We start from the raw sequence: 55,020 nt of genomic DNA on the forward strand, positions 1-55,020 counted from the left end.
TCTTGTAGAGCGTCGATCAACACTGATATCCAGCCTTTCTATGCAATGACCCTGCGCATGGCTATCATGCGTGCCTCATTCTGAGGCGATATGTGCATGCTGACGTTGTTGAAACTTCTGAAAGATGGTCAGTTCCATTCTGGAGAAACGCTTGGCGCCGCCCTGGGCGTTAGTCGCAGTGCCGTGTGGAAGCAGCTTCAGCATCTTGAGGCAGAATTGAATCTTCCTATTCATAAGGTTCGGGGTCGCGGGTATAGATTGGCTGCGCCATTGGTATTTTTGAATGCGCAGGAGGTTTCCCGAGGGGCGACTCCCTTATCTTGGCCCGTTCATATTTTCGACTCCATTGACTCCACTAATGCTGAGGCTTTACGTCTTGTCGATGCGGGCGGTGCGGCACCTTTTGTTGTGCTAGCGGAGCAGCAGACGGCTGGTAGGGGGCGCAGGGGCCGCAAATGGGTCAGCCCATTTGCGCAAAACGTTTACTACAGCCTTGTATTGCGTATTGAGGGTGGTCTGCGGCAACTGGAAGGGTTGAGTCTGGTGGTAGGGCTGGCAGTCCTGCAGGCTCTGCGTGAGTCGGGTGTGCAGGGCGCGGCTTTGAAGTGGCCAAACGACGTCTTGGTTGGGCACAAGAAAATCTCAGGCATCTTGCTTGAGCTGGTGGGAGATCCAGCAGATATCTGTCACGTTGTGCTGGGGATAGGTATCAATGTGAATATGCAGAAGGCTGTAGAGGTTGATCAGCAATGGACCTCGATGCAGCTCGAGACGGGCTCTCCTATTGATCGCAATCACCTGGTGGCGCGTCTGGGTTTGCAGCTACAAGCCTACCTGGACCGACACAAGGCTGCGGGCTTTGCCGGTTTGCAAGGAGAATGGGAGCAGCATCACGCATGGCAGGGGAGGCCCGTGTCGCTCATCGCAGGCGTCAATCAGGTTGATGGGATTGTGCTGGGCGTGGATCGTCAGGGCGCGTTGCGTTTGGATGTCGGTGGCGTCGAGAAAATATACAGCGGTGGTGAGTTAAGCCTGAGGTTGCGCGATGATTCTTGAGCTCGACTGTGGAAATAGCTTTATCAAGTGGCGTGTTCTTGAGTTGAGTGAGGCAAGTGTTCGCGCCGAAGGTATCGCAGGTTCGGATATCGCGCTGATCGACAGTTTGGTGGCTTTGCCTGGTCTATTGCTCACGCGTTGTCGGTTGGTGAGTGTTCGCGCGCTTGAGGAGACCGATAAGCTGATAGCTGCGTTGGTTGAGGCGTTTGGCGTCGCTGTTTCCTGTGCCACCTCTGCGCGAGAAATGAGCGGAGTGCGCAATGGCTATGAAGACTTCCAGCGCCTTGGGATGGATCGATGGCTGGCGATGCTGGGCGCTTTCAAGTTGGCGTCAGGTGCATGCCTGGTACTCGATTTTGGTACGGCGGCGACCGCAGACTTTATTGGTCCGGACGGTGAGCACCTGGGGGGGTTTATTTGCCCGGGTATGCCGCTTATGCGTAATCAACTGCGAACCCATACACGCAAGATACGCTATGACGACGCCGCTGCTGAGCGGGCTCTGGAGCGTCTCTCTCCTGGTCGCACGACCGTCGAGGCCGTCGAGCGTGGTTGTACGCTCATGCTTAGAGGATTTGTGCTGACTCAGCTCGAGTTGGCGCGAGGCTATTGGGGGGAGGATTTCACGGTCTTCCTGACTGGCGGGGATGCTGACCAGGTCAGGGACGCTGCACCTCAGGCCCGGCTGGTCCCTGACCTGGTGTTTGTTGGTTTGGCGATGGCGTGTCCTTTGTCTTGAGGTGATTATGCGCTGGCTGTTTTTGCTTTTACTGGTCCTCAATGTTTTCTATTACGTCTGGCATCAGCAAGAGGCGCCATTGCGGGCCAAGGATGTCACGCCTTTGAGTCTCCATCGGGGAGCGCAGCAAGACATTCGCCTCCTGAGTGAGTCGGCAGACGCGGTGGCTCGGCGCGATCGGGCGAGGCCGGCGGAGGCGCAAAATACCTGCTTATACATCGGTGGGTTCTCTGATCGACGCCAAGCCTCCTCTCTCGAGCAGAGGCTCACGAGCCTGGATATCAAGGTCAAGGTCCAGTTGTTGAGTGCGCCCGACGTCTCGGGTTATTGGCTGCGTGTGGCCCCTGAGAGCCGTCGCTTGGCTGACGATCTGCCCTTTGAAAGCCTTGCTAATGAATTCAATGAGTTAAAACATAAAATAATGCTGTGTGAAGGCATTGCAACTCTCGAATAGTTTGCATAGAATGGCGCCCGCTTCGCAGTGAAGACCTTTAAGGGTTACAGTGCAAAGCTACCGTCAATGCAGCTAACCTCATAATTTAAATGAGAAAATGCTTGACAGAAGGTCGGCGCGGTGTAAAATGCCGGCTCGCTTAGGAGGGGTTCCCGAGCGGCCAAAGGGATCAGACTGTAAATCTGACGTCTACGACTTCGAAGGTTCGAATCCTTCCCCCTCCACCATTTTTAGCGTGAGCTGCAAGCTCCGCGGGTATAGTTTAGTGGTAGAACCTCAGCCTTCCAAGCTGATGATGCGGGTTCGATTCCCGCTACCCGCTCCAAGTTTGCAGGTTGTGCAAGGTTTTTCGCTCTTGTAGCTCAGTTGGTAGAGCACACCCTTGGTAAGGGTGAGGTCAGCGGTTCAAATCCGCTCAAGAGCTCCATATAACAAGGCAGATATGAAAATATCTGCCTTTGTTTTAACAGCTGCCTCGGCTTGAATGTTGTTCGATATTTCAGGTCTTGTGGGGTTGGTTGTTGTAAAGTCTTTTTCAGGCCTGCATAATGGTCGGCCTGATTTTGTTTTAGGTCAGTAGCTCAATTGGCAGAGCGACGGTCTCCAAAACCGTAGGTTGGGGGTTCGATTCCCTCCTGACCTGCCAGATTCACGTGGTGTGTCTGGCTTTCTTTTCACAGGATCTTCATAGATGACTCCTAAGGCTGAAGCTCAAAGCTCTCGTTTCGATCTGGTAAAGTGGCTCGCTGTAGTCGCCTTGGTGGTCGTAGGCGTTGTTGGCAATCAGTACTATTCTGCTTCGCCGATCCTGTACCGTGTACTCGCTTTGCTTGCCCTCGCTGCTGTAGCTGCCTTTGTAGGCCTGCAGACTGCCAAAGGCAAGTCCTTCGCGGTACTGGTTAAGGAAGCTCGCACCGAAATCCGTAAAGTCGTTTGGCCGACTCGCCAAGAAACCACTCAGACCACATTGATTGTCGTGGCTGTTGTTCTGGTTATGGCGTTGCTGTTGTGGGGGCTTGATTCCCTGCTCGGCTGGCTTGTTTCCTTGATTGTTGGCTAAGGGTGTCCCGTGGCTAAGCGTTGGTACGTTGTGCATGCTTACTCGGGTTACGAGAAGCATGTTATGCGCTCTTTGCTGGAGCGCGTAAAGCTGGCAGGCATGGAAGATGGCTTCGGCGAAATTCTGGTTCCCACTGAAGAAGTGGTTGAAATGCGGAATGGGCAGAAGCGCAAAAGCGAACGCAAGTTCTTCCCTGGCTACGTGCTGGTACAGATGGACATGAACGAAGGTACTTGGCACTTGGTCAAGGATACCCCTCGCGTCATGGGCTTCATTGGCGGTACTGCCGATAAGCCTGCTCCGATCACCGACAAAGAGGCGGAAGCAATTCTGCGTCGTGTTGCTGACGGTAGCGACAAGCCCAAGCCGAAGACATTGTTCGAGCCGGGTGAGGTTGTTCGCGTTACAGACGGTCCGTTCGCTGATTTCAACGGTACGGTCGAAGAAGTTAACTACGAAAAGAGCCGGATCCAAGTGGCGGTGCTCATTTTCGGTCGCTCTACCCCGGTAGAGTTGGAGTTCAGCCAGGTCGAAAAGGTCTAGCTGGACAAGCATCCCAACCCCGCAGCCCTAGGCTGTGGGGTTTTGTCGTCACTGGGATAAACGCGCAAGTAACCGGGGAGCCTTTCGAGGCGTTTGAACCCGTAATTGGAGTGCCTCATGGCCAAGAAGATTACCGCTTACATCAAGCTGCAAGTGAAGGCCGCTCAGGCCAACCCTAGCCCACCCGTCGGTCCAGCTCTGGGTCAGCACGGCGTGAACATCATGGAATTCTGCAAGGCTTTCAACGCCCGTACTCAGGGTCTTGAGCCAGGTCTGCCGACTCCAGTGATCATCACTGTATACAGCGACCGTAGCTTCACCTTCGAAACCAAGTCGACCCCGGCTTCGGTTTTGCTGAAGAAAGCTGCCGGTTTGACCAGCGGTTCCGCTCGTCCTAACACCGTTAAGGTTGGCACCGTAACCCGTGCTCAGCTGGAAGAAATCGCGAAAACTAAAAACGCGGATCTGACTGCAGCTGATATGGATGCAGCCGTGCGTACCATCGCCGGTTCTGCTCGTAGCATGGGCCTTAACGTGGAGGGTGTGTAATGGCTAAGCTGACCAAGCGCCAAAAGGCTATCGCCGGCAAAATTGAAGCGGGCAAGTCCTACAGCTTCGTAGACGCTGCTGCCCTGCTGACCGAGCTGTCGACTGTCAAGTTCAGCGAGTCCGTTGACGTTGCTGTAAACCTGGGTGTTGACCCGCGTAAATCCGACCAGGTCGTTCGTAGCGCTACTGTGCTGCCACACGGTACTGGCAAGACTGTACGTGTTGCTGTCTTCACCCAAGGCCCAGCCGCTGAAGCTGCTCTGGCCGCTGGTGCTGATCGCGTTGGCATGGACGACCTGGCTGCCGAAATGAAAGGCGGCGACCTGAACTATGACGTCGTTATTGCTTCCCCGGATGCAATGCGTGTTGTAGGTCAGTTGGGTCAGATCCTCGGTCCACGTGGCCTGATGCCTAACCCTAAAGTCGGCACCGTAACTCCAGACGTAGCTACCGCGGTTAAAAACGCCAAGGCTGGTCAGGTTCGTTATCGCACCGACAAAAACGGCATCATTCACACCTCCGTTGGCAAAGTCGGCTTCGATGCCGTCAAGCTGAAGGAAAACGTTGAAGCCCTGATCGCTGATCTGAAGCGTATCAAGCCTGCTTCCTCGAAAGGTATCTACGTCAAGCGCGTTACCCTGAGCACCACTATGGGCCCAGGTCTGGTCATCGACCAAGGCTCGCTGGACGTATAAGACATAAATTGGCGCAAGAAATTGCGCCAATTGAAAGATTGGGGTCCCTGCCTGGCGGGGGCTATCCAAGACCGTAGGCGACGCAAGTCTTAAACCAACAAGCCTACGCAGATGGTGCTCCCGGTTCCTTACCGAATCAGACACCAAAACGACATCAGGCCTAGGCCAGATGAAACGGTAACAAGCAGGAGTTAAACCCGTGGCAATTAATCTCGAAGACAAGAAGGCCATCGTCGCTGAAGTCAACGAGGCTGCCAAAGCTGCTCTGTCCGCTGTCGTGGCTGATGCCCGTGGTGTGACAGTAGGCGCTATGACCGGACTCCGTAAAGAGGCTCGTGAAGCTGGCGTATACGTACGTGTTGTACGTAACACCCTGCTCAAGCGCGCCGTTGCTGACACTGAATACAGTGTTCTCAACGACGTGTTCACTGGCCCGACTCTGATCGCGTTCTCTAAAGATCATCCAGGCGCTGCTGCCCGTTTGTTCAAAGAATTCGCCAAGAGTCAGGATAAGTTCGAGATCAAGGCAGCTGCGTTCGAGGGCAAGTTCCTCGCAGCTAACCAAATCGACGTACTGGCAACACTGCCGACCCGTAACGAAGCTATTTCGCAGCTGATGAGCGTGATTCAAGGCGCTACCAGCAAGCTGGCTCGTACTCTGGCTGCAGTTCGCGAGCAAAAAGAAGCTGCCGCAGCCTAAGGCTGAGCAAATTCTCTCGCGTATTTTTGTTTATTTCGATGGCCGCGTAGGCCGTCCCCCAATTCAGGAAATACAGCAATGTCTATCTCCCAAGACGATATCCTCAACGCCGTAGCTGAAATGTCGGTTCTGCAGGTTGTTGAGCTGATCAAAGCTTTCGAAGAAAAATTCGGCGTTTCCGCTGCCGCCGCTTCCGCTGGCCCAGCTGTTGCTGCTGTCGCTGCTGAAGAGCAAACCGAATTCAACGTCATGCTGCTGGAAGCTGGCGAGAAGAAAGTAAACGTGATCAAGGCAGTACGTGAACTGACCGGTCTGGGCCTGAAAGAAGCCAAGGCTGTAGTTGACGGCGCTCCTGCCCAGGTTCTGGAAGCTGTGTCGAAAGACGCCGCTGACAAAGCCAAAGCTACTCTGGAAGAAGCAGGCGCTAAAGTCGAGCTGAAGTAAGCATCGACCTTGCGTCTCCAGCCCAAGCGTTAAGCTGAAGGCTGATGGCTGGTGGCTCTTGCCACCGGCCTTTTTCCGTTCTTGGCTGTCGACTCGGTCGCCGCCATTAACGCGCTGTAGCCACCCGAAGCGGTGGTGCAAACCATGGGGTTTGCAAGATTTTCTGGCTGCTCCCGTCGGAGGGGCCAAACAAGCAGGTGACCAAGCTGGGGAACGCTGATGGCTTACTCATATACTGAGAAAAAACGTATCCGCAAGGACTTTAGCAAGTTGCCGGACGTCATGGATGTCCCGTACCTTCTGGCTATCCAGCTGGATTCGTATCGTGAATTCTTGCAGGCGGGAGCGACCAAAGATCAGTTCCGCGACGTGGGCCTGCATGCGGCCTTCAAATCCGTTTTCCCGATCATCAGCTACTCCGGCAATGCTGCGCTGGAGTACGTCGGTTATCGCCTGGGCGAACCGGCATTTGATGTCAAAGAATGCGTGTTGCGTGGCGTTACGTACGCCGTACCTTTGCGGGTAAAAGTCCGTCTGATCATTTTCGACAAAGAATCGTCGAACAAAGCGATCAAGGACATCAAAGAGCAAGAAGTCTACATGGGCGAAATCCCACTGATGACTGAAAACGGTACCTTCGTAATCAACGGTACCGAGCGTGTAATCGTTTCCCAGCTGCACCGTTCCCCGGGCGTGTTCTTCGACCACGACCGCGGCAAGACGCACAGCTCCGGCAAACTCCTGTACTCCGCGCGGATCATTCCGTACCGCGGTTCGTGGTTGGACTTCGAGTTCGACCCGAAAGACTGCGTGTTCGTGCGTATCGACCGTCGTCGCAAGCTGCCGGCCTCGGTATTGCTGCGTGCGCTCGGTTACACCACTGAGCAGGTGCTGGACGCTTTCTACACCACCAACGTATTCAGCCTGAAGGATGAAACCCTCAAGCTGGAGCTGATCGCTTCGCGTCTGCGTGGTGAAATTGCTGTCCTGGACATCCAGGACGAAAAAGGCAAGGTCATCGTTGAGGCTGGCCGTCGTATCACTGCGCGCCACATCAACCAGATCGAAAAAGCCGGTATCAAAGAGCTGGAAGTGCCACTGGACTACGTCCTGGGTCGCACTACCGCCAAGGTCATCGTTCACCCGGCTACAGGCGAAATCCTGGCTGAGTGCAACACCGAGCTGAACACCGAGATCCTGGCCAAGATCGCCAAGGCCCAGGTTGTTCGCATCGAGACCCTGTACACCAACGATATCGACTGCGGTCCGTTCATCTCCGACACACTGAAGATCGACTCCACCAGCAACCAATTGGAAGCACTGGTCGAGATCTATCGCATGATGCGTCCTGGTGAGCCACCAACCAAAGACGCTGCCGAAACCCTGTTCAACAACCTGTTCTTCAGCCCTGAGCGCTATGACCTGTCTGCGGTCGGCCGGATGAAGTTCAACCGTCGTATCGGTCGTACCGAGATCGAAGGTTCGGGCGTGCTGTGCAAGGAAGACATCGTCGCGGTATTGAAGACCCTGGTCGACATCCGTAACGGCAAAGGCATCGTCGATGACATCGATCACCTGGGTAACCGTCGTGTTCGCTGCGTAGGCGAAATGGCCGAGAACCAGTTCCGTGTTGGCCTGGTACGTGTTGAGCGTGCGGTCAAAGAGCGTCTGTCGATGGCTGAAAGCGAAGGCCTGATGCCGCAAGACCTGATCAACGCCAAGCCAGTGGCTGCGGCGGTGAAAGAGTTCTTCGGCTCTAGCCAGCTTTCGCAGTTCATGGACCAGAACAACCCGCTCTCCGAGATCACCCACAAGCGCCGTGTTTCTGCACTGGGCCCGGGCGGTCTGACCCGTGAGCGCGCTGGCTTTGAAGTCCGTGACGTACACCCGACGCACTACGGTCGTGTTTGCCCGATCGAAACGCCGGAAGGTCCGAACATCGGTCTGATCAACTCCCTGGCTGCCTATGCGCGCACCAACCAGTACGGCTTCCTCGAAAGCCCGTACCGTGTGGTGAAAGACGCCCTGGTCACCGACGAGATCGTATTCCTGTCCGCCATCGAAGAAGCTGATCACGTGATCGCTCAGGCTTCGGCCACGATGAACGACAAGAAAGTCCTGGTCGACGAGCTGGTAGCTGTTCGTCACTTGAACGAGTTCACCGTCAAGGCGCCGGAAGACGTCACCTTGATGGACGTTTCTCCGAAGCAGGTAGTTTCGGTTGCAGCGTCGTTGATCCCGTTCCTGGAACACGATGACGCCAACCGTGCGTTGATGGGTTCCAACATGCAGCGTCAAGCTGTACCGACCCTGCGTGCTGACAAGCCGCTGGTAGGTACCGGCATGGAGCGCAACGTAGCCCGTGACTCCGGCGTTTGCGTCGTGGCTCGTCGTGGCGGCGTGATCGACTCTGTTGATGCCAGCCGTATCGTGGTTCGTGTTGCCGATGACGAAGTAGAAACTGGCGAAGCCGGTGTCGACATCTACAACCTGACCAAATACACCCGCTCGAACCAGAACACCTGCATCAACCAGCGTCCGCTGGTGAGCAAGGGTGATCGCGTTCAGCGTAGCGACATCATGGCCGACGGCCCGTCCACCGACATGGGTGAACTGGCTCTGGGTCAGAACATGCGCATCGCGTTCATGGCATGGAACGGCTTCAACTTCGAAGACTCCATCTGCCTGTCCGAGCGTGTGGTTCAAGAAGACCGCTTCACCACGATCCACATTCAGGAATTGACCTGTGTGGCACGTGACACCAAGCTTGGGCCAGAGGAAATCACTGCAGACATCCCGAACGTGGGTGAAGCTGCACTGAACAAGCTGGACGAAGCCGGTATCGTTTACGTAGGTGCTGAAGTTGGCGCAGGCGACATCCTGGTGGGTAAGGTCACTCCGAAAGGCGAGACCCAACTGACGCCGGAAGAGAAGCTGCTGCGTGCCATCTTCGGTGAAAAAGCCAGCGACGTTAAAGACACCTCCCTGCGTGTACCTACCGGTACCAAGGGTACTGTCATCGACGTACAGGTCTTCACCCGTGACGGCGTTGAGCGTGATGCTCGTGCGTTGTCCATCGAGAAGACCCAGCTCGACGAGATCCGCAAGGATCTGAACGAAGAGTTCCGTATCGTTGAAGGCGCGACCTTCGAACGTCTGCGTTCCGCTCTGGTAGGCCACAAGGCTGAAGGCGGCGCAGGCCTGAAGAAAGGTCAGGACATCACCGACGAAATCCTCGACGGTCTTGAGCACGGCCAGTGGTTCAAACTGCGCATGGCTGAAGATGCTCTGAACGAGCAGCTCGAGAAGGCCCAGGCCTATATCGTTGATCGCCGCCGTCTGCTGGACGACAAGTTCGAAGACAAGAAGCGCAAACTGCAGCAGGGCGATGACCTGGCTCCAGGCGTGCTGAAAATCGTCAAGGTTTACCTGGCAATCCGTCGCCGCATCCAACCGGGCGATAAGATGGCCGGTCGTCACGGTAACAAGGGTGTGGTCTCTGTGATCATGCCGGTTGAAGACATGCCGCACGATGCCAATGGCACCCCGGTCGACGTCGTCCTCAACCCGTTGGGCGTACCTTCGCGTATGAACGTTGGTCAGATCCTTGAAACCCACCTGGGCCTCGCGGCCAAAGGTCTGGGCGAGAAGATCAACCGTATGATCGAAGAGCAGCGCAAGGTCGCAGACCTGCGTAAGTTCCTGCACGAGATCTACAACGAGATCGGCGGTCGCAACGAAGAGCTGGACACCTTCTCCGACCAGGAAATCCTGGATCTGGCGAAGAACCTGCGTGGCGGCGTTCCAATGGCTACCCCGGTGTTCGACGGTGCCAAGGAAAGCGAAATCAAGGCCATGCTGAAACTGGCAGACCTGCCAGAAAGCGGCCAGATGCAGCTGTTCGACGGCCGTACCGGCAACAAGTTCGAGCGCCCGGTTACTGTTGGCTACATGTACATGCTGAAGCTGAACCACTTGGTAGACGACAAGATGCACGCTCGTTCTACCGGTTCGTACAGCCTGGTTACCCAGCAGCCGCTGGGTGGTAAGGCTCAGTTCGGTGGTCAGCGTTTCGGGGAGATGGAGGTCTGGGCACTGGAAGCATACGGTGCTGCATACACTCTGCAAGAAATGCTCACAGTGAAGTCGGACGATGTGAACGGTCGTACCAAGATGTACAAAAACATCGTGGACGGCGATCACCGTATGGAGCCGGGCATGCCCGAGTCCTTCAACGTGTTGATCAAAGAAATTCGTTCCCTCGGCATCGATATCGATCTGGAAACCGAATAACACGTGACGCGAATCGAGAGCGGGGCTGTTTAGCCCGCTCTCTGCTCCGCCAGGAGGAAAGGCCTTGAAAGACCTACTGAATTTGCTGAAAAACCAGGGTCAAGTCGAAGAGTTCGACGCCATCCGTATTGGGTTGGCATCGCCTGAGATGATCCGTTCGTGGTCGTTCGGTGAAGTTAAAAAGCCGGAAACCATCAACTACCGTACGTTCAAACCTGAGCGTGACGGCCTGTTCTGCGCCAAGATCTTTGGCCCGGTAAAGGATTACGAGTGCCTGTGCGGTAAGTACAAGCGCTTGAAGCACCGTGGTGTGATCTGCGAGAAGTGTGGCGTTGAAGTCGCACTGGCCAAAGTTCGTCGTGAGCGCATGGCGCACATCGAACTGGCTTCCCCGGTTGCCCACATCTGGTTCCTGAAATCGCTGCCGTCCCGTATCGGCTTGCTGATGGACATGACCCTGCGTGATATCGAACGTGTTCTCTACTTCGAGAGCTATGTCGTTATCGACCCAGGCATGACCACCCTTGAAAAAGGTCAGCTGCTGAACGACGAGCAATACTTCGAAGCGCTGGAAGAGTTCGGCGACGATTTCGATGCCCGCATGGGTGCCGAAGCTGTCCGCGAACTGCTGCACGCTATCGACCTGGAGCACGAGATTGGTCGCCTGCGCGAAGAGATTCCGCAAACCAACTCCGAAACCAAGATCAAGAAACTGTCCAAGCGTCTGAAGTTGATGGAAGCCTTCCAGGGTTCCGGCAACTTGCCAGAGTGGATGGTGCTGACAGTTCTGCCGGTTCTGCCGCCAGACCTGCGTCCGCTGGTACCGTTGGACGGTGGCCGTTTCGCGACGTCCGACCTCAACGACCTGTACCGCCGCGTGATCAACCGTAACAACCGCTTGAAGCGCCTGCTTGATCTGTCCGCTCCGGACATCATCGTGCGCAACGAAAAGCGTATGTTGCAAGAAGCGGTCGATGCCCTGCTCGACAACGGTCGTCGTGGCCGCGCTATCACCGGTTCGAACAAGCGTCCTTTGAAATCCCTGGCTGACATGATCAAGGGTAAGCAAGGTCGTTTCCGTCAGAACTTGCTCGGTAAGCGTGTTGACTACTCCGGTCGTTCGGTAATTACCGTAGGCCCGACCCTGCGTCTGCACCAGTGCGGTCTGCCTAAGAAGATGGCACTCGAGCTGTTCAAGCCGTTCATCTTCGGCAAGCTGGAAATGCGCGGTCTCGCGACCACCATCAAAGCGGCCAAGAAAATGGTCGAGCGCGAACTGCCAGAGGTTTGGGACGTTCTCGCTGAAGTGATTCGCGAACACCCGGTTCTCCTCAACCGTGCACCGACCCTTCACCGTCTGGGTATCCAGGCGTTTGAACCTGTACTGATCGAAGGTAAGGCTATCCAGCTGCACCCTCTGGTCTGTGCTGCGTACAACGCCGACTTCGACGGCGACCAAATGGCCGTGCACGTACCGCTGACACTGGAAGCCCAGTTGGAAGCGCGTGCGTTGATGATGTCGACCAACAACATCCTGTCGCCAGCCAACGGTGAGCCAATCATCGTTCCGTCGCAGGACGTTGTATTGGGTCTGTACTACATGACTCGTGAAGCGATCAACGCCAAAGGCGAAGGTCGTGTGTTCGCTGACCTGCAGGAAGTTGACCGTGTGTTCCGTGCTGGCGAAGCCGCACTGCACGCCAAGGTCAAAGTGCGGATCAACGAAACCGTCAACGATCGTGACGGCGGCAGCGTGAGCAACACCCGTATCGTCGACACCACTGTCGGCCGTGCGTTGTTGTACCAGGTTGTGCCAAAAGGTCTGTCGTACGACGTCGTCAACCTGCCGATGAAGAAAAAGGCGATCTCCAAGCTGATCAACCAGTGCTACCGCGTGGTTGGTTTGAAAGAGACCGTTATCTTCGCTGACCAGTTGATGTACACAGGTTTCGCTTACTCGACTATCTCCGGCGTTTCCATCGGCGTTAACGACTTCGTTATCCCGGATGAAAAAGCTCGCATCATCAGTGCTGCTACTGACGAAGTGAAAGAGATCGAGAGCCAGTACGCCTCCGGCCTGGTAACCCAGGGCGAGAAGTACAACAAAGTGATCGACCTTTGGTCCAAGGCCAACGACGAAGTGTCCAAGGCGATGATGGCCAACCTCTCGAAAGAGAAAGTCATCGACCGTCATGGCGTCGAAGTCGATCAAGAGTCTTTCAACTCGATGTACATGATGGCCGACTCGGGCGCACGGGGTTCTGCTGCGCAGATCCGTCAGCTCGCCGGTATGCGTGGCCTGATGGCCAAGCCGGACGGTTCCATCATCGAAACGCCGATTACTGCGAACTTCCGTGAAGGTTTGAGCGTACTCCAGTACTTCATCTCCACTCACGGTGCTCGTAAGGGTCTTGCGGATACCGCGTTGAAAACCGCTAACTCCGGTTACCTGACTCGTCGTCTGGTAGACGTTGCACAAGATCTGGTTGTAACCGAGATCGATTGTGGCACCGAGCACGGCCTGCTGATGACTCCGCACATTGAAGGCGGGGACGTTGTAGAGCCACTGGGTGAGCGCGTATTGGGTCGTGTGATCGCCCGTGACGTGTTCAAGCCAGGTACCGAGGAAGTTATCGTTCCTGCCGGCACCCTGGTTGACGAGAAGTGGGTCGAGTTCATCGAACTCAACAGCATCGACGAAGTGATCGTTCGCTCGCCGATCAGCTGCGAAACCCGCTACGGCATTTGCGCCAAGTGCTATGGCCGTGACTTGGCTCGTGGTCACCAGGTGAACATCGGTGAAGCGGTCGGCGTTATCGCCGCCCAGTCCATCGGTGAGCCAGGTACCCAGCTGACCATGCGTACGTTCCACATCGGTGGTGCGGCAAGCCGGACCTCTGCAGCTGACAGCGTTCAGGTGAAGAATGGCGGTACCGTCCGCCTGCACAACCTCAAGCATGTTGAGCGAGTGGATGGCCACCTGGTTGCTGTGCCCCGTTCCGGTGAGCTGGCAATCGCTGATGACTACGGTCGTGAGCGCGAGCGTTACAAGCTGCCGTACGGTGCTGTGATTTCGGTTAAAGAAGGTGACAAGGTCGACGCTGGCGCAATCGTGGCCAAGTGGGATCCGCACACTCACCCAATCGTTACCGAAATGAAAGGTACCGTGACCTACGTGGGCATGGAAGAAGGCATCACGATCAAGCGTCAGACTGACGAATTGACCGGTATGACCAACATTGAAGTACTCGACGCCAAAGATCGTCCAGCTGCCGGTAAGGACATCCGTCCTGCCGTGAAGATGGTCGATGACAACGGCAAGGATCTGTTGCTGCCAGGCACTGACGTAATCGCTCAGTACTTCCTGCCAGCCAACGCCCTGGTCGGTGTAGCGGATGGTGCGAAGATCGCGATCGGTGATGTTATCGCGCGTATCCCGCAAGAAACTTCGAAGACCCGTGACATCACCGGTGGTCTGCCGCGTGTTGCCGACTTGTTCGAAGCTCGTCGTCCGAAAGAAGCGTCGATTCTGGCTGAAGTCAGCGGCACCATCGCGTTCGGTAAAGAGACCAAGGGCAAGCGCCGTCTGGTCATTACTCCGAACGACGGTAGCGATCCGTATGAGGAGCTGATTCCGAAGTGGCGTCACCTGAACGTGTTCGAAGGCGAACAGGTAAACCGCGGCGAAGTTATTTCCGACGGCCCGAGCGATCCACACGACATCCTGCGTCTGCTGGGTGTGAGTGCGTTGGCCAAGTACATCGTTAACGAGATCCAGGACGTTTACCGTCTGCAAGGCGTGAAGATCAACGACAAGCACATCGAGACCATTCTGCGTCAGATGCTGCGTAAAGTTGAAATCGCTGAATCCGGCGATTCCAGTTTCATCAAGGGCGACCAGATGGAACTGACTCACGTACTGGTAGAAAACGAGCGCCTGGCGAACGAAGAGAAATTTGTCTCCAAGTTCACTCGCGTGTTGCTGGGTATCACCAAGGCGTCGTTGTCCACTGAGTCGTTCATCTCGGCGGCCTCCTTCCAGGAGACCACTCGCGTACTGACCGAAGCAGCGGTAACCGGCAAGCGCGATTACCTGCGCGGCCTGAAAGAAAACGTGGTCGTGGGTCGTCTGATCCCGGCAGGTACCGGTTTGGCTTACCACAGCGAGCGTAAGCGTCGCCGTGATGCTGACAAGCCGCTGCGCGTAAGCGCCAGTGAAGTGGAAGCTGCACTGACCGAAGCGCTGAACTCAAGCGGTAACTGAGTTCTGCGATAGATGAGTCTGGGCCCTGGCACTCCCGTTCGTCGGATCGAGGCATTTTTGCCCCGGTTCGACGCGAGGGGAGGTCGGGGCCTTGCCTTGACTGGGGACAAGATCCTCTTTAGACTCTTGTACCCCTAAATTTGGCGGGAATTCGTTCCTGCCATTTTGCTTTTCTTGCAAGACAATAGCGTCGCAAGACAACAGTGGAGCTAGTAGATGGCAACTATCAACCAGCTGGTACGTCAGCCGCGTAAGCGTATCGTCGAGAAATCCGACGTACCTGCGCTGCAGAACTGCCCGCAACGTCGTGGCGTATGCACCCGTGTGTATACCACCACGCCGAAAAAACCTAACTCGGCACTGCGTAAAGTATGCCGTGTGCGTCTGACCAACGGTTTCGAGGTTTCCTCGTACATCGGCGGTGAAGGCCACAACCTGCAAGAGCACAGCGTGGTACTGATCCGCGGCGGTCGTGTAAAAGACTTGCCAGGTGTTCGTTATCACACCGTACGCGGTTCTTTGGATACTTCCGGCGTTAAAGGTCGTAACCAGGGTCGTTCGAAGTACGGTACCAAGAAGCCTAAGTAGTAGCGGCTTTTTGTAAACCTGAATCATCTTATTTTCTGAGTCGATAAGAGTAAGGTCGGAGGCGTCCCGAAAGGGCACCGATTCCGAGCGAACCTGAAGACCGTTTGAGGGCTTATCCATGCCAAGAAGACGCGTAGCAGCCAAGCGCGAAGTGCTTGACGATCCAAAATACGGAAGCCAAATCCTGGCCAAGTTCATGAACCACGTGATGGAAAGCGGCAAGAAAGCCGTTGCCGAGCGTATCGTTTATGGCGCGCTGGAAAAGGTTAAAGAACGCAAGAACAGCGACCCCCTGGAAATCTTCGAGAAAGCTCTCGACGCCATCGCTCCGCTGGTCGAAGTGAAGTCGCGCCGTGTAGGCGGTGCTACTTACCAGGTTCCGGTTGAAGTTCGCCCGTCCCGTCGTAACGCTCTGGCAATGCGCTGGTTGGTAGACTTCGCCCGTAAGCGCGGCGAGAAGTCTATGGCCCTGCGTTTGGCCGGCGAACTGTTGGACGCTGCTGAAGGTAAAGGTGCTGCTGTTAAGAAGCGTGAAGACGTGCACCGTATGGCTGAAGCCAACAAAGCTTTCTCGCACTACCGCTTCTAATTTTAGCTTCACTAATTTTGCGAGGGCTTTATGGCTCGTACTACTCCGATTAGCCGCTACCGTAACATCGGTATCGTCGCTCACGTGGATGCTGGTAAAACCACCACCACCGAGCGCGTACTGTTTTACACCGGCAAAAGTCACAAAATGGGCGAGGTGCATGACGGCGCCGCGACCACAGACTGGATGGTTCAGGAGCAGGAGCGTGGTATTACCATTACTTCTGCTGCTATTACCGCCTTCTGGAAGGGTTCCGAGAAGCAGTACAAAGACGAGCATCGCTTCAACGTAATCGATACCCCGGGCCACGTAGACTTCACCATTGAAGTTGAACGTTCCCTGCGCGTACTCGACGGCGCTGTCGTTGTGTTCTGCGGCACCTCGGGTGTTGAGCCTCAGTCGGAAACCGTATGGCGTCAAGCCAACAAGTACGGTGTTCCACGTCTTGTTTATGTAAACAAGATGGACCGTGCTGGCGCCAACTTCCTGCGCGTGATCGGTCAGATCAAGCAGCGTCTGGGTCACACTCCGGTGCCTATCCAGTTGGCTATCGGTTCCGAAGACAACTTCCAGGGTCAGATCGATCTGATCAACATGGAAGCTGTTTACTGGAACGATTCCGACAAAGGTATGGTTCCTGTTCGCAAGCCTATCCCTGAAGAGCTTCAGGAACTGGCTGACGAGTGGCGCAACAACATGGTGGAGGCTGCAGCCGAAGCCAGCGAAGAGCTGATGAACAAGTACCTCGAAGGTGAAGAACTCACCAACGTGGAAATCAAGGCTGCTCTGCGTCAGCGTACTATCGCTGGTGAGATCGTCTTGGCTGTTTGCGGTTCCTCGTTCAAGAACAAGGGTGTTCCCCTGGTTCTCGACGCCGTTATCGACTACCTGCCTGCTCCAACTGACATTCCTGCTATCAAGGGTTCCAACCCTGATAACGAGGAAGAAGAAATGGAGCGTCACGCCGATGACAACGAGCCTTTCTCGGCTCTGGCGTTCAAGATCGCTACCGACCCATTCGTGGGTACTTTGACCTTCGTCCGCGTTTACTCGGGCGTGTTGGCCTCCGGCGACGGTGTGATCAACTCGGTTAAAGGCAAGAAAGAGCGCGTAGGTCGTATGGTGCAAATGCACGCAAACGCCCGTGAAGAGATCAAGGAAGTACGCGCTGGTGACATCGCGGCCCTGATCGGCATGAAGGACGTCACCACTGGTGAAACTTTGTGCGACGCTGCCAAGCCAATCATCCTGGTTCGCATGGACTTCCCGGAGCCGGTTATTTCGGTTGCCGTAGAGCCTAAGACCAAGGATGACCAGGAAAAAATGGGTATCGCTCTGGGCAAGCTTGCTCAGGAAGATCCATCTTTCCGTGTCAAGACTGATGAAGAGACTGGTCAAACGATCATCTCCGGCATGGGCGAGCTGCACCTGGACATCCTGGTTGACCGGATGCGCCGTGAGTTCAACGTCGAAGCCAACATCGGTAAGCCTCAGGTTTCCTATCGTGAGCGCATCACGAAGAACTGTGAAATCGAAGGCAAGTTCGTTCGTCAGTCCGGCGGTCGTGGTCAGTTCGGTCACTGCTGGATCCGTTTTGCTCCTGCTGACGAAGGTCAGGAAGGTCTGCAATTCGTGAACGAAGTAGTAGGTGGTGTTGTTCCTAAGGAATACATCCCTGCTATCCAGAAGGGTATCGAAGAGCAGATGAAGAACGGTGTTGTTGCCGGCTATCCGCTGATCGGCCTGAAAGCAACCGTTTTTGACGGTTCTTACCACGACGTCGACTCCAACGAGATGGCGTTTAAGGTGGCTGCTTCCATGGCAACCAAGCAGCTGGCCCAGAAGGGCGGTGGTGAGTTGCTTGAGCCAATCATGGCGGTAGAAGTTGTTACACCTGAAGACTATATGGGTGATGTCATGGGCGACCTTAACCGTCGTCGCGGCATGATCTTGGGTATGGAAGACACGGTTTCCGGCAAAGTGATTCGCGCCGAGGTTCCGTTGGGCGAGATGTTCGGTTATGCGACCGACGTTCGTTCCATGTCCCAGGGTCGCGCAAGCTACTCTATGGAATTCAAAAAATACAACACAGCTCCGGCGCACATCGCTGAAACTGTATCCAAAAAACAAGGCTGATTCAGTCCTTTAGGCAAGGAGTTAATTGTCGTGGCTAAAGAAAAATTTGATCGTTCCCTACCGCACGTCAACGTTGGCACCATCGGTCACGTTGACCACGGTAAAACCACTCTGACTGCTGCTCTGACTCGCGTTTGCTCCGAAGTATTCGGTTCCGCAATCGTTGATTTCGATAAAATCGACAGCGCGCCAGAAGAGAAAGCTCGTGGTATCACCATCAACACCGCGCACGTTGAATACAACTCGCTGATCCGTCACTACGCTCACGTTGACTGCCCAGGTCACGCTGACTATGTGAAGAACATGATCACCGGTGCTGCCCAGATGGACGGCGCAATCCTGGTTTGCTCGGCCGCTGATGGTCCGATGCCACAAACCCGTGAGCACATCCTGCTGTCCCGTCAGGTAGGCGTTCCGTACATCGTGGTTTACCTGAACAAGGCTGACCTGGTAGACGACGCTGAGCTGCTGGAACTGGTTGAGATGGAAGTGCGCGATCTGCTGAGCACTTACGACTTCCCAGGCGACGACACTCCGATCATCATCGGTTCTGCTCGTATGGCTCTGGAAGGCAAAGACGACAACGAAATGGGCACCACGTCCGTTCGTAAACTGGTTGAGACTCTGGATAGCTACATCCCAGATCCAGTCCGTGTTATCGACAAGCCGTTCCTGATGCCAATCGAAGACGTATTCTCGATCTCCGGTCGCGGTACTGTTGTAACTGGTCGTATCGAGCGCGGTATCGTCAAGGTTCAAGATCCACTGGAAATCGTTGGTCTGCGTGACACTACCGTCACCACCTGCACCGGTGTTGAAATGTTCCGTAAACTGCTCGACGAAGGTCGTGCCGGCGAGAACTGCGGCGTTCTGTTGCGTGGTACCAAGCGTGACGACGTTGAGCGTGGCCAGGTTCTGGTCAAGCCAGGTTCGGTTAAGCCGCACACCAAGTTCGAAGCTGAAGTGTACGTACTGAGCAAAGAAGAAGGCGGTCGTCACACTCCGTTCTTCAAAGGCTACCGTCCACAGTTCTACTTCCGTACTACTGACGTGACTGGTAACTGCGAACTGCCGGAAGGCGTAGAAATGGTAATGCCAGGCGACAACATCAAAATGGTTGTCACCCTGATCAAAACCATCGCTATGGAAGACGGTCTGCGTTTCGCAATCCGTGAAGGCGGCCGTACCGTTGGTGCTGGCGTTGTAGCTAAAATCATCGAGTAATCTCTCTTTTGAGTGAGCTTTGATGTTTTGAGAAAGCCCCCGCTTAGCGGGGGCTTTTTTATTGGGTTGACACCTATCTAGGGCGTCTATAGAATTGCGCCTCCTTTTAACGGGCGTATTGCGCCCGGTGGGAATAGCAGCCGGAGTCTGAAATCCAATGCAAAATCAGCAAATCCGTATCAGGTTGAAGGCTTTTGACCATCGCCTGATCGACCAATCCACCCAGGAAATCGTGGAAACCGCGAAACGTACTGGTGCTCAAGTGCGTGGTCCAATTCCACTGCCTACCCGTAAAGAGCGGTTCACCGTTCTGGTCTCCCCGCACGTCAACAAAGACGCGCGTGACCAGTACGAGATCCGTACTCATAAGCGCGTACTGGACATCGTCCAGCCAACGGATAAAACCGTTGATGCACTTATGAAGCTCGATCTGGCGGCCGGTGTGGAAGTACAGATCAGCCTCGGCTAAGACTTGGGTCTTAGTCGTGTAACGCTCTGAAATGGGCGGCCATAGCGGGTGAAAGCCCCGTACACTCATGAGGTTTACAACATGACTATTGGTGTAGTCGGTCGTAAATGCGGTATGACCCGTATTTTCACCGAAGAAGGTGTCTCCATTCCGGTCACGGTCATTGAGATCGAACCGAATCGCGTCACCCAGTTCAAAACTGAAGAAACCGATGGCTATCGTGCAGTGCAAGTCACTGTCGGCGAGCGTCGTGCTTCGCGCGTGACTGCTGCTCAAGCAGGTCACTTCGCTAAAGCAAACGTTGCAGCTGGTCGTACTGTCATGGAGTTCCGTCTTGAAGACGGCGACTACCAGGCTGGCGATCTGATCAACGCTGAAATCTTCGCCGCTGGTCAACTGGTCGATGTGACCGGTCAGTCCAAAGGTAAAGGCTTCCAGGGTACGATCAAGCGTTGGAATTTCCGTGGTCAAGACAACACTCACGGTAACTCCGTTTCCCACCGCGTCCCGGGCTCTATTGGCCAGTGCCAGACTCCTGGTCGTGTATTCAAGGGCAAAAAAATGTCCGGTCATATGGGCGCTGAGCGCGTGACCGTGCAGTCCCTCGAAGTAGTGCGCGTCGACGCTGAACGCAATCTGTTGTTGGTCAAGGGTGCTGTTCCTGGCGCTACTGGCGGCAACCTGGTTGTACGTCCAGCGGCCAAGGCTCGCGGTTAAGGGGAAGCTGACATGCAATTAAATGTAAATGACGCTCAAGCGATCGAAGTTTCCGAACTGACATTTGGCGGCGAATTCAACGAGACGCTCGTTCACCAAGCAGTCGTGGCCTACATGGCCGGCGGCCGTCAAGGTAGCAAGCAGCAAAAGACCCGTTCCGACGTACGTGGTGGCGGTAAGCGCCCTTGGCGTCAGAAAGGCACTGGCCGTGCTCGTGCCGGTACTATCCGTAGCCCAATCTGGCGTGGCGGCGGTACCACTTTCGCAGCTCGTCCACAGGATCACTCTCAGAAGCTCAACAAGAAGATGTACCGCGCAGCACTGCGCTCCATCCTTGCTGAACTCGTGCGTACTGATCGTCTGGTCGTGGTTCAAGACTTCGCTGTTGAAAGTCCAAAAACCAAAGATCTGCTGGGCAAACTGAACAACATGAGCCTGACCGACGTTTTGATCGTGTCCGAAGCTGTTGATCAGAACCTGTACCTGGCTGCTCGTAACCTGCCACACGTTGATGTACGTGACGTGCAAGGTTCCGATCCAGTTAGTCTGATCGCATACGACAAGGTGTTGATCACCGTGTCGGCCGTGAAGAAATTCGAGGAGCTGCTGGGATGAACCAGGAACGCGTATTTAAAGTTCTGCTTGGCCCGCACGTTTCCGAAAAGGCTACGGTTCTGGCTGACAAGAAAGGCCAGTTCGTTTTCAAGGTTGCAACTGACGCAACCAAGCTGGAAATCAAGAAGGCCGTCGAAAGCCTGTTCAGCGTGAAAGTAGAGCGTGTTACTACCCTGAACGTTCTGGGTAAGAGCAAGCGCACTGCTCGCGGTCTGGGCAAGCGTAATGACTGGAAGAAGGCAGTTATCTCCCTTCAGCCAGGCCAAGATCTCGATTTCAGCAGCAGTGCTGAGTAAGGAAGGGGTGCATCATGGCAATCGTTAAATGCAAACCGACTTCCCCTGGCCGCCGTTTTGTGGTCAAGGTGGTCAACCAGGAGCTGCATAAAGGCGCTCCTCACGCACCGCTGCTCGAGAAGAAATCGAAGTCTGGTGGTCGTAACAACAATGGTCGTATTACCACTCGTCACATTGGTGGTGGCCATAAGCAGCATTATCGTCTGGTCGACTTCCGTCGCAACGACAAAGATGGCATCGCTGCCACTGTCGAGCGTATCGAATACGATCCAAACCGTACTGCTCACATCGCTCTGCTGCTGTACGCAGATGGCGAGCGTCGCTACATCATTGCCCCTAAAGGCGTGAGTGCTGGCGACCAGCTGATCGCAGGTGCTCTGGCACCGATCAAGCCGGGCAACGCTCTGCAACTGCGTAACATTCCAGTTGGTAGCACCGTACACGGCATCGAATTGAAGCCAGGTAAAGGCGCTCAGATCGCTCGTTCCGCTGGTGCTTCGGCTCAGCTGATCGCTCGTGAAGGTGTCTACGTGACCCTGCGTCTGCGTTCTGGTGAGATGCGTAAAGTACTGGCTGAATGCCGTGCGACCCTGGGCGAAGTCTCGAACTCCGAGCACAGCCTGCGTTCGTTGGGTAAAGCTGGTGCCAAACGCTGGCGTGGCGTTCGCCCAACCGTTCGTGGTGTTGCCATGAACCCGGTTGACCACCCACACGGTGGTGGTGAAGGTCGTACCTCTGGTGGTCGTCATCCGGTATCGCCATGGGGCTTCCCGACTAAGGGCGCGAAGACTCGTGGTAATAAGCGTACCGACAAAATGATCGTCCGTCGTCGCAAGTAAATAGAGGGATACGACAGTGCCACGTTCTCTGAAAAAAGGTCCTTTTATTGATCTTCACCTACTGAAGAAGATCGAAGTGGCGGCGGAAAAGAACGATCGCAAACCAGTTAAGACCTGGTCGCGTCGTTCGATGATCCTGCCACAAATGGTCGGTCTGACCATCGCAGTACACAACGGTCGTCAACACGTCCCAGTTCTCGTTAACGAAGACATGGTCGGCCACAAACTGGGCGAGTTTGCCGGTACCCGCACTTATCGTGGGCACGTGGCAGACAAGAAAGCCAAGCGTTAAGGGGTTAGGAAATGGAAGTAGCCGCTAAGTTGTCGGGCGCTCGAATCTCCGCCCAGAAAGCCCGCTTGGTCGCCGACCAGATCCGCGGGAAGAAGGTGGGCGAAGCGCTCAACCTGTTGGCTTTCAGCAGTAAGAAAGCCGCCGAGATCATGAAGAAAGTGCTGGAGTCGGCCGTAGCCAACGCCGAGCATAACGAAGGCGCAGACGTTGATGACCTGAAGGTCAGCACCGTTTTCGTCAACGAAGGGCGTTCGCTGAAGCGCATCATGCCACGTGCCAAAGGCCGTGCTGATCGCATCGTCAAGCGGTCTTGCCATATCACTGTCAAGGTTGCTGACAAGTAACGGAGTCGAAGAGATGGGTCAGAAAGTACATCCCATTGGCATTCGCCTGGGAATCGTCAAGGAGCACACCTCCGTCTGGTACGCAGACGGTCGGACTTATGCGGACTACTTGTTCGCTGATCTGAAGGTGCGTGAGTATCTCCAAGACAAACTAAAAAGCGCGTCCGTAAGCCGTATCGATATCCATCGTCCGGCCCAAACTGCACGTATCACCATCCACACCGCTCGTCCAGGTATCGTTATCGGGAAGAAAGGTGAAGATGTTGAGAAACTGCGTCAGGACCTGACCAAGCAAATGGGTGTGCCTGTGCACATCAATATCGAAGAGATCCGCAAGCCGGAGCTCGACGGTATGCTGGTTGCGCAGAGCGTAGCTCAGCAGCTGGAGCGTCGCGTAATGTTCCGTCGCGCTATGAAGCGCGCCGTACAGAACGCCATGCGCATTGGTGCCAAAGGCATCAAAATCCAAGTGAGCGGTCGTCTCGGCGGTGCTGAAATCGCACGTACTGAATGGTATCGCGAAGGTCGTGTGCCACTGCACACCCTGCGTGCCGACATCGACTATGCCAACTACGAAGCTCACACCACTTACGGTGTGATCGGTGTAAAGGTTTGGATCTTCAAAGGCGAAGTAATTGGTGGTCGCCAAGAAGAACTGAAACCACAAGCACCAGCGCCTCGTAAAAAAGCTGCTAAGTAAGGGGTACGCCAAATGTTGCAACCTAAGCGTACGAAGTTCCGCAAGCAGATGACAGGCCACAACCGTGGTCTGGCTCAGCGCGGTAGCAAAGTCAGCTTCGGCGAGTTCGCGCTGAAGTCTGTAGCTCGTGGTCGTCTCACCGCTCGTCAGATCGAGTCAGCGCGTCGTGCTCTGACCCGTCACGTAAAACGTGGCGGCAAGATCTGGATCCGTGTATTCCCGGACAAGCCGATCTCCAAAAAACCTCTCGAGGTTCGGATGGGTAAAGGTAAGGGTAACGTGGAGTACTGGGTAGCCCAGATTCAGCCAGGCAAAGTCCTGTATGAAATCGAGGGTGTTTCTGAAGAGCTGGCGCGTGAGGCTTTCGCCCTGGCTGCTGCAAAGCTGCCGCTCGCCACCTCCTTTGTTAAACGGACGGTGATGTGATGAAAGCGAATGAACTTCGTGAAAAATCCGCACAGCAGCTGAACGAGCAACTGCTCGGCCTGCTGCGCGACCAGTTCAATCTGCGTATGCAGAAAGCAACTGGCCAGTTGGGGCAGTCTCATCTGCTCTCGCAAGTTAAGCGTGACATCGCTCGCGTGAAGACTGTGCTCAACCAGCAGGCAGGTAAGTGATCATGGCTGAAGCCGAAAAGACTGTCCGTACGCTGACTGGCCGTGTTGTCAGCGACAAGATGGACAAAACCATCACCGTTTTGATCGAGCGTCGCGTTAAGCACCCGATCTACGGTAAATATGTTAAGCGTTCGACTAAGCTGCACGCGCACGACGAAACCAATCAGTGCCACATCGGCGACAAAGTCACTATTCGTGAAACTCGTCCGATGGCCAAGACCAAGTCTTGGGCGCTGGTTGATGTTCTCGAACGCGCTGTGGAAGTCTAAGGACTAGGGGTCGGAGAAATTATATGATTCAGACTCAATCCATGCTCGATGTGGCCGATAACAGCGGCGCTCGCCGTGTTATGTGCATCAAGGTGCTGGGTGGCTCCCATCGTCGTTACGCTGGTATCGGTGACATCATCAAAGTTACCGTGAAGGAAGCAATTCCTCGCGGTAAGGTGAAAAAAGGCCAAGTGATGACTGCTGTTGTAGTCCGCACTCGTCACGGCGTACGTCGTGCTGATGGCTCCATTATCCGCTTTGATGGCAACGCTGCTGTTCTTCTGAACAACAAGCAAGAGCCGATCGGCACCCGTATCTTTGGGCCAGTGACCCGTGAACTTCGTACTGAGAAGTTCATGAAGATCGTCTCGCTCGCCCCAGAAGTGCTGTAAGGAGATCCGACATGCAAAAGATTCGTCGTGACGACGAGATCATCGTGATCGCCGGCAAAGACAAAGGTAAGCGCGGTAAGGTGCTTAAGGTTCTCGCTAATAACCGTCTGGTTATCGGTGGTCTGAACCTGGTCAAGCGTCATACCAAGCCTAACCCGATGTCGGGCGTGCAGGGCGGTATCGTCGAGAAAGAAGCTCCGCTGGATGCTTCTAACGTCGCCATCTTCAACGGCGAAACCAACAAGGCTGACCGCGTTGGTTTCAAAGTAGAAGACGGTAAGAAAATTCGTGTCTTCAAGTCGACCCAAAAAGCGGTTGATGCTTGAACACTGCTAGGTAGATTAGACCATGGCACGACTACAAGAGATTTACCGGAAGGAAATCGCCCCTAAGCTTAAGGAAGAACTTAAGCTCGGGAACGTGATGGAAGTTCCGCGCGTCACCAAAATTACCCTGAACATGGGTCTGGGCGAAGCGATCGGCGACAAAAAAGTCATCGAGCACGCTGTTGCCGACCTGGAAAAGATCACCGGTCAAAAAGTCGTTGTGACTTACGCTCGGAAATCCATCGCTGGCTTTAAAGTCCGTGAAGGTTGGCCGATCGGCGTCAAGGTGACTCTGCGCCGTGAGCGTATGTACGAATTCCTGGATCGTCTGCTGTCGATCTCCCTGCCTCGGGTTCGCGACTTCCGCGGCCTGAATGCCAAGTCCTTCGATGGTCGTGGTAACTACAGCATGGGCGTGAAAGAGCAGATCATCTTCCCGGAAATCGACTACGACAAGATCGATGCTCTCCGCGGTCTGGACATCACCCTGACCACCACTGCCAAGAACGATGATGAAGGTCGCGCCCTGTTGCGTGCTTTCAAATTCCCGTTCCGCAACTGATTGGAGTAGGACCATGGCCAAGATGAGCATGAAAAACCGCGAGCTGAAGCGTCAGCTCACGGTTGCCAAGTACGCCAAGAAGCGTGCAGCACTGAAAGCAATCATCGTTGATCTGAACGCAAGTCCAGAAGCACGCTGGGAAGCTACAGTTGCTCTGCAGAAGCAGCCACGTGACGCAAGCGCTTCGCGCATGCGTAACCGCTGCCGCCTGACCGGTCGTCCACACGGCGTTTACCGCAAGTTCGGCCTCGGCCGTAACAAACTGCGTGAAGCGGCAATGCGTGGTGACGTACCAGGTCTGGTTAAAGCCAGCTGGTAAGTACTTTCAACGTCCAGGTGGTCGGAATCGCAAGATACTGACCGCCGGTGACCTTGAATCTGGATCAAGCCCCTTTTGGGGCTTGTTTCATTTCTGGAGTATGTCTAAAATACGCGGCTCGCCTGAGCCCGTGTTTTTTGTGCTCGGAGATTCTCGGCGACATATGTAGCCGCAAGGCTAATTTTTTTGTATTAGGAGCGTCTAGCCCATGAGTATGCAGGACCCGTTAGCGGACATGCTAACTCGTATCCGTAATGCCCAGATGGCTGAAAAGTCCGTCGTAAGCATGCCATCTTCCAAGTTGAAGGTAGCTGTTGCCAAAGTCCTGAAAGACGAAGGCTACATTGCGGGTTATCAGATCAGCAGCGAAATCAAACCACTGCTGTCCATCGAGCTGAAGTACTTCGAAGGCCGTTCGGTCATCGAGGAAGTGAAGCGCGTTAGCCGTCCAGGCCTGCGTCAGTACAAGTCCGCTGAGGATCTGCCGAAAGTTCGTGGCGGTCTGGGCGTGTCTATCGTCTCCACCAACAAAGGTGTGATGACGGATCGTGCTGCGCGCGCTGCCGGTGTCGGCGGCGAAGTTCTTTGCACTGTGTTCTAAGGGGGGATAAGCATGTCTCGCGTCGCTAAGAACCCCGTTAAGCTGCCAGCCGGTGTCGAAGTCAAATTCGCAGGCCAACAGCTTTCGGTGAAGGGTGCCAAGGGTACTCTTGAACTGAACATCCATTCGTCCGTTGAGATCGTTGAAGAAGCTGGTGAGCTGCGTTTCGCTGCTCGCAATGGCGATCAACAAACTCGCGCAATGGCCGGTACCACGCGTGCGTTGGTAAACAACATGGTCCAAGGCGTAAGCCAAGGCTTCGAGCGCAAGCTCCAGCTGGTCGGTGTTGGTTACAAAGCGCAAGCAAAAGGCACGGTTTTGAACCTTGCCCTTGGCTTCTCGCACCCAGTGGATTACGAACTGCCAGCGGGCATCACTGCTGAGACTCCTAGCCAGACCGATATCCTGATCAAGGGCATCGACAAGCAGCTGGTAGGTCAAGTGGCCGCTGAGATCCGCGACTTCCGTCCACCAGAGCCGTACAAAGGCAAAGGTGTGCGCTACGCGGACGAAGTCGTCCGTCGTAAAGAAGCCAAGAAGAAGTAGGGCATAGCAAATGACCGACAAAAAAGTTACTCGACTGCGTCGCGCTCGCAAAGCACGCCTGAAAATGCACGAACTCGAAGTCGTGCGTCTCTGCGTGTTCCGCTCGTCGCAGCACATCTACGCCCAGGTCATCTCGGCCGACGGCAACAAAGTCCTGGCAAGCGCCTCGACTTTGGATAAAGAACTGCGTGATGGTGCCACTGGCAACATCGACGCGGCCACAAAGGTTGGCCAGCTGGTCGCTACGCGTGCTAAGGCCGCTGGCGTCTCGCAAGTGGCTTTCGACCGCTCTGGCTTCAAGTACCACGGCCGCGTGAAAGCGCTGGCTGATGCTGCTCGTGAAGCTGGGCTGGAGTTCTAAGTTATGTCAAATAACGACCAAAAGCGCGACGAAGGCTACATTGAGAAGCTGGTTCAAGTTAACCGCGTAGCCAAAACCGTTAAAGGCGGCCGTATCTTCACTTTCACCGCGTTGACCGTGGTGGGTGATGGTAAAGGGCGTGTTGGCTTCGGCCGTGGCAAGTCACGTGAAGTGCCTGCCGCGATCCAGAAGGCAATGGAAGCTGCTCGTCGCAACATGATCCAAGTTGATCTGAACGGCACCACTCTGCAGTACGCAATGAAGTCCGCTCACGGCGCTTCGAAGGTGTACATGCAGCCTGCTTCTGAAGGTACCGGTATCATCGCTGGCGGCGCTATGCGTGCTGTCCTCGAAGTTGCTGGCGTTCAGAACGTTCTGGCCAAGTGCTACGGCTCGACTAACCCGGTAAACGTGGTTCACGCCACTTTCAAGGGTCTGAAGGCTATGCAATCTCCTGAGTCCATCGCTGCTAAGCGTGGTCTGACTGTCAAGGAGATCTTCTGATCATGGCTACCGTTAAAGTAACGCTGATCAAAAGCATGACCGGCCGCATCCCTAACCACAAATTGTGCGTTAAAGGTTTGGGTCTGCGTCGCATCGGTCACACTGTAGAAGTCCAGGATACTCCCGAGAATCGCGGGATGATCAACAAGGCTTACTACATGCTGCGTGTAGAGGGTTAATCGATGAAACTCAATGATCTGAGTCCAGCGCCGGGTTCCCGTCGCGAAAAGCATCGTCCGGGCCGTGGTATCGGTAGTGGTTTGGGTAAGACCGGTGGCCGTGGCCACAAGGGTCAAACCTCCCGCTCCGGTGGCACCATTGCTCCAGGCTTTGAAGGTGGTCAACAGCCGCTGCATCGTCGCCTGCCTAAGTTCGGTTTCGTATCCCTGAAAGCCATGGACCGCGCAGAAGTGCGTCTGTCCGAGCTGGCTAAAGTGGAAGGCGACATCGTTACTGTGCAGACCCTGAAAGATGCCAACGTGATCAACGTCAACGTACAGCGTGTGAAAATCATGCTGTCCGGTGAAGTGACTCGCGCTGTCACTATCGGCAAGGGAATCGGCGCCACCAAAGGTGCGCGTTCGGCTATCGAAGCAGCTGGCGGCAAGTTCGAGGAATAAATGGCTAAGCAAGGTGCTCTCTCAGCGCTCGGCAAAGGCGGTATGTCTGAACTTTGGGCTCGTCTGCGTTTTCTGTTCCTGGCGATTATCGTCTACCGAATAGGCGCACACATCCCGGTTCCAGGTATCAACCCGGACCGACTCGCAGACCTGTTTCGACAGAATGAGGGGACCATTCTTAGCTTGTTCAACATGTTTTCCGGCGGCGCGCTGGAGCGGATGAGCATCTTTGCACTGGGGATCATGCCGTACATTTCGGCATCGATCATCATGCAACTGATGACAGCCGTCAGCCCGCAGCTGGAGCAGTTGAAGAAGGAAGGTGAAGCTGGCCGTCGCAAGATTAGCCAGTACACCCGCTACGGCACTGTCGTCCTCGCCCTGGTTCAAGCTATCGGCATGTCCGTTGGCCTGGCAGGGCAGGGCGTTGCGTTCACTGGTGACTTTGGCTTCCATTTCGTCGCAGTATCCACGTTTGTGGCTGGTGCGATGTTCATGATGTGGCTGGGTGAGCAGATTACTGAGCGTGGTGTTGGCAACGGTATCTCGATGTTGATTTTCGCAGGTATCGTCGCCGGTCTTCCGAGAGCAATCGGGCAGTCTTTCGAGTCTGCGCGTCAGGGTGATATCAATATCTTCGCCTTGGTTGCCATCGGTTTGCTGGCAGTAGCGATTATCGGTTTTGTGGTGTTCATTGAGCGTGGCCAGCGTCGTATTGCTGTTCACTACGCCAAGCGTCAGCAGGGCCGTAAGGTCTTCGCTGCGCAGACCAGCCACTTGCCGCTGAAAGTGAATATGGCCGGTGTTATTCCGGCAATTTTCGCGAGCAGCATCTTGCTGTTTCCGGCTTCGTTGGGTACCTGGTTTGGTCAGTCCGAAAATATGGGCTGGTTGCAGGACCTCTCTCAGTCGATCGCTCCTGGTCAGCCGTTGAATATTCTGCTGTTTAGTGCAGGGATTATTTTCTTCTGCTTCTTCTATACGGCGTTGATGTTCAATCCGAAAGACGTAGCGGAAAACCTGAAGAAGTCCGGTGCCTTTATTCCGGGCATCCGTCCAGGTGAGCAGTCGGCACGCTATATTGATGGCGTTCTGACCCGTTTGACCCTGTTCGGTGCTCTATATATGACGGCCGTGTGCTTGTTGCCCCAGTTCCTGGTGGTTGCAGCAAACGTTCCGTTCTACCTTGGCGGGACCTCGTTGCTGATCGTGGTCGTGGTTGTGATGGACTTCATGTCCCAAGTACAATCGCACCTCGTTTCGCACCAGTACGAATCCCTGATGAAGAAAGCCAACCTGAAGGGCTACGGCAGCGGCATGTTGCGCTGAGTACCCCATAAGGTTCGAGGAGTTGGTGATGAAAGTTCGTGCATCGGTGAAAAAGCTGTGCCGTAACTGCAAGATTATTCGCCGCGAAGGTGTTGTTCGAGTAATTTGCAGCGCGGAACCGCGTCACAAACAGCGCCAAGGCTGAGTGTGATCCGCTTGAAGCCCGGCAGCTAGTGCGCTGCCGGGTTGATTATTTGTTATTACAGCGATATTATCTCGCGCCCTATTTCTTGGCTTCCGGGGCGTAGGTAGCTGTCAATTGGAGTCCCACTGAATGGCCCGTATTGCAGGCGTTAACATTCCAGATAACAAGCACACTGTTATCTCGCTGACCTACATCTATGGTGTTGGTCGCACTACTGCGCAGAAAATTTGCGCAGTTGCTGGGGTAAACCCAGCCGCTAAGATCAAGGATCTGAGCGACGAGCAGATTGAACAGCTGCGTGGCGAAGTGGCGAAGTTCACCACTGAAGGTGACCTGCGTCGCGAAATCAACATGAAAATCAAGCGTTTGATGGACCTCGGTTGCTATCGCGGTCTGCGTCATCGTCGTGGTCTTCCAGTACGCGGTCAGCGTACCAAGACTAACGCGCGTACCCGTAAAGGTCCGCGTAAGCCGATCCGCAAGTAATCGCCCCAGCGAATCGACAGGAAAATTATCATGGCAAAACCTGCTGCTCGTCCTCGTAAAAAAGTTAAAAAGACAGTGGTTGATGGCATCGCCCACATCCATGCATCTTTTAACAACACAATCGTGACCATCACCGACCGTCAAGGTAACGCGCTTTCTTGGGCTACCTCCGGTGGTTCGGGTTTCCGCGGTTCCCGCAAGTCCACCCCGTTTGCTGCTCAAGTAGCTGCTGAACGTGCTGGTCAAGCTGCGCTGGAATACGGCCTGAAAAACCTCGACGTTAACGTCAAGGGTCCAGGTCCAGGTCGTGAGTCTGCTGTCCGTGCTTTGAACGGCTGTGGCTATAAGATCGCCAGCATCACCGACGTGACGCCAATCCCGCACAACGGGTGCCGTCCGCCGAAGAAGCGCCGCGTGTAATCCAGGAGATTGTAAAGAATGGCTCGTTACATTGGTCCAAAATGCAAACTCGCTCGTCGCGAAGGCACCGATCTCTTCCTGAAGAGCGGCGTGCGCGCGATCGAATCGAAGTGCAACATTGAAGCAGCACCTGGTATCCACGGCCAACGCCGCGGTCGCCAGTCCGACTACGGCACCCAACTGCGTGAAAAGCAGAAGGTCCGTCGTATCTACGGCGTTCTCGAGCGTCAGTTCAGCGGCTACTACAAAGAAGCTGCTGGCAAGAAAGGTGCAACCGGTGAAAACCTGCTGCAACTGCTCGAATGCCGTCTGGACAACGTTGTATACCGTATGGGCTTTGGTTCGACTCGTGCCGAATCCCGTCAGCTGGTATCGCACAAGTCGATCAGCGTTAACGGTCAGACCGTAAACGTTCCGTCCTACCAGGTTCGTGCTGGTGACGTGGTCGCAGTTCGCGAGAAAGCAAAAAACCAACTTCGCATTGTCCAAGCTCTCGATCTGTGTGCCCAACGTGGCCGCGTAGAATGGGTAGAAGTAGACACTGAGAAGAAGTCGGGCGTTTTCAAGAACGTTCCTGCTCGCAGTGATCTGTCCGCCGACATCAACGAAAGCCTGATTGTCGAGCTCTACTCCAAGTAAGGGCTAGAAAATAGGTGCATCCATGCAGATTTCGGTAAATGAGTTCCTGACACCCCGCCACATTGATGTGCAGGTTGTCAGTCCAACCCGCGCCAAAATTACTCTCGAGCCTCTCGAGCGTGGTTTTGGCCACACCCTGGGCAACGCGCTGCGCCGCATCCTGTTGTCCTCAATGCCCGGCTGTGCAGTAGTCGAGGCCGAGATTGACGGTGTGCTCCACGAGTACAGCGCCATCGAAGGTGTACAGGAAGACGTAATTGAAATCCTGTTGAACCTTAAAGGTCTGGCTATCAAGCTGCACGGCCGTGACGAAGTTACGCTGACCTTGTCGAAGAAGGGTTCGGGGGTGGTTACCGCTGCCGATATTCAGCTGGATCATGATGTCGAGATCGTTAACCCCGATCACGTAATCGCTAACCTGGCGTCTAACGGCGCCCTGAACATGAAGCTCACTGTAGCTCGTGGTCGTGGTTATGAACCGGCCGACTCGCGTCAGAGCGATGAAGACGAAAGCCGCAGCATTGGTCGCTTGCAGCTTGACTCTTCGTTCAGCCCGGTTCGCCGTATCGCATACGTGGTGGAAAACGCCCGTGTCGAGCAGCGTACTAACCTGGACAAGCTGGTTATTGATCTGGAAACCAACGGTACCCTGGATCCTGAAGAGGCTATCCGCCGCGCTGCAACCATTCTGCAACAGCAGTTGGCTGCGTTCGTCGACCTCAAAGGTGACAGCGAACCAGTGGTAATCGAGCAAGAAGACGAGATCGATCCGATCCTGCTTCGCCCGGTTGACGATCTGGAACTGACTGTACGTTCGGCTAACTGCCTTAAGGCGGAAAACATTTACTACATCGGTGACCTGATCCAGCGCACCGAAGTAGAACTGTTGAAGACTCCGAACCTGGGCAAGAAATCCTTGACTGAAATCAAGGACGTTCTGGCCTCCCGCGGTCTGTCCCTCGGCATGCGCCTCGACAACTGGCCGCCTGCAAGTCTTAAGAAGGACGACAAGGCGACTGCCTGATCGTCGTAATCACCGAACGTGAGTTTGGTAAGGAATGAACCATGCGTCATCGTAAAAGTGGTCGTCACCTGAGCCGTACCAGCTCGCACCGCAAGGCCATGTTCCAAAACATGGCGGTGTCGCTGTTCGAGCACGAGCTGATCAAAACTACACTGCCGAAAGCTAAAGAACTGCGTCGCGTTGCTGAGCCGCTGATCACTTTGGCCAAGACAGACAGCCTGGCTAACCGCCGTCTGGCTTTCGACCGTACTCGTTCGAAAGCTATCGTTGGTAAGCTCTTCAACGACCTGGGCAAGCGTTACGCTACCCGTGAGGGTGGCTACCTGCGCATCCTCAAGTGCGGTTTCCGCGCTGGCGACAACGCGCCTATGGCGTACGTCGAGTTGGTTGATCGTGCTACTGCCGGCGAAGCTGTAAGCGCCGAGTAAGACGACAAGCTGCAACGAAGAACCGGGCCTAGTGCCCGGTTTTTTGTGCGCGTAACAAAAGCGCAATTTATACAAGCTTCCGTAGGCCGGGCGCTGCACTATAGCGAACGGAGTGCTGTTAGTTATTCTCTATCGACGCCTGCAATTTAATGAATTTGTACGCGTGGTGTTGATGATTAATACTCCCTCCAAGCCGATTAGCCGGCAGTTCCAAGTCCGACCTGAGGAAGATTGAGCATGAGCCAGAATAAAGTCCTTACCACCGCCAGCGGCGCTCCCGTTGCGGATAACCAGAACTCCCGTTCCGCGGGCCCTCGTGGTCCGTTGTTACTCGACGATTTCCACCTGATCGAGAAGCTCGCTCACTTCAACCGTGAAAACATTCCTGAGCGTCGCGTGCACGCCAAAGGATCGGGCGCCTACGGTACGTTCACAGTCACCCGTGACATCACCCAGTACACCAGCGCCAAGCTGTTCGAATCTGTTGGCAAGCAAACGCCGACATTCTTGCGATTCTCCACTGTAGGCGGTGAGCGCGGTTCTGCTGACACTGAACGTGATCCACGTGGCTTTGCCCTGAAGTTCTATACCGAAGAGGGTAACTGGGACATCGTTGGTAACAACACCCCGGTGTTCTTTATCCGTGACCCGCTGAAATTCCCGGACTTTATCCACACCCAGAAGCGTCTGCCCCAAAGCAACCTGAAAAGCGCGCAGATGATGTGGGATTTCTGGTCGCACTCCCCAGAGGCTTTGCACCAGGTCACCATCCTGTTTTCGGACCGCGGGATTCCAGACGGCTACCGTCACATGCATGGTTTTGGCAGCCACACTTACAGTCTGATCAACGCCCAGGGCGAGCGTCATTGGGTGAAGTGGCACTACAAGACCAAGCAAGGCATCAAGAACCTGGCGCCGGCCGAGGCTGCACGCTTGGCGGGTACCGATCCTGACTACGCCCAGCGTGATCTGTTTGGTGCAATCGAGCGTGGTGACTTCCCCAAGTGGCGCGTGTGCATCCAGATCATGACCGAGGCGCAGGCGAATGCCCATTACGAGAACCCGTTTGATGTGACCAAGACCTGGTCGCAAAAAGAGTTTCCGTTGATTGAAGTGGGTGAGTTGGAGCTCAACCGTAATCCGCAGAACTACTTCGCAGAAGTCGAGCAGGCGGCATTTGGCCCAAGCAACATGGTCCCAGGCGTTGGCCTGTCGCCAGACCGTATGCTGCAAGGTCGGGTTTTTGCCTACGCCGATGCTCACCGTTACCGTGTGGGCACCAACCACCAGCAACTGCCGGTGAACGCGCCACGTAGCCCGGTTAACAGCTACCAGCGTGACGGTTCCATGGCTTTCGGCAGCAACGGTGGTGCAGCTCCGAACTACGAGCCAAACAGCTATGCCGACGCACCGAAACAAGCTCCGCAGTATGCAGAGCCAGCATTGGCCCTGAGCGGCGCCGCTGATCGCTACGATCATCGCGAAGATACGGACTACTACAGCCACGCCGGTGCGCTGTTCCGTCTGATGAATGATGAGCAGAAAGCTTTGCTCACCAATAACATCGCGGGCGCCATGGGTGGGGTTTCTAGTGATGTGGTCCAGCGTCAACTGCAGCACTTCTATAAGGCCGACCCGGCTTATGGAGAAGCAATCGCAAAGGCACTGGGTGTATCGCTTAACTGACTCTAAACGATAAGCAGAACCGCCCTCATTTGGGCGGTTTTTGCGTTATTTCAGCTACTTTTCTCCGGAAATCTTCACTTTTCTGCCGTTTGTCCCGTGACCTTCAAGTCAGCATGGTTCAAACTACAGTCTTTCAAGCAGGGAGATGTAGGGCGATGCAAGGTCACCCCGACGTAATCGATTACCTCAACACGTTGCTGACGGGCGAACTGGCAGCTCGTGACCAATATTTCATCCATTCGCGTATGTACGAAGACTGGGGCTTTACCGAGCTCTACGAGCGTATCAACCACGAAATGGAAGAAGAGGCACAGCACGCTGACGCCCTGATGCGCCGCATTCTGATGCTCGAAGGCACGCCGCGTATGCGTCCTGATGATCTGGACGTGGGTACCACAGTGCCTGACATGCTCGCTGCCGATCTTCGCCTTGAATACAAGGTCCGTGCCGCACTCTGCAAGGGCATAGAGCTTTGCGAGCAGCACAACGACTATGTCACCCGGGAAATACTGCGGGTGCAGTTGAATGACACCGAAGAAGATCACACCTACTGGCTGGAAAAGCAGTTGGGCCTGATCAAGCTGATCGGTCTGGAGAATTACCTGCAATCGCAGTTCTGATTCCCGGCTATAAAAAGCCCCTGTCACCGCAAAGTGACAGGGGCTTTTTATTGGACGATGAAAAGATCAGGCCCGGTCGCGTTCCAGCAACGGTTTCAGGTAGTAACCGGTGTGCGACTGCGGCATTTCGCAGACCTGCTCCGGCGTGCCCACTGCGATGATCTGGCCACCCTTCGAGCCGCCTTCCGGCCCCAGGTCTACCAGCCAGTCGGCAGTCTTGATCACATCAAGGTTGTGCTCGATCACCACCACGGTATTGCCGTGGTCCCGCAAGCGGTGAAGTACGTCCAGCAACTGCTGGATATCCGCGAAGTGCAGGCCAGTGGTCGGCTCATCGAGGATGTACAAGGTTTTGCCAGTATCGCGCTTGGACAGCTCGCGAGACAGCTTGACCCGCTGCGCCTCGCCACCCGACAGCGTGGTCGCTGATTGCCCCAGCTTGATGTACGACAGGCCCACATCCATTAGCGTCTGCAGCTTGCGCGCCAACGCCGGCACTGCGTCGAAGAACTCGCGAGCTTCCTCGATCGTCATTTCCAGGGTCTCGTGGATGCTCTTGCCCTTGTACTTGATCTCCAGGGTCTCGCGGTTGTAGCGCTTGCTCTTGCACACATCGCAAGGCACGTAGATGTCCGGCAGGAAGTGCATCTCCACCTTGATGAGGCCATCGCCCTGGCACGCTTCACAGCGGCCACCCTTGACGTTGAACGAGAACCGGCCCGGCCCATAACCCCGTGAGCGCGACTCTGGCACGCCAGCGAACAACTCACGGATAGGGGTAAACAGCCCGGTGTAGGTGGCTGGGTTGGAGCGAGGCGTACGCCCAATCGGGCTCTGGTCGATGTCGACGACCTTGTCCAAATGCTCCAGGCCCTTGATGCTGTCGTGAGCCGCCGCTTCCAGGGTGGTCGCGCCATTCAGGGCGGTAGCACTCAGTGGGAACAGGGTGTTGTTGATCAGTGTCGACTTGCCCGAACCGGAAACGCCGGTCACGCAGGTCAGCAGGCCCAGCGGAATCTCCAGGTCGACATTGCGCAGGTTGTTCCCGCGCGCGCCCTTGAGATGCAGCGCCATTTTCTTGTTGCGCGGCGTCCGCTTGGCAGGTACTTCAATCTTCACACGCCCCGACAAGTATTTGCCGGTCAGTGAATCAGGATGTGCCATCACCTCGGCAGGCGTGCCTTCAGCAACTATATGGCCACCATGCACGCCCGCGCCGGGGCCGATATCGACCACGTAGTCCGCCAGGCGGATAGCGTCTTCATCATGCTCGACCACGATCACGGTATTGCCGATATCGCGCAGGTGTTTCAGCGTGCCCAGCAGGCGGTCGTTATCCCGTTGGTGCAAGCCAATCGACGGCTCGTCGAGGATATACAGCACGCCTACAAGGCCCGCGCCAATCTGGCTGGCCAGGCGAATACGCTGTGCCTCACCACCAGACAAGGTATCGGCGCTGCGGTCCAGCGATAGATAGTCCAGGCCCACGTTGACCAGAAACTGCAATCGCTCGCGAATCTCCTTGAGGATCTTGTCGGCAATTTCTCCACGACGACCGGTCAGCTTCAGCACGCCAAAGTATTCACAGGCATCGCCGATCGGCAGGTTGGTCACTGCCGGCAGGGTCTTCTCGCCCACCCATACATGCCGGGCTTCACGGCGCAGGCGCGTGCCACGGCAGTCCGGGCATGGCTGCGTACTGAGGAACTTCGCCAGCTCCTCGCGCACGCTCGCCGATTCGGTTTCGCGGTAACGGCGTTCCAGGTTTGGCACGATGCCTTCGAACGGGTGCGAGCGCTTGACGATATCGCCGCGGTCGTTCAGGTATTTGAAGTCGACATTCTGCGAACCGCTGCCATTTAGAATGACCTTCTGCTGGTCTGCCGGGAGCTGGTTGAACGGTACTTCCAGGCTGAACTTGTAGTGGGAGGCCAACGACCCAAGCATCTGGAAGTAATAGACGTTACGCCTGTCCCATCCGCGTATCGCCCCCTCGGCCAAGGTCAGTTCGCCATTGACCAGGCGCTTGATATCGAAAAACTGCTTCACACCCAGGCCGTCGCAGGTCGGGCAGGCGCCCGCCGGGTTGTTGAAGGAAAACAGTTTGGGTTCCAGCTCGCTGATGGCATGGCCACAGATCGGGCAGGCGAAGCGTGCGGAGAAGATGATCTCTTCGCCCGGCTCGTCATCCATCGGTGCTACCAGGGCAATGCCATCGGCCAGCTTCAGCGCGGTTTCGAACGATTCCGCCAAACGCTGCTGCAAGTCGGCGCGCACCTTGAATCGGTCGACCACCACATCAATGGAGTGCTTTTTCTGCTTGTCCAGCTTCGGCGCTTCGTCCAGCTCATAGAGCTTGCCGTTGATGCGCGCACGCACGAAGCCCTGGGCACGCAGTTCTTCGAAGACCGACAGGTGTTCGCCCTTGCGCTCGCGAATGACGGGCGCCAGCAGCATCAGCTTGGCGCCTTCGGGCTGGGCCAGCACCAGGTCGACCATCTGGCTGACGGTCTGGGCTTCCAGGGGGATATCGTGGTCCGGGCAGCGGGGGATACCCACGCGTGCGTAGAGCAGGCGCAGGTAGTCGTAGATCTCGGTAATGGTACCCACGGTGGAGCGCGGGTTGTGGGACGTGGATTTCTGCTCGATGGAAATAGCCGGCGACAGGCCTTCAATGGTGTCGACATCGGGCTTTTCCATCATCGACAAGAACTGCCGGGCGTAGGCCGACAGCGATTCCACATAGCGACGCTGACCTTCGGCATACAGCGTGTCGAACGCCAGGGACGATTTGCCGGAGCCGGACAAGCCGGTGATGACGATCAGTTTGTCCCGGGGCAGGGTCAGGTCGATGTTCTTCAGGTTGTGGGTTCTAGCCCCACGAATCAGGATCTTGTCCAAGATGGCCTCGCACGGCGGGCGTAAATGATGCCGGAGTATACGGCTAAAGACTGGATGAATATACACTGTCAAAACGCCGCTTGCAGCCTTACATGAAAGCTGCGCGGCAAAGCGCCGCATATACCCTCTCAATCGATGGGACTGGTAGAATCGCCGCCGGTTCACACGAGGTTTTTCCATGCACGATCCCCACAGCGAACGCATGAGTAGCGGCGAGACCCGAGCGGCAAGCGGTCTGGCCCTGGTGTTCGCCTTCCGTATGCTGGGCATGTTTATGGTGCTGCCGGTGCTGGCCACCTATGGGATGGATCTCGCAGGTGCGACCCCCGCCTTGATCGGCCTGGCGATTGGAGCCTATGGCCTGACCCAGGCGATTTTCCAGATCCCGTTCGGGATTATTTCCGACCGCATTGGCCGTCGCCCGGTGATCTATCTCGGGCTGATCGTATTCGCCCTTGGCAGTGTGCTAGCGGCCCAATCCGATTCGATCTGGGGCGTGATCGCCGGCCGCATCCTGCAGGGCGCCGGTGCGATTTCCGCCGCCGTGATGGCGCTGTTGTCCGACCTGACCCGCGAACAACACCGCACCAAGGCCATGGCGATGATCGGCATGACCATCGGCCTGTCGTTTGCCGTGGCCATGGTGGTCGGGCCCTTGCTCACGCGTGCGTTCGGCTTGCATGGGCTGTTCCTGGCCACGGGCGGCATGGCGTTGTTCGGCATCCTGATCGTGGCCTTTATGGTGCCGCGCTCCACCGGCACCCTGGCGCACCGTGAATCGGGCGTTGCACGCAAGGCGTTGCTGCCGACGCTCAAGCACCCGGACCTGCTGCGCCTGGATTTAGGTATCTTCGTATTACACGCCATGCTGATGTGCAGCTTCGTCGCCTTGCCCCTGGCCCTGGTGGAAAAAGCCGGGTTACCCAAGGAGCAGCACTGGTGGGTCTACCTCACTGCGCTGTTGATTTCGTTCTTCGCCATGATCCCGTTCATTATCTATGGCGAGAAGAAACGCAAAATGAAACGAGTTTTACTCGGCGCCGTCGCGACATTGATGCTCACTGAACTATTCTTCTGGCAGTTCGGCGACAGCCTGCGCGCATTGGTGATCGGCACGGTGGTGTTTTTCACCGCGTTCAACCTGCTCGAAGCGTCGTTGCCGTCGCTGATCAGTAAAGTTTCACCGGCGGGCGGCAAGGGCACGGCCATGGGGGTGTATTCCACCAGCCAGTTCCTGGGCTCCGCGTTGGGTGGCATCATGGGCGGCTGGATGTTCCAGCATGGCGGTTTGTCGGTTGTGTTCCTCGGATGCGCCGCGCTGGCTGCACTTTGGCTGGCCTTTGCTGTTACCATGCGCGAACCTCCCTACGTCACCAGCCTGCGTTTGCCGCTATCGCCCGAGGCGATCCGCGAAGCTGGCCTGGTCGAGCGCCTGAAGGCCGTCGTAGGGGTAACGGATGCAGTTGTGGTCGCAGAAGAAGCGGCCATTTACATCAAATTGGACACCGAATTATTGGATCGCGCGACGCTCGAGCAACTGGTCAACCCAGTGCCGACAGCGCGCCCAGCCTAGGAGAACGTTATGGCCCGTGGGGTTAACAAAGTCATATTGGTCGGTACTTGCGGCCAGGATCCCGAAGTTCGCTACTTGCCTAACGGTAACGCCGTGACCAACCTGAGCCTGGCGACCAGCGAACAGTGGACCGACAAGCAGACCGGCCAGAAGGTCGAGAAGACCGAATGGCACCGCGTGTCGATGTTCGGCAAGGTCGCAGAGATCGCCGGTGAATACCTGCGCAAAGGTTCGCAGGTGTACATCGAAGGCAAACTGCAAACCCGCGAGTGGGAAAAAGACGGCATCAAGCGTTACACCACCGAAATCGTGGTCGACATGCAAGGCACCATGCAACTGCTGGGCGGCCGTCCACAGGGCGACCAACAGGGCCAGGGCGGCATGTCCAACTCGGCACCGCGCCCGCAGCAGTCGCGTCCGCAGCCAAGCCAGCAGCCACAGCGTGAGTCGCGCCCAGCGCCACAACAGGCTGCTCCGCAACCGGCTCAGGATTTCGACAGCTTTGATGACGATATCCCGTTCTAAGGCCTGACACCTTGGAACAAACAAAACCCCCGATAGCGAAAGCATCGGGGGTTTTTTATGGGCGATGAACAGGCGTCGGTGCACGCGCTGCCTTTGTGCAGGCAGCACACCAACCCCAGCATTTGTTCTCATGGCTCACAAGATTTAGGCTGTCGCCACCTCTAAGAAAGAAGGAAGCTGTGATGACCTGGTCCGCCAAGCAGTACACGATGTTCGAACAGCAGCGCACTCGCCCCGTCCGTGACCTGGTTGCGGCAATTCCCAACACCGACGTGGTGACCGCCGTCGACCTGGGGTGCGGGCCGGGGAACTCCACCGAAGTACTGGCCGAGCGTTTCCCCCAAGCAGAGGTCACGGGTATGGACAGCTCCGATGACATGTTGGCAGACGCCCGCAAGCGCCTGCCCAGGTTGAACTTCGAGTTGGCAGACATCGGCGCCTGGCATCCTGCGCAACGCTTGGATGTGATCCTGGCCAATGCCTCGCTGCAATGGCTGCCCGACCACGCCACGCTCTACCCGCACTTGGTCCACCAACTGAATCCAGGCGGTACGCTGGCGGTGCAAACCCCGGACAACCTTGACGAGCCCGCTCATCGCCTGGCCCGCGAAGTTGCGGCCGATGGCCCATGGTCGGCGAAGATAGGGGCGGTCAAACACAATGAGCGGCACACCGCCAGTTACTACTACGAGCTGCTGAGCAAGCATTGCAGTACCGTGGACGTGTGGCGCACCACCTATCAACACCCGTTGGCGGACCACGCGGCGGTGGTGGAGTGGTTCAAGGCCTCGGCATTGCGGCCTTTTCTCGCACCGTTGACCGACGATGAAAAAGCCGCCTTCCTGCAGCACTACCAGGCGCGAATTACCCTGGCTTATCCAGCCCTGGCCGATGGCACGGTGTTGTTGCCCTTTCCGCGCCTGTTCATCATCGCCACACGCTAACGCGATCAATCCGGGTGGCGGTCATGCAACCGCTGCTTGGGCCTTCAGATATTCTTCTGCCGACACTACACCCGCATAGCCAAATGCCAGGGAGGCCATGTACGCCCCGTGCACCTGTGCCGCCGGTATCACCTGGCCGTTGAATTCCTGGTCGCGAGTGGCACAGGCGTCATGAATGACCGTAACCTTGTAGCCCAGGTCCGCCGCCGCCCGCACTACGGCGTCAACGCACATATGGCTCATGCTGCCCACCACCACCACGTCGGTGATGCTGCGCTGTTCCAGCAATTCGCGCAGATTGGTTTGGCGAAACGCATTCACGAAGTGTTTGAGCACCACCGGTTCATCGCCCTCGTTGAGCACCTTGGCATGCAAGTGCGCGCCTTCGGAGCCCGGTGTGAAGAACGGTGCATCGTCCCCGGCGAACTCATGGCGTACATGAATCACTGCATCGCCGGCTTGTCGAAACGCCTGTAGCACCAGCGCCGCCTTGTCCGCTGCGGCTTCCACGCCGTCGAGCGGCCACTTGCCCTGGGGGAAGTAGTCGTTCTGGATATCGATTAGGATGAGCGCCTGCTTGGCCATGTGTGTTGCCTCGTGATGGGTTGATGGGCCTAGTATCTTAGCTGGCGATCACACAGAGAATTGGCCGCACCGACAATAACAGGGGGAAAACTGACAATGGCCGCGCAACGCAGCACTGTCGAGCTGGGTGTGTTGATCTACCAGGGCGCGCAACTCGCCGCAGTCCACGGGCTGACCGACCTGTTCGGGGTCGCTAACCGCATCGCCGCCGAGCATGAATCTGCGCAACTGCCGCTGCTGCGGGTCAGCCACTGGCAGGTAGATGCTCACGGCACGCCCGCGCGCACGTTCGACAGCCACCCAGGCCCCGACCAACTGATGATGGCCGTGTTGGTGCCACCCTCGATTGCAGAGTTCACCGAAGACCAGGCGCCGCCCGCGTTGCTGGAGTGGCTGCGCCAGCAACATGCGGCCGGCACCGTGCTTGGCGGCGTGTGCATCGGCTCTATCATGCTGGCGCGCAGCGGCCTGTTGGATGGCCGCAGCGCCACCACCCACTGGTCCTCCGCGAAATCTTTTGCGGCCTGTTACCCGGCGGTGCGCCTGGAAGCGGATAAACCCATTGTCGATGACGGCGACCTGATCACTTCCGCGGGGCTGATGGCCTGGTCCGAACTGGGCCTGCGCCTGGTCGACCGGCTGATGGGCCCGAGCATTGCAGCCGACACGGCGCGTTTTCTGGTGATCGAACACAGCGCCAGTGCCAGCCAGTGCGGTAGCAACTTTGCGCCGATTCTCCGGCACGGTGACAGCGCGGTCCTCAAGGTCCAGCATTGGCTGCAAGCCAGTGGCGCGGTGGATGTGTCCGTGGCGGCGATGGCGCAGGAGGCGAACCTGGAGGCGCGCACCTTTCTGCGGCGCTTTCGCAACGCCACCGGGTTGAAACCCACCGAGTACTGCCAGCACCTGCGAGTCGGCAAGGCGCGGCAGATGCTGGAGTTCACCAATGGCACGATCGATCACATTGCCTGGACCGTGGGCTATCAAGACCCCGGCGCCTTTCGTACCATTTTCAAAAAAATCACCGGCCTGTCCCCCAGTGATTACCGCAACCGGTTTGGGGTTTGAATCGTGCAGAACGCCGCAGGATTAACCTCGGGTCGTGCAGAATAAAACAGGCTAACGGCCATCACTTTGTGCGCAACTGATTGATTTAACTGCCACGCCCGCAAACCCTACGTTGGCCTGATCCATGCAGCCCTCCTGCTACACAACGGCTGATAGAAAGGGGAACGCATGACCCCCATAAGTCGCAACAAGAAGCTGGTGGTTGCCCACTCCATGCGAGAAGGCGCGCCCTTGCATGAAATCGAAACTAACCGCGCCCTCGCACGCTGGCTGGCGCAGATCCTGGGGCTCAAGTTCGGTGGCAGTTACGACCCGGCCCTGCATGCGGGTCGGGAATTGTATCTGCTGCCCACGCAAACCCTGGTCGGGCCCGCCCAAGCGCGCCAGCTCAATATCATGGGGCCACAAGATCTATGGGGCGGCTATGTCGATCATGCTTTCATCTGCACCAAAGCTATCAGCCACGGCCTGCTGAGTCCCGAGGCCAAGGCGCCCGATGGCTGGTCGCCGACATTCTGCGAGCGCGTGCGTGACGTGGTGTTGGACGGTGTGAGTGTGTTCGCCCTTGAGGATGCACGGCCTGCCGCGACCCGCTTGCTCTACAGCGGCCCGATTCGTCTGAAACCCGTGAACGCCTGTGCAGGGCGCGGGCAGGAAGTTATCCACAGCCTGGATGAGTTCGACGCGATAGTGGCGCGCCCGGAAGCGGCCCGAATGTTCAATGAGGGCGTGGTGCTGGAACAAGATCTGCACGAGGTGGTCACCCACAGTGTGGGGCATAGCTTTATCGGCGATCACCTCTTCAGCTACTGCGGCGAGCAGCACCTGACGCAAGACGGGCAGGGGGAAGAGGTCTACGGTGGTTCCGATCTGCTGGTCGTCCCCGGTGATTACGCAGCCCTGCTCAAACTGGATCTGCCTGAAGACGTGCGTGAGGCCATCGAACAGGCGCTGGTTTTCGACCGTGCTGCGAATGAGGCCTACCCGGGCTTCTTCGCCTCGCGCCGCAACTACGACATCGCCCAAGGCCTGGACAGCACAGGCCAGCGCCGCAGTGGCGTGCTCGAACAATCCTGGCGCATGGGCGGAGCCAGCAGCGCGGAAGTCGCGGCGCTGCAGAGCTTTATCAACCACCCGGGCCTGAAGGCTATCCGTGTGTCCTCGGTAGAAACCTATGCAGACCAAGCGCTGCCGGCGGATGCCATAGAGGTATACCGAGGCCCGGCCGAGAACAGCGACTTTCTACTCAAATATGTGACGGTCAAGACTTATGACGGCTAGAAGCGAGAGCATCACCATCGATATAGACGACGAACAGATGAGCGGGACATTCCTCAGTCCCAAGTCCAAAGTACCCGGTGTGTTGTTCGTGCACGGTTGGGGCGGCAGCCAGGAGCGCGACCTGGAGCGGGCCAAAGGCATCGCAGGCCTTGGGTGTGTGTGCCTGACCTTCGACCTGCGTGGCCATGCTGGCACCGGCATCCCTTTGTCCCGCGTCACCCGTGAAGACAACCTGCGCGACCTGCTGGCCGCCTACGACCGCCTGCTATCCCACCCGGCTATCGACACCTCGGCGGTGGCAGTGGTGGGTACCAGTTATGGCGGGTACCTGGCGGCGATCCTCACCTCGTTGCGCCCGGTACGTTGGCTGGCGCTACGAGTGCCGGCGCTGTACCGCGATCAGGAATGGCTCAAGCCCAAGCGCGACTTGGATAAAGCTGACCTGATGGATTACCGCGGCACCCTCGTGCACGCCGAAACCAACCGTGCCCTGCATGCCTGCGCGCAATTTACCGGTGATGTGCTGATTGTCGAGTCGCAAACCGACGACCATGTGCCCCACGCCACCATTATGAGTTACCGCGCGGCGTGCCAGCAGACCCATTCGCTGACCCACCGCATCATCGACGGTGCCGACCATTCCCTGAGCGACCCGGTGTCGCAGCAGGCGTACACCTCGATCCTGGTGGACTGGATTACCGAGATGGTGGTGGGGGAGCGGTTGAGCATCATCCAGTCCCGTTGATCATCTGTGCCTGGGCTGCCGCCTTCGCGAGCAAGCCCGCTCCCACATTTGGAACGCGATCCAACCTGTGGGAGCGGGCTTGCTCGCGAAGGCGATGTAACTATCAACTCAGTTCTCTCAGGCTGTCTTCTTCACCCGCAACGCCTTGGCCTTGGCCTCCACCCCCAAATACATCACCAGTGCAATCAACAGCGGGCAAATAAAATAAATCGCCCGGTACGCGATCAGCCCGGCCAGCAAACTCCCCCGGGACGCCTCATGCTGCAACAGCGCAATGAACACCGCCTCCAACACCCCCAACCCGGCGGGAATATGGGTGACCACCCCGGCAATCGCGCTGATCAACAGCACCCCCAGCACCAGTGGGTAATCCAGTTTGGCCGGCAGCAAGGTAAATATCACCGCGGCCATCAACGACCAGTTCAACGCACCCAGGGCCAACTGCAAACAGGCCATGCGCAGCGACGGCAAGTTGATCTCGATACCGCGAATCGACCACGCGCGCTTTTTCGAAAATCGGCATGCCGCCAGGTAGCCCAGGCTCGCGATCACCAATAACGCCCCGACCCCTTGCAAGGCGCCGCTGCTGAGCTTCCAGCCCGGCGGCAGGGTCACCAACCCGCTGCTGAATACCACTCCGGCCAACGCCATATAGCCGAACCAATTGGTGGCCAGGCTCAGGCCGAGGATCTTGGCGATATTGCTGGTGCTCACGCCCAGGCGCGAATACAGCCGATACCGCATGGCGATGCCACCGACCCAGGCGCTGAGGTTGAGGTTGAACGCGTAGCTGATGAAACCCACCGGCAATATCTGCTTCCAGCGCAACGGCTGGCGAATGTAGGTGCGGCCGATCAAATCGAAACAGGCGTAGACGATAAAACTGCACAGCGTCAGCGCGCCGGCGATGAACAATGTGCGCAGCTTGAACTCGCTCAGGGTCTGGAACACTTCGCTCCAGTCGATGCGCCGGGCGAGCAGGGTAAACAACACGATCAGCAGCACGAAGAACGCAATCGTCAGCGGTTTCTTCCAGCGCTTGAACCCAGAGGCTTGCGCTTGGGGGCGGGCTTCAGACGTCATGGGGTGTGGTCTCAAAAGGCTTCAAGCGCGGTTTGTGGGCCGGCAACCAACTGGCCAGTACCGGGAAATGGCGCATCACATGAAACACCAGGAAACCCACGGTCAAACGCCAGAGCCACAGGCGTGGCTTGCGCTTTTCCGGCATGGTCTGGCAATGATTGTGGGCGAGGGCTTCCAGGCGTTCGTATAGCTGCTGATTGAAAGCCCGGTCGCGAATCAGCACATTGGCCTCCAGGTTCAATGCCAGGCTCAGTGGGTCCAGGTTGCTCGAACCGACGGTGCTCCATTCGTCATCCACCAACGCCACCTTGCCGTGCAGCGGGCGTTGGCAGTATTCGTGAATCACCACACCATCCTTGAGCAGATAGTCATAGAGCATGCGCGCGGCGAGTTTCGCCAACAGCACGTCGGGCTGGCCCTGCATGATCAACTGCACCTGCACGCCACGGCGTGCCGCGTTACGGATCTCGCGAAGCAAGCGATAGCCGGGGAAGAAGTACGCGTTGGCGATCACCACCCGCTGCCGGGCCTGGCTCAAGGCGTGGATATACGCCTCTTCAATGTCGTCACGATGTTGGATGTTGTCTCGATAGATCAGGCGTACCAGTCCGTCGCCAGGCTCGTTCGTCCAGGGTGAGGGCCGTTGCTGGCGCCGCCGCCAACCGCGACGGCTGCGCACCTGGCGGCCACTTTGGGCGAGGGCGAAATGGTGCAGGTCGGCGACGGCCGGGCCGATCACCTGCACGGCGTAATCCTGCTTGGCTTCGGGGCCGAAATCCGCCAGGTGGTCGGCAGAAAAATTGATCCCGCCGATAAACGCCACGCGGGCATCCACCACGACGATCTTACGGTGCAGGCGGCGAAACCAGTTAGTGCGTATGCCGAAGGTCTTGGGCGCCGGGTCGAACATCTGCACCATCACCCCGGCCTCGGCCAACTCCCGCAGGAAGCCCGGGCTCAACTCGCCGCAACCAAAACCGTCGAGGCTAACCACTACCTTTACCCCACGCTTGGCCGCCTCGATGAGGATGCTGTGCAGCTCAAAGCCGACTTTGTCTTCAAAGAGGATAAAGGTCTCCAGCAGGATCTCGCGCTCTGCCGCCCGCAAAGCCTCGAACACAGCGGGAAAGTACGCCTCGCCGTTCTCCAGCAACTCAACGCGGTTGCCGCTCTGCCAGCCGTAATCCAGATCCCGCGCCTTGCTGTCATCTGGCGGTTGGTCTGTGGCGATATGGTCTACCGCAACGTTCATAACTCAACCTCCACCGACAGCGGCACATGGTCTGAGAGATGGGACCAGGGGCGAGTGGTGAGTACGCGCGGGTTGTGCACCGTCAAGTTACGCACATAAATGCGGTCCAGCGGCAGCAATGGCAGGCGTGCCGGGAAGGTGCGCGCCGGTTTGCCAAGGGTGTGCATGAACACTTCCTGCAAACCGCTTTGGCTCAGGTCGGCTTTTTGCCGCCAGTCATTGAAATCGCCAGCGACCACCAACGGCGCATCGGCCGGAATCTCGCTGATACGTTGTTCCAGTAAGCGCAATTGTTGTTGGCGATGCACCTCGCGCAAGCCCAGGTGAATGCAGATCGCGTGCACTTGCTGGCCGCTGCCCGGCAGGCGCAACACGCAATGCAGCAGGCCGCGGTTTTCATGGCCGCTTTGCGAGATGTCGAGGTTGTCGTAGCGGATGATCTGGAATTTGGACAGCAGTGCATTGCCATGGTCGCCATGGGGATAAACCGCATTGCGCCCATAGGCAAACTGCGGCCAGATGCTGTCGGCCAGAAACTCATACTGCGGCATTTTCGGCCAGTCGCTGTAGCGCTGGGGATGGCGTTCGTGAGTGCCATGGATCTCCTGCAAGAACACCATGTCTGCGCCCACACTGCGCACCGCTTCACGCAGCTCGGGCAAGATGAAACGGCGGTTCAATGCGGTGAAACCCTTGTGGATATTGACCGTCAGCACCGTGAAACGGGTGATGGCGGTGGTCGGCGGGGTGGGGATCAATTCTGGATGCGTCATGGCAATACTCCTGGTTCCGGCAGTCGACCAGGCTCGGTGAGCAGGTGTTGGTCCAGTCCGAAGCGTTGCAGCAATTGGCGTGCATCGAAGGGGGCGCGAACTTTGATGTCGTTGTCGAAAAAGCAGAACACGTCACGGTGTTTACGCCTGCGGGGTGTGTGATGCGGGTCGACGAGATGTGCGTCCGCAGGCTGCTTGCCCTGGGCCCAGCGCTCGATGCGATCGCCCCAGCGCCGGAGCGCTTCGGCGCTATAACCGCTGGCGTATAACTGCTTATCGCCGTGCAAGCGCAGGTACATGAAGTTGGCGGTCACGTCTTCCATGTACGGCCACTTGCCTGCGGTGTCCGCGACCACTAGGGCCACTCCGTGTTTATCCAGCATCTGGATGAACTCCGGTACGGCAAAACTCATGTTGCGAATCTCCACGGCATGGCGCAAAGGCTTCTTGGCATAGGCCTTCATGCTCGCCTTGCCGTTCAGGCGTGGCTCATGCTGGCGGGCGAGGGCGGCCGCCTGTTGGGTGTCCGTGGGTAATTGGGCCAGGAAGGTTTCGAACAGCGTGGCGTCAAATTTGAAGCTGGGCGGAAACTGCCAGAGGATGGGGCCGAGTTTTTCTTTGAGTTCCAGCACCCCGGAAGCGAAGAAATTCGCCATCGGCTTGTGCACGTCCCGCAGGCGCAGGATATGCGTGATGAAACGGGGCGCCTTGACACTGAACAGGAAACCTTCGGGCGTATCGGCATACCACTCGGCGTAGCGCTTGGGGGTTTGCAGCGCGTAGAACGAGCCGTTGATTTCGATGCTGTTGACGGCGCGTGACGCAAACTGCAACTCGCGTTTCTGGGTCAGCCCTTCGGGGTAGAAATCCCCGCGCCAGGGCGTGTAGCGCCAGCCGGAAATGCCGATGTGAATCGCCGCCATGTGTGCTCCCGTGGATGGTGGGTGAGGTGACCTCCGTTATGGGATGACTGCGCTATTTGGCTGAAAGTTTCCACATTCCTACAGGCGGTACAGGGTAGGAAAATACGGGAGGGCATAGACCATGCAGGGCACATGCAGGGAACGATCAAGGCCTAAACCCGTCAGTTCCTTACAGACCCTGCTGAAGGAGCCCGCTGTTTTGCTGAATTTAAAGACTGCATTACTGCTCGGCGCGTTGCTGCTCTGCGGCAACGGCGCATTGCAGGCCGCGGCCTCTGCGCCTGCTGCCGACACGGCCAAGCCGGAGCTGCTGGTGGAGGGCGGGTTGCTCGGGGCCATCAGCTCCAGCATCGACGACGTGCAGAACAAGCTCGACCTCGACCAGAACCTCATCGACGCCTGGCGCCTGCGTGCTGATCGCGCCGCGGATGAAGTAGGGCGCCTGGTAGACCAGACAGCCGCACGCTCGCCGTGGAGCGTGGCGGGCGATTTCCTGCTGTTATCCGGGGTGTGGGTCGGTGCCTTTGCGGTGTTGACGATGCTTGGGCGCTTGATTGTGCGAAGGTCGAGCCTGCGCCCATTCCTCGCGCGGCGCCGGCGCCTGCAAGGCTTGCTGAGCTATGTGGTGCCCTACACGATTCCAGCGCTGATCTGCCTGCCGCTGACCCTTTATGTCAGTCATTTTTTACCCACGTCTGTCGGCCGAGCCCTGGCGCTGTGTTTTGCCTACGCCACCAGCAGTGGCATCTTTTCCACCTCGCTGTTGCTGTGCGTCATTGTCATGTTCAACGTCGGGCACAAGCGGCCTGCCGTGCGGATCATTCGTGACTATTGCCCCAAGCCTCTATTCCTGATCGGCTTTCTCGCCGCCCTCAGCGATGCGCTGACCAGCCCGCAAATCGCTCGTCAGTTGGGCGGCAATATTACCAGCAGCATCGCCGTGTTTACCGGCCTGTTTGCCGCAGTCATCTTTGGCGTACTGGTGGTACGCCTGCGGCGCCCGGTGGCCCATTTGATCCGCAACCGGCCGTTGGCCCAGCGTCTCAAACATCCAGCGTTGCAACAGTCGCTGCGGGTGTTTTCCGGGCTCTGGTACTGGCCGATTCTGTTGATGGTGCTGGTTTCGGTGGTCAACCTGATTGGCGCCGGTGACGACAACCAAGAGGCCCTGCGCTGCGCGCTGCTCACCACCTTGTTACTGATCGGTACGGTATTTCTCAGCACCGTGCTGCAACATCTGTTCAAGTCCCGCAGCCAGGTATCGATCCAGCGCAGCAGCGCCTACAAGGAACGCTTCCTCAGTTTGCTGCACGCGATTTTGCGTATCGTCATGGCCATCGCGTTTATCGAAATACTGGGACGTATCTGGGGTATTTCGCTGTTCGAATTCGCCCAGCGCAACTCGGTCGGCCGGGCCATCAGTGATTCCCTCAGCAGTATCGGCCTGATCCTGTTGGTGACCTGGCTGTTCTGGGTGGTGCTCGACACGGCGATCCAAGAAGCCCTCAAGCCACCTGTGAATAAACGCTCCAGTCGCCAGCCCAGCACCCGGGTCAAAACCATCCTGCCGCTGCTGCGCAATGCGGTGAAGATCATCCTGGTGGTGATTTGCGCGATCACCACCATGGCCAACCTGGGCATCAATGTCGCGCCGTTACTGGCGGGCGCCGGAGTGGTGGGCTTGGCCATTGGTTTCGGTTCCCAGCAACTGGTGCAGGATGTGATTACCGGCCTGTTCATCATTATCGAAGACACCCTGTCCATCGGCGACTGGGTGGTGCTCGACTCCGGCCACGCCGGCACCGTCGAGGGCCTGACCATCCGCACCCTGCGCCTGCGTGACGGCAAGGGGTTTGTGCATTCGGTGCCGTTCGGGCAGATCAAGGCGGTCACTAACCAGTCCCGTCAATTCGCCTACGCGTTCTTCTCCGTGCAGTTCACCTACGACACCGACGTAGACAAGGCCGTGGAGCTGATCCGCGAGGCCGGCCAGTCGATCCGCGACGATGTGTTCCTCAAGTACAACTTGCAAGGGCCGTTGGAAGTGTTCGGGGTGGACAAGATGGACCTCAATGGTGTGGTGCTCACCGCACAGTTCCGCACCGTGTCGGGTGGCCAATACGCGGTCAGCCGCGCGTTCAACCAGCGTTTGAAAAAGCTTGTGGATAACTGCGAGTCGGTGCATTTCGCCCAGACTTATCCACAGCAGGTGCTACTCTCACCGCGTACGGCGCCGAAACAGGAGGCCGTCGAACCCGACGTCAAGACACTTAATCCGTGACGGTTGCGCTACAAGCCCGCAAAATGCAACGATTCTGGCAATGACCTACGACAGGGCACACACGCCTGTCGATAATAACCATCGTTCCAAACAGACCGGGCCTGCTCAATCTATGCGAATGCGCCTTATGTTACTGGGCGGCGGGAATGCCCTCGGGCAGGCGCTGATTCGCCTCGGTGCGGAGGAAGACATCGGTTTCCTCGCCCCCAAACCGCCCCAAGACGGCTGGGATGCCGCAAGCCTCACCCAATTGCTCGACGACACCCGTCCCGATGCCTTGATCAACCTCGCCTACTATTTCGACTGGTTCCAGGCCGAAGCCGTGAGCGAAACCCGCCTGGCCGCCCAGGAGTTCGCCATCGAACGCCTGGCCGAGCTGTGCCAGCATCACAGCATCACCCTGTTGCAACCGTCCAGCTACCGTGTGTTCGATGGCTCTCGCGCCACCGCCTACAGCGAGAAAGACGAGCCGGTGCCTCTGGGCCTGCGCGGCCAGGCGTTGTGGCGTATCGAACAAAGCGTGCGCGCCACGTGCCCGCAGCATGTGCTGCTGCGGTTTGGCTGGCTGCTCGATGACAGCGTCGACGGCACGCTCGGGCGCTTCCTGGCCCGGGCCGAGAACGCCGACGAGCTACTGATGGCCGACGACCGCCGGGGCAACCCGACGCCGGTGGACGATGCGGCGCGGGTGATCATCTCGGTGCTCAAACAACTCGATTGCGCCGCGCCGCTGTGGGGCACCTACCACTACGCCGGCCACGAGGCGACTACGCCGTTGGCGCTGGGCCAGGCGATTCTCACCGAAGCGCGTAATTTCCATCCGTTGGCCATCGAGTCCCCCACCGCCCAGGCTCACGCAGCGCGGCCGGATGCGGCGGATGAACCGCAGCATGCGGTGTTGGCCTGCAAGAAAATCCTCCACACCTTTGGCATCAAACCACGGGCATGGCGGGCAGGCTTGCCGGCTCTACTGGATCGCTTCTACCGCCATAGCTGACATCCCCAAACCAAAAATGGGAGGGGACTTATGTGGGAGCTGGCTTGCCTGCGATAGCATCACCTGGGTATCACTGATACACCGAGGTGTCTGCATCGCGGGCAAGCCCGGCTCCCACATAAGCCTCCTCCCACATGGGTTATGCGGTGTGGCTTAAACGGGACTCAGAACTTGTAGCCGATACCCACCATGTAAACCATCGGGTCTACATCCACATTGACCTTGGCCCGAGTGCCCTGGCCCAGCGCGTTGTTATCCACAGTCGCCTTGGTGCTGATGTCGATGTAGCGCGCCTGGGCGTTGATCATCCACTTGTCGTTGATCATGTAGTCGGCGCCGATCTGTGCAGCCCAGCCCCAGGAGTTTTCGGCCTTGAAGTTGCTGAAACCGGCCTGCTCGGCACGGCTGCCCACGTGCTCGTCATAAATCCAGGTGTAGTTGATACCAGCGCCCACATACGGCTGGAACGCGGACTTGTGGTCCAGCGGGTAGTACACGACGCTCAAGGTCGGCGGCAGGTGTTTCAGCGTGCCGAGCTTGCCGTTGGCGGCGCCCAGGGCGGTGTTCTTTATCTTCACGTCATGCTCGAACGGCGTGGCCGCGAGCAATTCGATGCCGACGTGGTCGGTGATCATGTAGGCGAAGTTCAAGCCCAGTTGGGTGTCGCTGCTCATGGTCGCCTTGCCGCCCAGATTGGTGCCGGCCAATGGGCCCTGGTCAACCTTGACGCTGCTGCTGTCGGCCTTCGGGTTCACGGTAATTGCACCGGCGCGAACCAGAATATCGCCCGCCTGGTGAGCGTGGGCGACAGGGGCGACGAGGGCGAGCGCGAAGAGGGACGCGCCGAGCAGAGACTTGTTCATGGGAGCTCCAAAGGACGTTTAAAAGTTGTACGTCCAATGGTAAAGATCGTTCCGTTCGGTCTTTTGACTCAGCTCAATGAAAGGGTGATCAGTCTCTTTCCCCACCGATCTAAACCTGTGGGAGCTTCACAGGTGAGGATTATTCCTCGAGCTCGTATATGTAAATCTTCTGAGCGTCCATCTGGTAACCAGCGTCCGCCAATTCGCTGGACGATGGCTTGACCTGCATCGCGCCCTCGACCCAGTACGGTTGATACAGCTCATCGAGCTTCACCCCCACCTCGCTTTTCACATGCACGATCTGGTTCGACGGCGGTGGCGGCACATGGATGCAGGCGCCGAAATACGGCACCAGCAAAAACTCCGTGGTGCGACCTTCTTCGCTGACTTCCAGGGGCACGATATACCCCGGCAGGCGAATGTGCTGGCCGTCCAGGCTCTGTACCACCGGCGCGTTGGGCATGTCCTGCTTGGCTGCGGGCGCGGCTTCGACGGACAAGGCATCGGCCATGTTCGACAGGTCGTGCAGCGGCTTCATATTGGGCACTTCAGGTGGCGCATCCGGCGGGATCATCTCCTGCCAGGACAAATCCTTGGGCTGTTCATCCGCCCAGGCAGGCACGGCCATCAACAACAACAGGGCAAACAGGGCACGACGCATCGAAGCCTTCCTCATAAACGGATGGACAGGCCATCGGCCAAAGATTGGCGGTAGGCGCGCCACGCGGGCACGCTGCCCATCAACAGGGCGGCTGCCAGGATACCGGCGAGCAACGTCCATTCATATTCGCTCGGCCACGACATCGGCAGGTCCAGGCCGTAGTTGGCCTGCAAATAACCGCGCGAGGCGGCGATGCACAGGTACAGCAAACCCAGGCCTGCCACCACGCCGGACAAGGCCAGGGCGAAGGCTTCGAAGATCAGCAGCGTTGCGATGTGCCAAGGCCGCGCGCCCACCGACCGCAAGATCGCCATCTCGCGGCGACGCTCGTTAAGGCTGGTGAGGATTGCCGTGAGCATGCCGATCAAACCGGTCAGCACCACGAACAGCGAGATCACAAACAAGGCTTTTTCAGCAGTGCCCATCATGCTCCACAGTTCTTGCAACGCCACGCCTGGCAGGATCGCCAGCATTGGCTCGCCACGAAATTCATTGATCTCTCTTTGCAAGGCAAAGGTGGAAATCTTGTTGTTCAGGCCGAGCATGAACGCAGTGATGGCTTGCGGCGTCAGGTCCATATTGCGCGCCTGGTCGGCACTGATGCGGCCTTTGCCCTGGGCCGGCACGCCGTTGTGCCAGTCGATATGGATCGCTTCCATGCCGCCGAGGCTGATATGCAACGTGCGGTCCACTGGCGTGCCGGTGCGCTTGAGAATGCCGACTACCGTGAACGGTTTGTCGTCATGCTTGACCAGGCTGACCACTGCCACGCCATGGGCCAACACCAGCTTGTCGCCGAGTTTGTAATGCAGGGCGTCGGCCACTTCGGCGCCGAGCACCACTTCGAACGGGTCGGTGGCGAAGGCGCGGCCGCTGGCCAGCTCGAGGTTTTGCTTGCGCCCGTACTGGTAGTGTTCGAAGTAGGATTCGTTGGTGCCCATCACCCGGTAGCCGCGATGGGAGTCGCCGAGGGAGATCGGGATCGCCCATTTCACTTGAGGGCTGGCGGCGAAGTGCTCGTAGCTGTCCCAACGGATGTTGTTGGTGGCGTTGCCAATGCGGAAC

Annotated in this window: 62 protein-coding genes and 4 tRNA genes (1 of these 66 only partly in view); 57 read left to right on the forward strand and 9 right to left on the reverse strand. The window is 57.1% G+C overall.

What is annotated here, in order from left to right; all coding sequences use genetic code 11:
• Positions 1-96: 96 nt before the first annotated feature.
• From birA to bfr, 49 genes are all read left to right on the forward strand, one after another.
• Positions 97-1,056 (forward strand): bifunctional biotin--[acetyl-CoA-carboxylase] ligase/biotin operon repressor BirA, encoded by a 960-nt coding sequence (gene birA / locus ODQ19_RS23675; RefSeq protein WP_330211372.1) that lies wholly within the window; start codon positions 97-99, stop codon positions 1,054-1,056.
• Positions 1,046-1,795 carry a pantothenate kinase gene (locus tag ODQ19_RS23680; RefSeq protein ID WP_116665534.1) on the forward strand — a complete coding sequence of 250 codons (750 nt, stop codon included), beginning with the start codon at positions 1,046-1,048 and terminating at the stop codon, positions 1,793-1,795. The genes birA and ODQ19_RS23680 overlap by 11 nt, the downstream gene beginning before the upstream one ends.
• Before the next feature lie 7 nt (positions 1,796-1,802).
• Positions 1,803-2,249, forward strand: a complete 447-nt coding sequence (locus tag ODQ19_RS23685; RefSeq protein ID WP_116665533.1) for a hypothetical protein — start codon at positions 1,803-1,805, stop codon at positions 2,247-2,249.
• 142 nt (positions 2,250-2,391) lie between these two features.
• Positions 2,392-2,476: transfer RNA gene (locus tag ODQ19_RS23690), tRNA-Tyr, on the forward strand.
• A 24-nt stretch (positions 2,477-2,500) separates the two neighbouring features.
• Positions 2,501-2,574: transfer RNA gene (locus ODQ19_RS23695), tRNA-Gly, on the forward strand.
• A 26-nt stretch (positions 2,575-2,600) separates the two neighbouring features.
• Positions 2,601-2,676, forward strand: a tRNA-Thr gene (locus ODQ19_RS23700).
• 143 nt (positions 2,677-2,819) lie between these two features.
• Positions 2,820-2,895, forward strand: a tRNA-Trp gene (locus ODQ19_RS23705).
• Between the two features lie 45 nt (positions 2,896-2,940).
• Entirely contained in the window at positions 2,941-3,309 is a 369-nt protein-coding gene (gene secE, locus ODQ19_RS23710) for a preprotein translocase subunit SecE (RefSeq protein ID WP_003194658.1), read from the forward strand.
• 9 nt (positions 3,310-3,318) lie between these two features.
• Positions 3,319-3,852, forward strand: a complete 534-nt coding sequence (gene nusG / locus ODQ19_RS23715; protein ID WP_003176436.1) for a transcription termination/antitermination protein NusG — start codon at positions 3,319-3,321, stop codon at positions 3,850-3,852.
• 117 nt (positions 3,853-3,969) lie between these two features.
• Complete coding sequence (rplK, locus tag ODQ19_RS23720) at positions 3,970-4,401, forward strand: 50S ribosomal protein L11 (protein WP_003176435.1); 432 nt, start codon at positions 3,970-3,972, stop codon at positions 4,399-4,401.
• Entirely contained in the window at positions 4,401-5,096 is a 696-nt protein-coding gene (rplA, locus tag ODQ19_RS23725; protein ID WP_028618134.1) for a 50S ribosomal protein L1, read from the forward strand. The genes rplK and rplA overlap by 1 nt, the downstream gene beginning before the upstream one ends.
• Before the next feature lie 199 nt (positions 5,097-5,295).
• Positions 5,296-5,796 (forward strand): 50S ribosomal protein L10, encoded by a 501-nt coding sequence (gene rplJ, locus ODQ19_RS23730; protein WP_003176433.1) that lies wholly within the window; start codon positions 5,296-5,298, stop codon positions 5,794-5,796.
• A gap of 78 nt (positions 5,797-5,874) precedes the next feature.
• Positions 5,875-6,240, forward strand: coding sequence for a 50S ribosomal protein L7/L12 (gene rplL / locus ODQ19_RS23735; protein ID WP_003176432.1), 366 nt, complete (start codon positions 5,875-5,877; stop codon positions 6,238-6,240).
• Positions 6,241-6,459: 219 nt separating this feature from the next.
• Positions 6,460-10,533, forward strand: coding sequence for a DNA-directed RNA polymerase subunit beta (rpoB, locus tag ODQ19_RS23740; RefSeq protein ID WP_010206926.1), 4,074 nt, complete (start codon positions 6,460-6,462; stop codon positions 10,531-10,533).
• Positions 10,534-10,597: 64 nt separating this feature from the next.
• Entirely contained in the window at positions 10,598-14,797 is a 4,200-nt protein-coding gene (gene rpoC, locus ODQ19_RS23745) for a DNA-directed RNA polymerase subunit beta' (protein WP_330211373.1), read from the forward strand.
• 216 nt (positions 14,798-15,013) lie between these two features.
• The gene (rpsL, locus tag ODQ19_RS23750; RefSeq protein ID WP_002555494.1) at positions 15,014-15,385 is read left to right on the forward strand and encodes a 30S ribosomal protein S12; all 372 of its coding nucleotides are present in this window, start codon (positions 15,014-15,016) and stop codon (positions 15,383-15,385) included.
• A gap of 118 nt (positions 15,386-15,503) precedes the next feature.
• Positions 15,504-15,974 carry a 30S ribosomal protein S7 gene (gene rpsG / locus ODQ19_RS23755; protein WP_002555493.1) on the forward strand — a complete coding sequence of 157 codons (471 nt, stop codon included), beginning with the start codon at positions 15,504-15,506 and terminating at the stop codon, positions 15,972-15,974.
• 30 nt (positions 15,975-16,004) lie between these two features.
• The gene (fusA, locus tag ODQ19_RS23760; protein WP_003194651.1) at positions 16,005-18,110 is read left to right on the forward strand and encodes an elongation factor G; all 2,106 of its coding nucleotides are present in this window, start codon (positions 16,005-16,007) and stop codon (positions 18,108-18,110) included.
• 30 nt (positions 18,111-18,140) lie between these two features.
• Complete coding sequence (gene tuf, locus ODQ19_RS23765) at positions 18,141-19,334, forward strand: elongation factor Tu (RefSeq protein ID WP_003176426.1); 1,194 nt, start codon at positions 18,141-18,143, stop codon at positions 19,332-19,334.
• 157 nt (positions 19,335-19,491) lie between these two features.
• Complete coding sequence (gene rpsJ / locus ODQ19_RS23770) at positions 19,492-19,803, forward strand: 30S ribosomal protein S10 (protein ID WP_003186070.1); 312 nt, start codon at positions 19,492-19,494, stop codon at positions 19,801-19,803.
• Between the two features lie 81 nt (positions 19,804-19,884).
• A complete protein-coding gene (gene rplC / locus ODQ19_RS23775) occupies positions 19,885-20,520 on the forward strand; it encodes a 50S ribosomal protein L3 (RefSeq protein ID WP_003194649.1) in 636 nt (211 codons plus the stop codon).
• Positions 20,521-20,532: 12 nt separating this feature from the next.
• Complete coding sequence (rplD, locus tag ODQ19_RS23780) at positions 20,533-21,135, forward strand: 50S ribosomal protein L4 (protein ID WP_003176424.1); 603 nt, start codon at positions 20,533-20,535, stop codon at positions 21,133-21,135.
• Positions 21,132-21,431: a 50S ribosomal protein L23 gene (rplW, locus tag ODQ19_RS23785; protein ID WP_002555488.1), complete on the forward strand. Its 300-nt coding sequence runs from the start codon at positions 21,132-21,134 to the stop codon at positions 21,429-21,431. The genes rplD and rplW overlap by 4 nt, the downstream gene beginning before the upstream one ends.
• A gap of 14 nt (positions 21,432-21,445) precedes the next feature.
• Entirely contained in the window at positions 21,446-22,270 is an 825-nt protein-coding gene (gene rplB, locus ODQ19_RS23790; RefSeq protein WP_003186055.1) for a 50S ribosomal protein L2, read from the forward strand.
• Positions 22,271-22,286: 16 nt separating this feature from the next.
• Positions 22,287-22,562: a 30S ribosomal protein S19 gene (gene rpsS / locus ODQ19_RS23795; RefSeq protein WP_002555486.1), complete on the forward strand. Its 276-nt coding sequence runs from the start codon at positions 22,287-22,289 to the stop codon at positions 22,560-22,562.
• A gap of 11 nt (positions 22,563-22,573) precedes the next feature.
• Entirely contained in the window at positions 22,574-22,906 is a 333-nt protein-coding gene (rplV, locus tag ODQ19_RS23800) for a 50S ribosomal protein L22 (protein ID WP_003103908.1), read from the forward strand.
• Between the two features lie 13 nt (positions 22,907-22,919).
• Positions 22,920-23,606: a 30S ribosomal protein S3 gene (rpsC, locus tag ODQ19_RS23805; protein ID WP_003176422.1), complete on the forward strand. Its 687-nt coding sequence runs from the start codon at positions 22,920-22,922 to the stop codon at positions 23,604-23,606.
• Positions 23,607-23,618: 12 nt separating this feature from the next.
• On the forward strand, positions 23,619-24,032 hold the full coding sequence (rplP, locus tag ODQ19_RS23810) for a 50S ribosomal protein L16 (RefSeq protein WP_003176421.1): 414 nt from the start codon (positions 23,619-23,621) through the stop codon (positions 24,030-24,032).
• Entirely contained in the window at positions 24,032-24,223 is a 192-nt protein-coding gene (gene rpmC, locus ODQ19_RS23815) for a 50S ribosomal protein L29 (RefSeq protein ID WP_002555481.1), read from the forward strand. Before rplP ends, rpmC begins: the two co-directional genes overlap by 1 nt.
• 2 nt (positions 24,224-24,225) lie before the next feature.
• Entirely contained in the window at positions 24,226-24,492 is a 267-nt protein-coding gene (gene rpsQ, locus ODQ19_RS23820) for a 30S ribosomal protein S17 (protein WP_003194644.1), read from the forward strand.
• Positions 24,493-24,515: 23 nt separating this feature from the next.
• The gene (rplN, locus tag ODQ19_RS23825; protein WP_002555479.1) at positions 24,516-24,884 is read left to right on the forward strand and encodes a 50S ribosomal protein L14; all 369 of its coding nucleotides are present in this window, start codon (positions 24,516-24,518) and stop codon (positions 24,882-24,884) included.
• 11 nt (positions 24,885-24,895) lie between these two features.
• Positions 24,896-25,210: a 50S ribosomal protein L24 gene (rplX, locus tag ODQ19_RS23830; protein WP_003176416.1), complete on the forward strand. Its 315-nt coding sequence runs from the start codon at positions 24,896-24,898 to the stop codon at positions 25,208-25,210.
• Between the two features lie 22 nt (positions 25,211-25,232).
• The gene (gene rplE, locus ODQ19_RS23835) at positions 25,233-25,772 is read left to right on the forward strand and encodes a 50S ribosomal protein L5 (RefSeq protein ID WP_003194642.1); all 540 of its coding nucleotides are present in this window, start codon (positions 25,233-25,235) and stop codon (positions 25,770-25,772) included.
• 13 nt (positions 25,773-25,785) lie between these two features.
• On the forward strand, positions 25,786-26,091 hold the full coding sequence (gene rpsN, locus ODQ19_RS23840; protein WP_003176414.1) for a 30S ribosomal protein S14: 306 nt from the start codon (positions 25,786-25,788) through the stop codon (positions 26,089-26,091).
• 208 nt (positions 26,092-26,299) lie between these two features.
• Complete coding sequence (rpsH, locus tag ODQ19_RS23845) at positions 26,300-26,692, forward strand: 30S ribosomal protein S8 (protein ID WP_003176413.1); 393 nt, start codon at positions 26,300-26,302, stop codon at positions 26,690-26,692.
• A gap of 12 nt (positions 26,693-26,704) precedes the next feature.
• The gene (gene rplF / locus ODQ19_RS23850; RefSeq protein ID WP_003194640.1) at positions 26,705-27,238 is read left to right on the forward strand and encodes a 50S ribosomal protein L6; all 534 of its coding nucleotides are present in this window, start codon (positions 26,705-26,707) and stop codon (positions 27,236-27,238) included.
• Positions 27,239-27,248: 10 nt separating this feature from the next.
• Positions 27,249-27,599, forward strand: a complete 351-nt coding sequence (gene rplR / locus ODQ19_RS23855) for a 50S ribosomal protein L18 (protein WP_003186037.1) — start codon at positions 27,249-27,251, stop codon at positions 27,597-27,599.
• Positions 27,600-27,602: 3 nt separating this feature from the next.
• The gene (gene rpsE / locus ODQ19_RS23860; RefSeq protein WP_003176409.1) at positions 27,603-28,103 is read left to right on the forward strand and encodes a 30S ribosomal protein S5; all 501 of its coding nucleotides are present in this window, start codon (positions 27,603-27,605) and stop codon (positions 28,101-28,103) included.
• 2 nt (positions 28,104-28,105) lie between these two features.
• Positions 28,106-28,282 carry a 50S ribosomal protein L30 gene (gene rpmD / locus ODQ19_RS23865; protein WP_003176408.1) on the forward strand — a complete coding sequence of 59 codons (177 nt, stop codon included), beginning with the start codon at positions 28,106-28,108 and terminating at the stop codon, positions 28,280-28,282.
• A gap of 3 nt (positions 28,283-28,285) precedes the next feature.
• Positions 28,286-28,723: a 50S ribosomal protein L15 gene (rplO, locus tag ODQ19_RS23870; protein ID WP_003176407.1), complete on the forward strand. Its 438-nt coding sequence runs from the start codon at positions 28,286-28,288 to the stop codon at positions 28,721-28,723.
• Positions 28,724-30,052 carry a preprotein translocase subunit SecY gene (gene secY / locus ODQ19_RS23875; RefSeq protein ID WP_003194637.1) on the forward strand — a complete coding sequence of 443 codons (1,329 nt, stop codon included), beginning with the start codon at positions 28,724-28,726 and terminating at the stop codon, positions 30,050-30,052. It begins immediately after the preceding gene.
• Between the two features lie 28 nt (positions 30,053-30,080).
• Positions 30,081-30,197: a 50S ribosomal protein L36 gene (gene rpmJ / locus ODQ19_RS23880; protein ID WP_002555468.1), complete on the forward strand. Its 117-nt coding sequence runs from the start codon at positions 30,081-30,083 to the stop codon at positions 30,195-30,197.
• Positions 30,198-30,326: 129 nt separating this feature from the next.
• Positions 30,327-30,683, forward strand: a complete 357-nt coding sequence (gene rpsM, locus ODQ19_RS23885) for a 30S ribosomal protein S13 (RefSeq protein ID WP_003194635.1) — start codon at positions 30,327-30,329, stop codon at positions 30,681-30,683.
• 30 nt (positions 30,684-30,713) lie between these two features.
• Complete coding sequence (rpsK, locus tag ODQ19_RS23890) at positions 30,714-31,103, forward strand: 30S ribosomal protein S11 (RefSeq protein WP_002555466.1); 390 nt, start codon at positions 30,714-30,716, stop codon at positions 31,101-31,103.
• An 18-nt stretch (positions 31,104-31,121) separates the two neighbouring features.
• Positions 31,122-31,742: a 30S ribosomal protein S4 gene (gene rpsD / locus ODQ19_RS23895; RefSeq protein ID WP_003176404.1), complete on the forward strand. Its 621-nt coding sequence runs from the start codon at positions 31,122-31,124 to the stop codon at positions 31,740-31,742.
• A gap of 22 nt (positions 31,743-31,764) precedes the next feature.
• Positions 31,765-32,766, forward strand: coding sequence for a DNA-directed RNA polymerase subunit alpha (locus tag ODQ19_RS23900; RefSeq protein WP_003176403.1), 1,002 nt, complete (start codon positions 31,765-31,767; stop codon positions 32,764-32,766).
• 41 nt (positions 32,767-32,807) lie between these two features.
• Positions 32,808-33,194 carry a 50S ribosomal protein L17 gene (rplQ, locus tag ODQ19_RS23905; RefSeq protein ID WP_003176402.1) on the forward strand — a complete coding sequence of 129 codons (387 nt, stop codon included), beginning with the start codon at positions 32,808-32,810 and terminating at the stop codon, positions 33,192-33,194.
• Positions 33,195-33,431: 237 nt separating this feature from the next.
• The gene (locus ODQ19_RS23910; RefSeq protein ID WP_116665531.1) at positions 33,432-34,880 is read left to right on the forward strand and encodes a catalase; all 1,449 of its coding nucleotides are present in this window, start codon (positions 33,432-33,434) and stop codon (positions 34,878-34,880) included.
• A 155-nt stretch (positions 34,881-35,035) separates the two neighbouring features.
• On the forward strand, positions 35,036-35,500 hold the full coding sequence (bfr, locus tag ODQ19_RS23915) for a bacterioferritin (protein WP_003176400.1): 465 nt from the start codon (positions 35,036-35,038) through the stop codon (positions 35,498-35,500).
• A 66-nt stretch (positions 35,501-35,566) separates the two neighbouring features.
• On the opposite strand, the gene uvrA is transcribed toward bfr, so the two are convergent.
• Positions 35,567-38,401, reverse strand: a complete 2,835-nt coding sequence (gene uvrA, locus ODQ19_RS23920; protein WP_073523777.1) for an excinuclease ABC subunit UvrA — start codon at positions 38,399-38,401, stop codon at positions 35,567-35,569.
• 178 nt (positions 38,402-38,579) lie between these two features.
• Here uvrA and ODQ19_RS23925 point away from each other — a divergent pair, with 178 nt between their 5' ends.
• From ODQ19_RS23925 to tam, 3 genes are all read left to right on the forward strand, one after another.
• A complete protein-coding gene (locus ODQ19_RS23925) occupies positions 38,580-39,974 on the forward strand; it encodes an MFS transporter (RefSeq protein WP_116665530.1) in 1,395 nt (464 codons plus the stop codon).
• 9 nt (positions 39,975-39,983) lie between these two features.
• Entirely contained in the window at positions 39,984-40,499 is a 516-nt protein-coding gene (locus ODQ19_RS23930; RefSeq protein ID WP_020302451.1) for a single-stranded DNA-binding protein, read from the forward strand.
• A 182-nt stretch (positions 40,500-40,681) separates the two neighbouring features.
• A complete protein-coding gene (gene tam / locus ODQ19_RS23935) occupies positions 40,682-41,443 on the forward strand; it encodes a trans-aconitate 2-methyltransferase (protein ID WP_330211374.1) in 762 nt (253 codons plus the stop codon).
• A gap of 21 nt (positions 41,444-41,464) precedes the next feature.
• Here the strand turns inward: tam and ODQ19_RS23940 are convergent, their stop codons facing one another.
• Positions 41,465-42,028 (reverse strand): cysteine hydrolase family protein, encoded by a 564-nt coding sequence (locus ODQ19_RS23940; protein WP_330211375.1) that lies wholly within the window; start codon positions 42,026-42,028, stop codon positions 41,465-41,467.
• Positions 42,029-42,124: 96 nt separating this feature from the next.
• On the opposite strand from ODQ19_RS23940, the gene ODQ19_RS23945 reads away from it, so the two are divergent.
• The 3 genes from ODQ19_RS23945 (at position 42,125) to ODQ19_RS23955 (ending at position 45,122) form a co-directional block, all read left to right on the forward strand.
• Entirely contained in the window at positions 42,125-43,096 is a 972-nt protein-coding gene (locus ODQ19_RS23945) for a GlxA family transcriptional regulator (RefSeq protein WP_330211376.1), read from the forward strand.
• 168 nt (positions 43,097-43,264) lie between these two features.
• Positions 43,265-44,377 carry a DUF3182 family protein gene (locus ODQ19_RS23950; RefSeq protein ID WP_330211377.1) on the forward strand — a complete coding sequence of 371 codons (1,113 nt, stop codon included), beginning with the start codon at positions 43,265-43,267 and terminating at the stop codon, positions 44,375-44,377.
• Complete coding sequence (locus ODQ19_RS23955; protein WP_330211378.1) at positions 44,367-45,122, forward strand: alpha/beta hydrolase family protein; 756 nt, start codon at positions 44,367-44,369, stop codon at positions 45,120-45,122. Before ODQ19_RS23950 ends, ODQ19_RS23955 begins: the two co-directional genes overlap by 11 nt.
• A 117-nt stretch (positions 45,123-45,239) precedes the next feature.
• On the opposite strand, the gene ODQ19_RS23960 is transcribed toward ODQ19_RS23955, so the two are convergent.
• From ODQ19_RS23960 to ODQ19_RS23975, 4 genes are read right to left on the reverse strand one after another with little or no spacing between them, the layout of a single operon-like run.
• Entirely contained in the window at positions 45,240-46,205 is a 966-nt protein-coding gene (locus tag ODQ19_RS23960; RefSeq protein ID WP_330211379.1) for a lysylphosphatidylglycerol synthase domain-containing protein, read from the reverse strand.
• A complete protein-coding gene (gene clsB, locus ODQ19_RS23965; protein WP_330211380.1) occupies positions 46,195-47,457 on the reverse strand; it encodes a cardiolipin synthase ClsB in 1,263 nt (420 codons plus the stop codon). Before clsB ends, ODQ19_RS23960 begins: the two co-directional genes overlap by 11 nt.
• Positions 47,454-48,230 (reverse strand): endonuclease/exonuclease/phosphatase family protein, encoded by a 777-nt coding sequence (locus ODQ19_RS23970; protein WP_032895083.1) that lies wholly within the window; start codon positions 48,228-48,230, stop codon positions 47,454-47,456. The genes clsB and ODQ19_RS23970 overlap by 4 nt, the downstream gene beginning before the upstream one ends.
• Positions 48,227-49,153 (reverse strand): DUF72 domain-containing protein, encoded by a 927-nt coding sequence (locus tag ODQ19_RS23975; protein WP_330211381.1) that lies wholly within the window; start codon positions 49,151-49,153, stop codon positions 48,227-48,229. The genes ODQ19_RS23970 and ODQ19_RS23975 overlap by 4 nt, the downstream gene beginning before the upstream one ends.
• A 199-nt stretch (positions 49,154-49,352) precedes the next feature.
• Here ODQ19_RS23975 and ODQ19_RS23980 point away from each other — a divergent pair, with 199 nt between their 5' ends.
• A complete protein-coding gene (locus ODQ19_RS23980) occupies positions 49,353-51,434 on the forward strand; it encodes a mechanosensitive ion channel family protein (RefSeq protein ID WP_330211382.1) in 2,082 nt (693 codons plus the stop codon).
• A 112-nt stretch (positions 51,435-51,546) separates the two neighbouring features.
• Positions 51,547-52,431, forward strand: coding sequence for a sugar nucleotide-binding protein (locus tag ODQ19_RS23985; RefSeq protein ID WP_054896955.1), 885 nt, complete (start codon positions 51,547-51,549; stop codon positions 52,429-52,431).
• A gap of 164 nt (positions 52,432-52,595) precedes the next feature.
• Here the strand turns inward: ODQ19_RS23985 and ODQ19_RS23990 are convergent, their stop codons facing one another.
• From ODQ19_RS23990 to ODQ19_RS24000, 3 genes are all read right to left on the reverse strand, one after another.
• Positions 52,596-53,294 carry an OmpW/AlkL family protein gene (locus ODQ19_RS23990; RefSeq protein WP_014720136.1) on the reverse strand — a complete coding sequence of 233 codons (699 nt, stop codon included), beginning with the start codon at positions 53,292-53,294 and terminating at the stop codon, positions 52,596-52,598.
• Positions 53,295-53,433: 139 nt separating this feature from the next.
• Entirely contained in the window at positions 53,434-53,955 is a 522-nt protein-coding gene (locus ODQ19_RS23995; protein WP_330211383.1) for a DUF3299 domain-containing protein, read from the reverse strand.
• Positions 53,956-53,966: 11 nt separating this feature from the next.
• Positions 53,967-55,020, reverse strand: partial view of an ABC transporter permease gene (locus ODQ19_RS24000; RefSeq protein WP_186527200.1) — the 3' portion only. It continues 212 nt past the right edge of the window; 1,054 of the gene's 1,266 nt are visible here — the last part of the coding sequence; its start codon lies off the right edge, out of view; its stop codon occupies positions 53,967-53,969.

The sequence above is a fragment of the Pseudomonas sp. AM4(2022) genome (assembly GCF_036346515.1).
Taxonomy (GTDB): domain Bacteria; phylum Pseudomonadota; class Gammaproteobacteria; order Pseudomonadales; family Pseudomonadaceae; genus Aquipseudomonas; species Aquipseudomonas paracarnis.

Bases quoted from the DNA above. Each gene is read 5' to 3' on its own strand.
- ODQ19_RS23945 (WP_330211376.1), top strand. From the start codon at position 42,125: ATGGCCGCGCAACGCAGCACTGTCGAGCTGGGTGTGTTGATCTACCAG.
- rplB (WP_003186055.1), top strand. From the start codon at position 21,446: ATGGCAATCGTTAAATGCAAACCGACTTCCCCTGGCCGCCGTTTTGTG.
- rplA (WP_028618134.1), top strand. From the start codon at position 4,401: ATGGCTAAGCTGACCAAGCGCCAAAAGGCTATCGCCGGCAAAATTGAA.
- rplP (WP_003176421.1), top strand. From the start codon at position 23,619: ATGTTGCAACCTAAGCGTACGAAGTTCCGCAAGCAGATGACAGGCCAC.
- rplC (WP_003194649.1), top strand. From the start codon at position 19,885: ATGACTATTGGTGTAGTCGGTCGTAAATGCGGTATGACCCGTATTTTC.
- rpsN (WP_003176414.1), top strand. From the start codon at position 25,786: ATGGCCAAGATGAGCATGAAAAACCGCGAGCTGAAGCGTCAGCTCACG.
- rpsQ (WP_003194644.1), top strand. From the start codon at position 24,226: ATGGCTGAAGCCGAAAAGACTGTCCGTACGCTGACTGGCCGTGTTGTC.
- ODQ19_RS23955 (WP_330211378.1), top strand. From the start codon at position 44,367: ATGACGGCTAGAAGCGAGAGCATCACCATCGATATAGACGACGAACAG.
- ODQ19_RS23995 (WP_330211383.1), bottom strand. From the start codon at position 53,955: ATGCGTCGTGCCCTGTTTGCCCTGTTGTTGTTGATGGCCGTGCCTGCC.
- bfr (WP_003176400.1), top strand. From the start codon at position 35,036: ATGCAAGGTCACCCCGACGTAATCGATTACCTCAACACGTTGCTGACG.
- ODQ19_RS23910 (WP_116665531.1), top strand. From the start codon at position 33,432: ATGAGCCAGAATAAAGTCCTTACCACCGCCAGCGGCGCTCCCGTTGCG.
- rplW (WP_002555488.1), top strand. From the start codon at position 21,132: ATGAACCAGGAACGCGTATTTAAAGTTCTGCTTGGCCCGCACGTTTCC.
- rpsD (WP_003176404.1), top strand. From the start codon at position 31,122: ATGGCTCGTTACATTGGTCCAAAATGCAAACTCGCTCGTCGCGAAGGC.
- clsB (WP_330211380.1), bottom strand. From the start codon at position 47,457: ATGAACGTTGCGGTAGACCATATCGCCACAGACCAACCGCCAGATGAC.
- rplN (WP_002555479.1), top strand. From the start codon at position 24,516: ATGATTCAGACTCAATCCATGCTCGATGTGGCCGATAACAGCGGCGCT.
- ODQ19_RS23960 (WP_330211379.1), bottom strand. From the start codon at position 46,205: ATGACGTCTGAAGCCCGCCCCCAAGCGCAAGCCTCTGGGTTCAAGCGC.
- rpsH (WP_003176413.1), top strand. From the start codon at position 26,300: ATGAGTATGCAGGACCCGTTAGCGGACATGCTAACTCGTATCCGTAAT.
- ODQ19_RS23975 (WP_330211381.1), bottom strand. From the start codon at position 49,153: ATGGCGGCGATTCACATCGGCATTTCCGGCTGGCGCTACACGCCCTGG.
- rpsK (WP_002555466.1), top strand. From the start codon at position 30,714: ATGGCAAAACCTGCTGCTCGTCCTCGTAAAAAAGTTAAAAAGACAGTG.
- rpsC (WP_003176422.1), top strand. From the start codon at position 22,920: ATGGGTCAGAAAGTACATCCCATTGGCATTCGCCTGGGAATCGTCAAG.
- ODQ19_RS23940 (WP_330211375.1), bottom strand. From the start codon at position 42,028: ATGGCCAAGCAGGCGCTCATCCTAATCGATATCCAGAACGACTACTTC.
- rpsJ (WP_003186070.1), top strand. From the start codon at position 19,492: ATGCAAAATCAGCAAATCCGTATCAGGTTGAAGGCTTTTGACCATCGC.
- ODQ19_RS23985 (WP_054896955.1), top strand. From the start codon at position 51,547: ATGCGAATGCGCCTTATGTTACTGGGCGGCGGGAATGCCCTCGGGCAG.
- rpsE (WP_003176409.1), top strand. From the start codon at position 27,603: ATGTCAAATAACGACCAAAAGCGCGACGAAGGCTACATTGAGAAGCTG.
- ODQ19_RS23950 (WP_330211377.1), top strand. From the start codon at position 43,265: ATGACCCCCATAAGTCGCAACAAGAAGCTGGTGGTTGCCCACTCCATG.
- ODQ19_RS23970 (WP_032895083.1), bottom strand. From the start codon at position 48,230: ATGACGCATCCAGAATTGATCCCCACCCCGCCGACCACCGCCATCACC.
- rplO (WP_003176407.1), top strand. From the start codon at position 28,286: ATGAAACTCAATGATCTGAGTCCAGCGCCGGGTTCCCGTCGCGAAAAG.
- rplE (WP_003194642.1), top strand. From the start codon at position 25,233: ATGGCACGACTACAAGAGATTTACCGGAAGGAAATCGCCCCTAAGCTT.
- ODQ19_RS23930 (WP_020302451.1), top strand. From the start codon at position 39,984: ATGGCCCGTGGGGTTAACAAAGTCATATTGGTCGGTACTTGCGGCCAG.
- rplL (WP_003176432.1), top strand. From the start codon at position 5,875: ATGTCTATCTCCCAAGACGATATCCTCAACGCCGTAGCTGAAATGTCG.
- ODQ19_RS23685 (WP_116665533.1), top strand. From the start codon at position 1,803: ATGCGCTGGCTGTTTTTGCTTTTACTGGTCCTCAATGTTTTCTATTAC.
- rpmJ (WP_002555468.1), top strand. From the start codon at position 30,081: ATGAAAGTTCGTGCATCGGTGAAAAAGCTGTGCCGTAACTGCAAGATT.
- ODQ19_RS23900 (WP_003176403.1), top strand. From the start codon at position 31,765: ATGCAGATTTCGGTAAATGAGTTCCTGACACCCCGCCACATTGATGTG.
- rpsG (WP_002555493.1), top strand. From the start codon at position 15,504: ATGCCAAGAAGACGCGTAGCAGCCAAGCGCGAAGTGCTTGACGATCCA.
- rpsM (WP_003194635.1), top strand. From the start codon at position 30,327: ATGGCCCGTATTGCAGGCGTTAACATTCCAGATAACAAGCACACTGTT.
- tam (WP_330211374.1), top strand. From the start codon at position 40,682: ATGACCTGGTCCGCCAAGCAGTACACGATGTTCGAACAGCAGCGCACT.
- secY (WP_003194637.1), top strand. From the start codon at position 28,724: ATGGCTAAGCAAGGTGCTCTCTCAGCGCTCGGCAAAGGCGGTATGTCT.
- rplX (WP_003176416.1), top strand. From the start codon at position 24,896: ATGCAAAAGATTCGTCGTGACGACGAGATCATCGTGATCGCCGGCAAA.
- rplK (WP_003176435.1), top strand. From the start codon at position 3,970: ATGGCCAAGAAGATTACCGCTTACATCAAGCTGCAAGTGAAGGCCGCT.
- birA (WP_330211372.1), top strand. From the start codon at position 97: ATGCTGACGTTGTTGAAACTTCTGAAAGATGGTCAGTTCCATTCTGGA.
- rpoB (WP_010206926.1), top strand. From the start codon at position 6,460: ATGGCTTACTCATATACTGAGAAAAAACGTATCCGCAAGGACTTTAGC.
- rplD (WP_003176424.1), top strand. From the start codon at position 20,533: ATGCAATTAAATGTAAATGACGCTCAAGCGATCGAAGTTTCCGAACTG.
- rplV (WP_003103908.1), top strand. From the start codon at position 22,574: ATGGAAGTAGCCGCTAAGTTGTCGGGCGCTCGAATCTCCGCCCAGAAA.
- secE (WP_003194658.1), top strand. From the start codon at position 2,941: ATGACTCCTAAGGCTGAAGCTCAAAGCTCTCGTTTCGATCTGGTAAAG.
- rplF (WP_003194640.1), top strand. From the start codon at position 26,705: ATGTCTCGCGTCGCTAAGAACCCCGTTAAGCTGCCAGCCGGTGTCGAA.
- rplQ (WP_003176402.1), top strand. From the start codon at position 32,808: ATGCGTCATCGTAAAAGTGGTCGTCACCTGAGCCGTACCAGCTCGCAC.
- ODQ19_RS23680 (WP_116665534.1), top strand. From the start codon at position 1,046: ATGATTCTTGAGCTCGACTGTGGAAATAGCTTTATCAAGTGGCGTGTT.
- rpmC (WP_002555481.1), top strand. From the start codon at position 24,032: ATGAAAGCGAATGAACTTCGTGAAAAATCCGCACAGCAGCTGAACGAG.
- fusA (WP_003194651.1), top strand. From the start codon at position 16,005: ATGGCTCGTACTACTCCGATTAGCCGCTACCGTAACATCGGTATCGTC.
- ODQ19_RS23925 (WP_116665530.1), top strand. From the start codon at position 38,580: ATGCACGATCCCCACAGCGAACGCATGAGTAGCGGCGAGACCCGAGCG.
- rpmD (WP_003176408.1), top strand. From the start codon at position 28,106: ATGGCTACCGTTAAAGTAACGCTGATCAAAAGCATGACCGGCCGCATC.
- rpsL (WP_002555494.1), top strand. From the start codon at position 15,014: ATGGCAACTATCAACCAGCTGGTACGTCAGCCGCGTAAGCGTATCGTC.
- rplR (WP_003186037.1), top strand. From the start codon at position 27,249: ATGACCGACAAAAAAGTTACTCGACTGCGTCGCGCTCGCAAAGCACGC.
- ODQ19_RS23990 (WP_014720136.1), bottom strand. From the start codon at position 53,294: ATGAACAAGTCTCTGCTCGGCGCGTCCCTCTTCGCGCTCGCCCTCGTC.